Origin of the sequence: Clavibacter zhangzhiyongii (assembly GCF_014775655.1) — a bacterium.
GTDB classification, from domain to species: domain Bacteria; phylum Actinomycetota; class Actinomycetes; order Actinomycetales; family Microbacteriaceae; genus Clavibacter; species Clavibacter zhangzhiyongii.
On sequence record NZ_CP061274.1, the window covers coordinates 2,482,775 to 2,538,054 of the forward strand.

General features: G+C 74.8%; 53 protein-coding genes and 2 pseudogenes (2 of these 55 running past the window's edge). 24 read left to right on the plus strand and 31 right to left on the minus strand.

Going from position 1 to position 55,280, the window contains the following annotated elements; translation table 11 throughout:
* Positions 1 to 690, minus strand: the 5' portion of a protein-coding gene (gene modA, locus H9X71_RS11705) for a molybdate ABC transporter substrate-binding protein (RefSeq protein ID WP_244961920.1). The gene continues 117 nt to the left of window position 1, outside the view; only the first 690 of its 807 coding nucleotides appear in the window; the start codon lies at positions 688 to 690; its stop codon lies off the left edge, out of view.
* Positions 690 to 1,214 carry a TOBE domain-containing protein gene (locus H9X71_RS11710; RefSeq protein WP_191147254.1) on the minus strand — a complete coding sequence of 175 codons (525 nt, stop codon included), beginning with the start codon at positions 1,212 to 1,214 and terminating at the stop codon, positions 690 to 692. Before H9X71_RS11710 ends, modA begins: the two co-directional genes overlap by 1 nt.
* 93 nt (positions 1,215 to 1,307) lie before the next feature.
* Here H9X71_RS11710 and moaA point away from each other — a divergent pair, with 93 nt between their 5' ends.
* The 3 genes from moaA to H9X71_RS11725 are packed head-to-tail and all read left to right on the plus strand — an operon-like array spanning position 1,308 to position 3,032.
* Positions 1,308 to 2,393 carry a GTP 3',8-cyclase MoaA gene (gene moaA, locus H9X71_RS11715; RefSeq protein ID WP_414751302.1) on the plus strand — a complete coding sequence of 362 codons (1,086 nt, stop codon included), beginning with the start codon at positions 1,308 to 1,310 and terminating at the stop codon, positions 2,391 to 2,393.
* A 1-nt stretch (position 2,394) separates the two neighbouring features.
* Positions 2,395 to 2,661, plus strand: coding sequence for a MoaD/ThiS family protein (locus tag H9X71_RS11720; RefSeq protein ID WP_191147255.1), 267 nt, complete (start codon positions 2,395 to 2,397; stop codon positions 2,659 to 2,661).
* A 47-nt stretch (positions 2,662 to 2,708) separates the two neighbouring features.
* On the plus strand, positions 2,709 to 3,032 hold the full coding sequence (locus H9X71_RS11725; protein ID WP_191147256.1) for a hypothetical protein: 324 nt from the start codon (positions 2,709 to 2,711) through the stop codon (positions 3,030 to 3,032).
* Between the two features lie 18 nt (positions 3,033 to 3,050).
* Here the strand turns inward: H9X71_RS11725 and H9X71_RS11730 are convergent, their stop codons facing one another.
* Both H9X71_RS11730 and H9X71_RS11735 read right to left on the minus strand, forming a co-directional pair.
* On the minus strand, positions 3,051 to 4,010 hold the full coding sequence (locus tag H9X71_RS11730; protein WP_244961606.1) for a DUF1648 domain-containing protein: 960 nt from the start codon (positions 4,008 to 4,010) through the stop codon (positions 3,051 to 3,053).
* Positions 4,007 to 4,357 carry a GntR family transcriptional regulator gene (locus tag H9X71_RS11735; RefSeq protein WP_191147257.1) on the minus strand — a complete coding sequence of 117 codons (351 nt, stop codon included), beginning with the start codon at positions 4,355 to 4,357 and terminating at the stop codon, positions 4,007 to 4,009. The genes H9X71_RS11730 and H9X71_RS11735 overlap by 4 nt, the downstream gene beginning before the upstream one ends.
* A 197-nt stretch (positions 4,358 to 4,554) precedes the next feature.
* Between H9X71_RS11735 and H9X71_RS11740 the strand changes: the two genes are divergently transcribed.
* Positions 4,555 to 6,768 carry an ATP-binding protein gene (locus H9X71_RS11740; RefSeq protein WP_191147258.1) on the plus strand — a complete coding sequence of 738 codons (2,214 nt, stop codon included), beginning with the start codon at positions 4,555 to 4,557 and terminating at the stop codon, positions 6,766 to 6,768.
* 52 nt (positions 6,769 to 6,820) lie between these two features.
* Here H9X71_RS11740 and H9X71_RS11745 read toward each other — a convergent pair whose 3' ends face one another.
* From H9X71_RS11745 to H9X71_RS11755, 3 genes are all read right to left on the minus strand, one after another.
* Positions 6,821 to 7,300: a VOC family protein gene (locus H9X71_RS11745; protein WP_191147259.1), complete on the minus strand. Its 480-nt coding sequence runs from the start codon at positions 7,298 to 7,300 to the stop codon at positions 6,821 to 6,823.
* Between the two features lie 85 nt (positions 7,301 to 7,385).
* Complete coding sequence (locus H9X71_RS11750; RefSeq protein ID WP_191147260.1) at positions 7,386 to 8,429, minus strand: LacI family DNA-binding transcriptional regulator; 1,044 nt, start codon at positions 8,427 to 8,429, stop codon at positions 7,386 to 7,388.
* On the minus strand, positions 8,408 to 10,441 hold the full coding sequence (locus H9X71_RS11755) for an aldo/keto reductase (protein ID WP_191149178.1): 2,034 nt from the start codon (positions 10,439 to 10,441) through the stop codon (positions 8,408 to 8,410). Before H9X71_RS11755 ends, H9X71_RS11750 begins: the two co-directional genes overlap by 22 nt.
* Positions 10,442 to 10,931: 490 nt before the next feature.
* Between H9X71_RS11755 and H9X71_RS11760 the strand changes: the two genes are divergently transcribed.
* Positions 10,932 to 11,612, plus strand: coding sequence for a trypsin-like serine protease (locus tag H9X71_RS11760; protein WP_191147261.1), 681 nt, complete (start codon positions 10,932 to 10,934; stop codon positions 11,610 to 11,612).
* 139 nt (positions 11,613 to 11,751) lie between these two features.
* On the opposite strand, the gene H9X71_RS11765 is transcribed toward H9X71_RS11760, so the two are convergent.
* Positions 11,752 to 12,690, minus strand: coding sequence for an SDR family oxidoreductase (locus H9X71_RS11765; RefSeq protein ID WP_191147262.1), 939 nt, complete (start codon positions 12,688 to 12,690; stop codon positions 11,752 to 11,754).
* A gap of 161 nt (positions 12,691 to 12,851) precedes the next feature.
* Between H9X71_RS11765 and H9X71_RS11770 the strand changes: the two genes are divergently transcribed.
* Entirely contained in the window at positions 12,852 to 13,697 is an 846-nt protein-coding gene (locus H9X71_RS11770) for a helix-turn-helix transcriptional regulator (protein ID WP_191147263.1), read from the plus strand.
* Between the two features lie 17 nt (positions 13,698 to 13,714).
* On the opposite strand, the gene H9X71_RS11775 is transcribed toward H9X71_RS11770, so the two are convergent.
* The 4 genes from H9X71_RS11775 to H9X71_RS11790 form a co-directional block, all read right to left on the minus strand.
* Entirely contained in the window at positions 13,715 to 15,175 is a 1,461-nt protein-coding gene (locus H9X71_RS11775; protein ID WP_191147264.1) for a hypothetical protein, read from the minus strand.
* Positions 15,168 to 16,160, minus strand: coding sequence for a hypothetical protein (locus H9X71_RS11780; protein WP_191147265.1), 993 nt, complete (start codon positions 16,158 to 16,160; stop codon positions 15,168 to 15,170). Before H9X71_RS11780 ends, H9X71_RS11775 begins: the two co-directional genes overlap by 8 nt.
* Before the next feature lie 98 nt (positions 16,161 to 16,258).
* Positions 16,259 to 17,071: a nucleotidyltransferase family protein gene (locus H9X71_RS11785; protein ID WP_191147266.1), complete on the minus strand. Its 813-nt coding sequence runs from the start codon at positions 17,069 to 17,071 to the stop codon at positions 16,259 to 16,261.
* Positions 17,068 to 18,255, minus strand: coding sequence for a ThiF family adenylyltransferase (locus H9X71_RS11790; protein WP_191147267.1), 1,188 nt, complete (start codon positions 18,253 to 18,255; stop codon positions 17,068 to 17,070). Before H9X71_RS11790 ends, H9X71_RS11785 begins: the two co-directional genes overlap by 4 nt.
* Here H9X71_RS11790 and H9X71_RS11795 point away from each other — a divergent pair.
* A complete protein-coding gene (locus H9X71_RS11795; RefSeq protein WP_191147268.1) occupies positions 18,254 to 19,960 on the plus strand; it encodes a glycosyltransferase family 39 protein in 1,707 nt (568 codons plus the stop codon). The two genes, H9X71_RS11790 and H9X71_RS11795, sit on opposite strands and share 2 nt — an antisense overlap.
* A gap of 16 nt (positions 19,961 to 19,976) precedes the next feature.
* On the opposite strand, the gene H9X71_RS11800 is transcribed toward H9X71_RS11795, so the two are convergent.
* Positions 19,977 to 20,837: an alpha/beta fold hydrolase gene (locus H9X71_RS11800; RefSeq protein WP_191147269.1), complete on the minus strand. Its 861-nt coding sequence runs from the start codon at positions 20,835 to 20,837 to the stop codon at positions 19,977 to 19,979.
* An 86-nt stretch (positions 20,838 to 20,923) separates the two neighbouring features.
* Here H9X71_RS11800 and H9X71_RS11805 point away from each other — a divergent pair, with 86 nt between their 5' ends.
* Positions 20,924 to 21,424, plus strand: coding sequence for a CGNR zinc finger domain-containing protein (locus H9X71_RS11805; RefSeq protein ID WP_191147270.1), 501 nt, complete (start codon positions 20,924 to 20,926; stop codon positions 21,422 to 21,424).
* A gap of 164 nt (positions 21,425 to 21,588) precedes the next feature.
* On the opposite strand, the gene H9X71_RS11810 is transcribed toward H9X71_RS11805, so the two are convergent.
* The 7 genes from H9X71_RS11810 to H9X71_RS11840 form a co-directional block, all read right to left on the minus strand.
* Positions 21,589 to 22,140 carry a hypothetical protein gene (locus H9X71_RS11810; protein ID WP_191147271.1) on the minus strand — a complete coding sequence of 184 codons (552 nt, stop codon included), beginning with the start codon at positions 22,138 to 22,140 and terminating at the stop codon, positions 21,589 to 21,591.
* 144 nt (positions 22,141 to 22,284) lie between these two features.
* On the minus strand, positions 22,285 to 23,226 hold the full coding sequence (locus tag H9X71_RS11815; protein WP_191147272.1) for a DMT family transporter: 942 nt from the start codon (positions 23,224 to 23,226) through the stop codon (positions 22,285 to 22,287).
* A gap of 17 nt (positions 23,227 to 23,243) precedes the next feature.
* Positions 23,244 to 24,182 carry a 4-(cytidine 5'-diphospho)-2-C-methyl-D-erythritol kinase gene (locus H9X71_RS11820; protein ID WP_191147273.1) on the minus strand — a complete coding sequence of 313 codons (939 nt, stop codon included), beginning with the start codon at positions 24,180 to 24,182 and terminating at the stop codon, positions 23,244 to 23,246.
* Between the two features lie 10 nt (positions 24,183 to 24,192).
* Positions 24,193 to 25,116 carry a 16S rRNA (adenine(1518)-N(6)/adenine(1519)-N(6))-dimethyltransferase RsmA gene (gene rsmA, locus H9X71_RS11825; protein ID WP_191147274.1) on the minus strand — a complete coding sequence of 308 codons (924 nt, stop codon included), beginning with the start codon at positions 25,114 to 25,116 and terminating at the stop codon, positions 24,193 to 24,195.
* The gene (locus H9X71_RS11830; protein WP_191147275.1) at positions 25,113 to 26,063 is read right to left on the minus strand and encodes a TatD family hydrolase; all 951 of its coding nucleotides are present in this window, start codon (positions 26,061 to 26,063) and stop codon (positions 25,113 to 25,115) included. Before H9X71_RS11830 ends, rsmA begins: the two co-directional genes overlap by 4 nt.
* A gap of 58 nt (positions 26,064 to 26,121) precedes the next feature.
* On the minus strand, positions 26,122 to 27,699 hold the full coding sequence (gene metG, locus H9X71_RS11835) for a methionine--tRNA ligase (protein WP_191147276.1): 1,578 nt from the start codon (positions 27,697 to 27,699) through the stop codon (positions 26,122 to 26,124).
* Positions 27,700 to 27,773: 74 nt separating this feature from the next.
* Positions 27,774 to 28,925, minus strand: coding sequence for a bifunctional 2-methylcitrate synthase/citrate synthase (locus tag H9X71_RS11840; RefSeq protein WP_191147277.1), 1,152 nt, complete (start codon positions 28,923 to 28,925; stop codon positions 27,774 to 27,776).
* Between the two features lie 239 nt (positions 28,926 to 29,164).
* Between H9X71_RS11840 and H9X71_RS11845 the strand changes: the two genes are divergently transcribed.
* The gene (locus H9X71_RS11845) at positions 29,165 to 30,628 is read left to right on the plus strand and encodes a dihydrolipoyl dehydrogenase family protein (RefSeq protein ID WP_191147278.1); all 1,464 of its coding nucleotides are present in this window, start codon (positions 29,165 to 29,167) and stop codon (positions 30,626 to 30,628) included.
* 43 nt (positions 30,629 to 30,671) lie between these two features.
* Complete coding sequence (locus tag H9X71_RS11850; protein ID WP_191147279.1) at positions 30,672 to 31,283, plus strand: NAD(P)H-dependent oxidoreductase; 612 nt, start codon at positions 30,672 to 30,674, stop codon at positions 31,281 to 31,283.
* Positions 31,284 to 31,310: 27 nt separating this feature from the next.
* Here H9X71_RS11850 and H9X71_RS11855 read toward each other — a convergent pair whose 3' ends face one another.
* A complete protein-coding gene (locus H9X71_RS11855; RefSeq protein WP_191147280.1) occupies positions 31,311 to 32,354 on the minus strand; it encodes an NAD(P)-dependent alcohol dehydrogenase in 1,044 nt (347 codons plus the stop codon).
* Between the two features lie 44 nt (positions 32,355 to 32,398).
* Between H9X71_RS11855 and H9X71_RS11860 the strand changes: the two genes are divergently transcribed.
* From H9X71_RS11860 to H9X71_RS11880, 5 genes are all read left to right on the plus strand, one after another.
* On the plus strand, positions 32,399 to 32,974 hold the full coding sequence (locus H9X71_RS11860; protein WP_191147281.1) for a TetR/AcrR family transcriptional regulator: 576 nt from the start codon (positions 32,399 to 32,401) through the stop codon (positions 32,972 to 32,974).
* 78 nt (positions 32,975 to 33,052) lie between these two features.
* Positions 33,053 to 33,217, plus strand: coding sequence for a hypothetical protein (locus H9X71_RS11865; RefSeq protein WP_191147282.1), 165 nt, complete (start codon positions 33,053 to 33,055; stop codon positions 33,215 to 33,217).
* Positions 33,218 to 33,372: 155 nt separating this feature from the next.
* Positions 33,373 to 34,788: a 3' terminal RNA ribose 2'-O-methyltransferase Hen1 gene (locus H9X71_RS11870; RefSeq protein WP_191147283.1), complete on the plus strand. Its 1,416-nt coding sequence runs from the start codon at positions 33,373 to 33,375 to the stop codon at positions 34,786 to 34,788.
* A complete protein-coding gene (locus tag H9X71_RS11875) occupies positions 34,785 to 37,391 on the plus strand; it encodes a polynucleotide kinase-phosphatase (RefSeq protein ID WP_191147284.1) in 2,607 nt (868 codons plus the stop codon). Before H9X71_RS11870 ends, H9X71_RS11875 begins: the two co-directional genes overlap by 4 nt.
* Before the next feature lie 192 nt (positions 37,392 to 37,583).
* Positions 37,584 to 38,090 carry a hypothetical protein gene (locus tag H9X71_RS11880; RefSeq protein ID WP_191147285.1) on the plus strand — a complete coding sequence of 169 codons (507 nt, stop codon included), beginning with the start codon at positions 37,584 to 37,586 and terminating at the stop codon, positions 38,088 to 38,090.
* A 36-nt stretch (positions 38,091 to 38,126) separates the two neighbouring features.
* On the opposite strand, the gene prpB is transcribed toward H9X71_RS11880, so the two are convergent.
* Both prpB and H9X71_RS11890 read right to left on the minus strand, forming a co-directional pair.
* Positions 38,127 to 39,041, minus strand: coding sequence for a methylisocitrate lyase (prpB, locus tag H9X71_RS11885; protein ID WP_191147286.1), 915 nt, complete (start codon positions 39,039 to 39,041; stop codon positions 38,127 to 38,129).
* A pseudogene (locus H9X71_RS11890) lies at positions 39,041 to 40,583 on the minus strand (MmgE/PrpD family protein). Before H9X71_RS11890 ends, prpB begins: the two are co-directional and overlap by 1 nt.
* A 330-nt stretch (positions 40,584 to 40,913) precedes the next feature.
* Between H9X71_RS11890 and H9X71_RS15080 the strand changes: the two are divergent.
* Complete coding sequence (locus H9X71_RS15080) at positions 40,914 to 41,636, plus strand: GNAT family N-acetyltransferase (RefSeq protein ID WP_342355641.1); 723 nt, start codon at positions 40,914 to 40,916, stop codon at positions 41,634 to 41,636.
* On the opposite strand, the gene H9X71_RS15110 is transcribed toward H9X71_RS15080, so the two are convergent.
* On the minus strand, positions 41,519 to 42,466 hold the full coding sequence (locus H9X71_RS15110; protein WP_425321415.1) for a GNAT family N-acetyltransferase: 948 nt from the start codon (positions 42,464 to 42,466) through the stop codon (positions 41,519 to 41,521). The genes H9X71_RS15080 and H9X71_RS15110 overlap by 118 nt on opposite strands.
* Positions 42,467 to 42,619: 153 nt before the next feature.
* Positions 42,620 to 43,205 (minus strand): annotated as a pseudogene (locus tag H9X71_RS11910) (DUF1349 domain-containing protein).
* A gap of 24 nt (positions 43,206 to 43,229) precedes the next feature.
* Between H9X71_RS11910 and H9X71_RS11915 the strand changes: the two are divergent.
* On the plus strand, positions 43,230 to 43,823 hold the full coding sequence (locus H9X71_RS11915; RefSeq protein WP_191147288.1) for a sugar O-acetyltransferase: 594 nt from the start codon (positions 43,230 to 43,232) through the stop codon (positions 43,821 to 43,823).
* Entirely contained in the window at positions 43,820 to 44,419 is a 600-nt protein-coding gene (locus H9X71_RS11920; RefSeq protein WP_191147289.1) for a TetR/AcrR family transcriptional regulator, read from the plus strand. Before H9X71_RS11915 ends, H9X71_RS11920 begins: the two co-directional genes overlap by 4 nt.
* A 91-nt stretch (positions 44,420 to 44,510) precedes the next feature.
* Here the strand turns inward: H9X71_RS11920 and H9X71_RS11925 are convergent, their stop codons facing one another.
* Positions 44,511 to 45,161 (minus strand): FMN-dependent NADH-azoreductase, encoded by a 651-nt coding sequence (locus tag H9X71_RS11925; protein WP_191147290.1) that lies wholly within the window; start codon positions 45,159 to 45,161, stop codon positions 44,511 to 44,513.
* A gap of 102 nt (positions 45,162 to 45,263) precedes the next feature.
* Between H9X71_RS11925 and H9X71_RS11930 the strand changes: the two genes are divergently transcribed.
* Positions 45,264 to 45,695, plus strand: a complete 432-nt coding sequence (locus tag H9X71_RS11930) for a winged helix-turn-helix transcriptional regulator (RefSeq protein ID WP_342355628.1) — start codon at positions 45,264 to 45,266, stop codon at positions 45,693 to 45,695.
* A 112-nt stretch (positions 45,696 to 45,807) separates the two neighbouring features.
* Entirely contained in the window at positions 45,808 to 46,911 is a 1,104-nt protein-coding gene (locus tag H9X71_RS11935; protein WP_191147291.1) for an FUSC family protein, read from the plus strand.
* Here H9X71_RS11935 and H9X71_RS11940 read toward each other — a convergent pair.
* Positions 46,897 to 47,901, minus strand: coding sequence for an EamA family transporter (locus tag H9X71_RS11940; protein WP_191147292.1), 1,005 nt, complete (start codon positions 47,899 to 47,901; stop codon positions 46,897 to 46,899). The genes H9X71_RS11935 and H9X71_RS11940 overlap by 15 nt on opposite strands.
* Before the next feature lie 73 nt (positions 47,902 to 47,974).
* On the opposite strand from H9X71_RS11940, the gene H9X71_RS11945 reads away from it, so the two are divergent.
* Positions 47,975 to 48,535: a CGNR zinc finger domain-containing protein gene (locus tag H9X71_RS11945; RefSeq protein WP_191147293.1), complete on the plus strand. Its 561-nt coding sequence runs from the start codon at positions 47,975 to 47,977 to the stop codon at positions 48,533 to 48,535.
* A 10-nt stretch (positions 48,536 to 48,545) separates the two neighbouring features.
* On the opposite strand, the gene rsmI is transcribed toward H9X71_RS11945, so the two are convergent.
* The 4 genes from rsmI to H9X71_RS11965 are packed head-to-tail and all read right to left on the minus strand — an operon-like array spanning position 48,546 to position 50,883.
* The gene (rsmI, locus tag H9X71_RS11950; RefSeq protein ID WP_191147294.1) at positions 48,546 to 49,361 is read right to left on the minus strand and encodes a 16S rRNA (cytidine(1402)-2'-O)-methyltransferase; all 816 of its coding nucleotides are present in this window, start codon (positions 49,359 to 49,361) and stop codon (positions 48,546 to 48,548) included.
* Positions 49,358 to 49,699, minus strand: a complete 342-nt coding sequence (locus tag H9X71_RS11955; RefSeq protein WP_191147295.1) for a hypothetical protein — start codon at positions 49,697 to 49,699, stop codon at positions 49,358 to 49,360. Before H9X71_RS11955 ends, rsmI begins: the two co-directional genes overlap by 4 nt.
* Before the next feature lie 3 nt (positions 49,700 to 49,702).
* The gene (locus tag H9X71_RS11960) at positions 49,703 to 50,206 is read right to left on the minus strand and encodes an SRPBCC family protein (RefSeq protein ID WP_191147296.1); all 504 of its coding nucleotides are present in this window, start codon (positions 50,204 to 50,206) and stop codon (positions 49,703 to 49,705) included.
* 53 nt (positions 50,207 to 50,259) lie between these two features.
* A complete protein-coding gene (locus H9X71_RS11965; protein WP_191147297.1) occupies positions 50,260 to 50,883 on the minus strand; it encodes a DUF6518 family protein in 624 nt (207 codons plus the stop codon).
* A 223-nt stretch (positions 50,884 to 51,106) separates the two neighbouring features.
* Between H9X71_RS11965 and treS the strand changes: the two genes are divergently transcribed.
* The 3 genes from treS to H9X71_RS11980 form a co-directional block, all read left to right on the plus strand.
* The gene (treS, locus tag H9X71_RS11970) at positions 51,107 to 53,386 is read left to right on the plus strand and encodes a maltose alpha-D-glucosyltransferase (RefSeq protein ID WP_191147298.1); all 2,280 of its coding nucleotides are present in this window, start codon (positions 51,107 to 51,109) and stop codon (positions 53,384 to 53,386) included.
* Positions 53,387 to 53,513: 127 nt separating this feature from the next.
* Complete coding sequence (locus tag H9X71_RS11975; RefSeq protein ID WP_244961925.1) at positions 53,514 to 55,199, plus strand: dolichyl-phosphate-mannose--protein mannosyltransferase; 1,686 nt, start codon at positions 53,514 to 53,516, stop codon at positions 55,197 to 55,199.
* On the plus strand, positions 55,199 to 55,280 hold the 5' end (the start) of the coding sequence (locus tag H9X71_RS11980) for a YeiH family protein (protein ID WP_191147300.1). It continues 923 nt past the right edge of the window; only the first 82 of its 1,005 coding nucleotides appear in the window; the start codon lies at positions 55,199 to 55,201; its stop codon lies beyond the right edge, outside the window. Before H9X71_RS11975 ends, H9X71_RS11980 begins: the two co-directional genes overlap by 1 nt.

Consider the following 55,280-nt stretch of genomic DNA (forward strand, 5'->3'; position numbering starts at 1 on the left):
GCAGTCGGTCGTCACCTGCTGGTCGTCCGGCAGCGGCACGGCCTCGACCCGGTCGCCCGCGGCGCGCACGTCCGTCTCGTAGACGACCGCCGCGTCCACCTCGCCGAGCTCGACGCGCGTGAGGGCGGCCCGCACGTCCTGCTCGAGCGAGTCGGGCTGCGGCGTGATCCCCGCCTTCGCGAACGCCTGCGCGGCCGCGGCGCCGCACGGCACATCGGGCGCGCAGAGGGCGAGCGTGCGGCCCGGGTCCGCGAAGTCGGCGAGGCCCGTGACGCGGCCGGGGTCGCCGGGCGGCACCGCGATCGCGAGGGCGTTGCGGGCGAAGACGCGCGGATCCGCGGCCGTCTCCCCGGCGTCGACGACCGTCTGCATCGTCGCGGTGGACGCGGAGGCGAAGACGTCGGCGGGCGCGCCCTGCACGATCTGCTGCGCGAGCGTCGAGCTGCCGCCGTACGTGACGGTGACGTCGACGCCCGGGTGCGCGGCCTCGAAGTCGGCGGCGACCTCGTCCATGCTGCCGGTGAGGGACGCGGCGGCCTGCACCACGAGCGGGCCCGTGAGGCCGTCGGAGGCGGCCGGGGCGGATCCGCCCGCCGAGCAGCCCGCCAGCAGCCCGGCCGCCAGCAGCCCGGCCGCGAGCAGCCCGGCGGCGACGCCCGTGCGCAGCCCGCGCCGACGCCCGCCGCGGATCACGCCCGTCCGCCGGTCAGCGTCTCGGGCGCGAGCAGCTCGACGCCCACGTTCGTGGCCTTCACGGTCGCGACGGCGGGCGCCCCGACCTCGAGCCCGAGCTCGTCGGCGGCCTCGCGGCTGATGAGCGACACCATCCGGAACGGCCCCGCCTGGATCTCGACCTGCGCCATCACCCCGTCGCGCACGACGCGCGTGACGATGCCGGCCATCCGGTTCCGCGCCGACGACCGCGGACGCCGGGCGCCGGATGCGGCGAGCGCGCCGTCGGCGGCGAGCTCGGTCGCGAGGTGCGCGAGCTGCACGCCGTCGACCTGGATCAGCCGCCCCTCGCCGCGCACGAGGTCGAGCCGACCGGCGTCGGCCCAGCGCCTCAGCGTGTCGTCGCTCACGCCGATGAGCGCGGCGGCCTCGCTCACGCGGTAGCGGAACGGCGGCGCGGCGGGCGCGGGCTCGGTCGCGGGCGCGGCCGGATCCGGGGCATCCGCGGCGCGCGACGGCTTTCGGTCCCTGTTCTGCGTCATGCAACGATCCTAGGCACCGCACCCGCGGTACGCGACGTCGCCGCGGATCCGGCCCGCGACGGACCCCCCGCGGCGCCCGCGTAGCCTGGGGGCATGAGCACCTCCCTGGGGATGCCGGCCATGCCGCGTCCCGCCGCCGCGCCGGGACCCGCCCGGCCCGACGACCCGGCGCTCCTCGACCCGTACGGCCGCCGCGCGACCGACCTCCGCATCTCGCTCACCGACCGCTGCAACCTGCGCTGCACCTACTGCATGCCGGCCGAGGGCCTGCCCTTCACGCCCGACCGGCAGGCGCTGCAGCTCGCCGAGATCGAGCGGCTGGTGCGCATCGGCACGCGCGACCTCGGCGTCCGCCAGGTGCGCTTCACGGGCGGCGAGCCGCTGCTGCGCCGCGACCTGCTGGAGATCATCGCGGCCTGCGCCGCGATCCCCGACCGGCCCGAGATCTCGCTCACCACCAACGCCATCGGCCTCTCCTCGCGCGCGCAGGCGCTCAAGGACGCGGGGCTCGACCGGATCAACGTGTCGCTCGACTCGGTGCACGCCGAGACCTTCCGCCTCATCACGCGCCGGCCCTTCCTCGACCGCGTGCTCGAGGGCATCGACGCCGCCGCGGCCGCGGGGCTCGCGCCCATCAAGATCAACGCGGTGCTCGTGCGCGGCGTCAACGACGACCAGGCGGCGGACCTGCTCGAGTGGGCGGTGGCGGGCGGCCACCAGCTGCGCTTCATCGAGCAGATGCCGCTCGACGCGGACCACGCGTGGGACCGGGCCGAGATGATCACGGCGGCCGAGATCCGCGCGCGCCTCTCCGAGCGCTTCACCCTCGTGCCCGACGAGGCGCCGCGCGACGGCGCCCCGGCCGAGCTGTGGCGGGTGCACTCCCGTGAGGGCGGCGCGGGCACGGCGATGCTCGGCCGCGTCGGCGTCATCGCGAGCGTCACGGAGCCGTTCTGCGCCGACTGCCGCCGCACCCGACTCACCGCGACCGGCGGCGTCCGCAGCTGCCTCTTCTCGCACACCGAGACCGACCTGCTCGCCCCCCTCCGCTCCGGCGCGTCGGATGCCGAGATCGCCGACCTCTGGCGCGGCGCCATGTGGGCGAAGCCGAAGGGGCACGGCATGGACCAGGCCGACTTCATCCAGCCCGCCCGCTCGATGAGCGCGATCGGGGGCTGACGTGATCGTGCCCGTGGAGCTCTTCGCCGCCGCCGCCGCCGCGCTCGGCCGCACGACCGACCAGCTCGACCTGCCCGACGGCGCCGTGCTCGGCGACCTCGTGGACGCGCTCGGCGCCCTGGCCGTGACCACCGACGACCCGGCGAACGCCGCCGCCGTGCTGGCCCGCTGCTCCTACCTCGTCGAGGGCGTCGCCACGACCGACCGCGACGCGCCCCTCACCGCGGGCAGCGCGGTCGACGTGCTGCCGCCGTTCTCGGGCGGCTGATCAGCCCACCCCATAGGCGACGGCGCGCGGACGCGGGAGGCTGGGGCATGACCGACGGCACCGATCCCACCCGCGTCCGCGACCAGCCCGCGATCCGCACGGGTCGGCGCCGGGCGTGGCTCGTGCCCGCGGGACTGCTCGCCGGGATCACGATCGCGCTGCTCGTCGCGGCGCGGGGCCTGGAGGCGGGGATCGCCGTGACCGCGATCGTCGCGACCGCCGTGCTCTACGCCGCGATGCTCGTGGTGGCCGTGGCGGTGCGCCCGGTCCGCGCGCGGAACGTCGCCTCCGCCTGGCTGATGATCCTCATCGCCGTCGTCGCGCTGGGCTCGCTCCTCCTGCTGCTCGGCGCCGCCCGCGCGGGCGCCTGAGCGAGGCGCCCGCCTGCGTCACGCCCGGCCGCGCGCCGCGAGGAGCGTCGTGAGCACGGCCGCCCCGCGCTCCGCGTCGGGGGAGGTCACGAGGCGCGCCCGTCCGCCGCGGAGCTGGACGACGAGGCCGGGCCCGGAGCGGGTGACGTAGGCGACGCCGCGCCCCGAGAGCCGCAGGCCCCAGCCGCCCCACTGGCCGGGCGACACGTCCTCCCAGCCGCCCGACTCGATCCGGTCGAGGGGCACGCGCATGACCGGGATCCGGGTCCACGAGGAGGTGATGCGGAGCCCGCGCGCGTCGACCGTGACGTCGACGCGCGCCAGGGCGAGCACCGCCAGCCCGGCCAGCACCAGCGGCAGGGACGAGAGCGCGGCGGTCCCCGCGTCGAGGCCCGCGGTCTGCACGGCCACGACGATCCCGAGCGCGACGACGGCGGCGCCGACGCCGGCGAACCACGCGCTCCCGGCGTGCGTCCGCCAGGCGACGCGCGCGGTGGCGGCCACCCGGAGCGACGGCACGTCGTGCGCGGCCACCGGGGCGGCGCCGCGGACGAGCGCGAGGAAGGGGACGGCCGCCGCGAGGAGGCCGACGCCGATGATCACGACGGCCCACGCGACGGGGAGCGTCCCGTCGCCGGTCGCATGGCGGAGGGCGATGACGATCCACGCGGCGGCGAGGCTGCCCGCGACGACGTGGACGACGCCCGCCCAGGTGGCCGCGGTGCGCCGGTCGGCCGCGCGCAGGCCGACCACGGCGACCACCACGGCTGCGGCGGCGAGGCCCAGGGCGACCGCGAGCATCGTCCACGGCGAGCCCCAGCCGTCGGGGGTCCCGTCGGCGGCGAAGTGCACGGCGATGCGGGCGGGCAGCGACGGCCCGAGCCCGACCGCCGCCGCGACGAGGGCGAGCAGGAGGACGACCCCGGGGGCGACGACCGCGATGCGGGTCCCGGTCGGCATGGATCGCGTGTCGGTCATCGTGCTCCCTTGATCATGGTGAGGAGGTCGTCGAGCGGGACCCCGAGGGTCTCCGCCTGGTCGCGCAGCTCCTCGACGAGCGTGCGCAGGCGGTCGAACGAGGCGTGGCCGGAGCGGATCACCGTCGCGCCACGGCCGCGCCGCAGCTCGATGAGGCCGTCCTCCTGGAGGGCCGCGTACGCGCGGAGGACCGTGTGCATGTTCACGTCGACGGACGCCGCGAGGTCGCGCGCCGACGGCAGGCGCTCCCCGCTCGCGAGGTCGCCGCGGGCGATGGCGTGGCGGATCTGCGTGGCGACCTGCTCCGCCAGCGAGGCCCGGGCGGCCGGGTCGACGGTAATGAGCATGTTTGCATTGTATGCGAACAATGCCCGGCATCACCAGACCCGGTCGTCGTGCGCGCGACGCCCGTGCCCTCGCTTCCGCCCCCGGCGCGGCCTAGCGTGGGGACATGGAGGACCGCGGGGGGCGGCCCTCCGACGCACGGCGTCGGAGGCGTGGGTTCGGTCTGCGCCGCGGCGGGGTCGGCCCCGATGCGGCGCGCATGATCGCCGAGTCCCCCATCCGCGCGGGCGTCGAGCGCGGGATGGTGCGCACGCTCACGGTCATCGGCCCCCTGCTGGCCCTGCTGTCGCTCCCCGCGCTCGTGGTCGAGGACGCGACGGGCGGGGCCGTCCCGCCCGCCCTGGCCGTCGTGCTCTGCCTGGCCGCGCTGATGATCGCGGCGGTGCCGGCCTCGCTCGTGCCGCGCGGGCTGCCCGCGTACGGGTGCCTGCGCCTCTCGGCCCTCCTCTACGTGGCGCTCATCGCGATCGAGCCGCTGCGGCTGGCGGATGCGGCGCTCCCCGACGCGGCCCCCTGGCTCATCGCCCTGTCCTGCGTCGGCTTCAGCTGCCTCGCGATCGGGGTGCGGGATCCGCTGCGCGCCGTCGCCGCCTGCTGGGCGTGCGTCGCCCTCGTCGCGTGGATCTACGCCGACCGCCTGCCCACGGCGGAGCTCGTCGTGCAGGCCGTCGGCCTCGCGGGCATCGCGGTCGCGCTGGTCCTCGGCGTCCGCGCGCTGCGCGTGCGGGCGAGCAGCGCCGACGCGGCCGAGCGCCGGGCCCGGGACCTGTTCGAGAGCTCCCGCCGACGCGCCGCGCTCGCGGCGGAGCGCGTGCGCACGGACGCGCTCCTGCACGACACGGTGCTCGCCGCCCTGCTGTCAGCCGCCGGGAAGGACGCGCCCGACCGGGTCGCGCGGATGGCCCGGTCCGCCCTCGACATCGTCACCGGCACCGCGGGCCGACCCGATGCCCGCTCCCGCCGCGTGCGCTTCGGCGACGCGGTGGCCGCGGCCGACCGCGAGATCGCCGCGCTGGAGGGGCTCGCGCGGCTCGACCTCGCCCGGGCCGCCGCGGTGGAGCTGCCGTCCGCGGCGGCCGACGCCCTCGTCGCCGCGATGCTGCAGGCCCTCAGCAACAGCGTCACGCATGCCCGGGCCGCGACCGTCCGCACCGCGACGGCCGGGCCCACCCACGACGGCGGGGTGCGGATCCGCGTGCGCGACGACGGCGGCGGCTTCGATCCCGCGCACGTCGCGCCGGACCAGCTCGGGGTGCGCGTGTCGATCCTCGAGCGCATGCGGCAGGTGGGCGGCTACGCCGAGGTCCGCCCGGAGCCGGGCCGCGGCACCACGGTCGTGCTCCGCTGGGAGCCGGACCACGAGGCGACCCCGGACGTCCCCGGGAGCGGGAGCCGCGCGGGCCTGGTCCCGCGGCGCGCGCTGTCCGCGACGATGACGGCCCTCATCATGGGCGCGATCGTCGTGGCGACCGTCGAGGCGGCGCTCGTCTTCCAGGCCCTCGGGCCCGTGATCGCCGCCGTGCTCGGCCTGGCCGCGCTGCCGGTCCTCGTCCGCGGGGCGCGCTCCGGGCGGATGCGCACCCGCACCGCCTGGGTCCTCGCGGGCGTGGGCGGGGTGATCTGCGCGACCGCCACGGTCGGCCTCTCGCCCGACGAGGTCGACTCCGTGACGATCTCCTGGCTCACCTGCGGCATCCTCGCCGCCTGCGTCCTGGTGTGGATGGCCGGCCACCGCCTGCCCCCGCTCGTGGCCACGGGCTTCCTCGTGACGGCGATCGCGGTGTGGGGCGGCCCCGCCGACGTGGTGCGCCTGGGCCTCGCCGCGGAGATCGTGCTGGTCGCCGCGGGCCTCCTGCTGCACCGGGCGCTCCGCGACGTCACCGCGGCGACCCGTCGGGCGGGCGCGGCCGCGCGGGAGACCCTGCGGTGGCAGGCCGAGATCGACGCCTACCAGCTCGAGCGGCAGGACCGGCTGCGCACGGCGGCCGGCGAGGTCGCGCCCGTGCTCCGCCGGATCGTCGCGGACGACGGCGCGCTGGACGACGCGTCGCGGGCGGAGTGCGGCGTGCTCGAGCAGACGCTGCGGGACGAGATCCGCGGCCGGCGCCTGCTGAACGACGGCCTGCGGCGGGTGATCCGCGCCCACCGCCGACGGGGCGCGCAGGTGCAGGTGCTCGACGACGGCGGCCTGGACGACCTGGCGCCGGACGCGCTCGACGCGCTCCTCGACGACGTCGCCGAGGTGCTCCGCCCGCTGCGGTCGAGCCGCATCGTGGTCCGCACGAGCGACCCGCAGTCCGGCGCGGCCGTCACGATCGTCGCGTCGTCACCCGACGAGATCGCGGCCGCGCTGGGCCTCGAGAGCGACGAGGAGGTCGAGCTGTGGACGTCGATCCCCCGGCCACCCGCCTAGCGTCGGGCCGCGCCCCGTCGCGCGGCCCGGGGATGCGCGGCCCGGCCGGCGGTCAGCGCCCGTCGTACGCGGCCTGCAGCTCAGCCACGACGAGCCGGCCCATGCCCATCATCGCGGCCATGGCGCGCGCGGCGCCCTCCGGGTCGGGGCCGCCGATCGTGGTCGCCATGGCCTCCGGCACCACCTGCCACCAGAACCCCCAGCGGTCGCGCACCCAGCCGCACCGGCCCTCGGTCCCGCCGTCGGCGAAGGCGTCCCAGTAGCGGTCGACCTCCTCCTGGCCGCCGACCGAGATCGACAGCGACAGCGCCTCCGTCGCCTGCATGCCGCCCCCGCCGTTCAGCAGGCGGTGCGGCTGCCCGTCGAGCTCCACGTCGACCACGAGGGCCGTGCCGCGCAGGGCCGGATCCGGGAAGTCGTCCGGGTAGCGCGAGGTGCCGGTGATCCGGGAGCCGGGGAAGAGGTCGACGTAGAATCGCGCCGCCTCCTCGATCTCCTCGCCGAACCAGAGGGTGGGGGTGATGCGCGGCATGGTGGCTCCTCGTGTCCGACGGCGGCCTCGTCGCGCGCCGTCGGGCCCACGCTAGCCACCGGATGCGCCACGGACCAGGGCCGGCCTACGCCGACTCGCGCACCACCAGCTGGTGCCGCACCGTGCGGACCACCTCGGGGCCGGAGCGCGGGAGCTCGCCGGCGATCATCGCGACCGCGAGGTCGAGGGCGTGGCGGGCGAGCTCGTCGAGGTCGACCGCGAGCGTCGTGAGCGTGGGCGCGAGCAGCCGGCCGATCGAGAGGCCGTCGATGCCGGCCACGCGCACGTCGCCCGGCACGTCCACGCCCGCACGGCGGCAGGCGGAGAGCACCCCGAGCGCGCACACGTCGTTGAACGCGACGATCGCGTCGGCCGTTCGGGGACGGGCCACTATCCGCTCGGTCGCCGCGGCGGCCGCCTCCGCGGTGGGCGCCGCGGCCCGCACGACGGTCGCCGCCATCCCCCGGGCCGCGAAGGCCTCGAGGAGCAGGCCCGCGCGCACGCTCGGTCCCGCGGCGACGGCGGCGTCGAGCACGACCGGGTGCGCGACGCCGGCCGCCTGCAGGTGGTCGGCGAGCGCGTCGATCGCCTCCGAGGGATCGAGGAGGACGGCGGCGCGCTCGGGCTCGCCGTGCGGATCCAGCTCCACGACCGGCACCGAGCCGAGGCGGGCGATCCATTCGCCGGCGCGCGTGCCGAGGGTGCCGATCACCGCGTCGGTCTGCGCGCCGAGCGCCTGGACCATGCGGTCGGAGTCGGCGGCGAGGCCCACGTCGGCGAGCGACACGTTCCAGCCGCGGGCCGCGGCGACCCGCACGACCGCGGACGCGAGCTCGGGCGACCACGGGTTCCGCAGGTCGTCGACCACGAGGCCGAGCTGGTGGTCGCCGCCCGTCACGAGCCCGCGGCCGAAGCGCGACGGGCGGTACGCGAGCTGCTCCGCGGCGTCGAGCACGCGCCGCTTCGTCGCCTCGCTGATGCCCGGCATGCCGTTCATCGCGCGCGTCACCGTCTGCCGGGAGACCCCGGCGGCGGCCGCGACGTCGTGGATCGTGGGCCGGCCGGCCGGGTCCCTCGTGGGCTCCCGGCCGGCCGCGCCCGCGCCGCTCAGCCGCGCAGGTCCAGCCACGCCACCTGCTCCGGGGTGAGCTCGATCGACAGGCCGCGCATGGAGGAGCGGACCTCGGTGATGGTGCGCGGTCCGAACAGCGGGAAGGTCGGGAACGGCTGCGCGAGCACGTAGGCGAGGGCGATCGCCGTGGCCTGCACGCCGTGCTCGGCCGCGAGCTCCTCGGCGCGGCGCAGGCGCTCGAAGTTGTCGTCGCCGTAGTAGCAGCGCACGAGCTCCGGGTCGCTCAGGTCGTCCGGGCGGGCGCGGCCGGTGAAGAAGCCGCGGGCCTGCGACGACCACGGCAGCAGCGGGATCTGCCGCTCCTCGAGCCACGCCTTGGACGCGGGATCCGTGACGTGCACGCATCCGGCCCACGGCACGTCGTACGCCTCGGCCAGGCCGAAGTGGTCGCTCAGCGCCTGGAACCCGGCGCGGCCGTTCGCCTGCGCGTAGGCCTGCGCCTCGTCGAAGCGCTCGGGCGTCCAGTTCGAGACGCCGTAGGAGCGGATCCGGCCGGCGCGCTGGTGCTCGTCCATCACGTCGACGAACTCCCCGACCGGCACCTCGGGGTTGTCGCGGTGCATGAGGTAGATGTCGGCGTAGTCGGTGCCCTGGCGGTCGAGGCTCTCGAGCAGCTGGCTCGTGAGCGACTCGGGGTCGCAGTGCGGGGTGTGCGCGCCCTTGGTGATGACGACGACGTCCTCGCGGATGCCGCGGTTCCGGATCCAGCTGCCGAGGCGCCCCTCGAGCACGCCGCCGCCGTAGATGTAGCCGGTGTCGAATGCGTTGCCGCCCTGCTCGACGAAGTGGTCGAAGATCGCGGACGCGTGCGCCAGGTCGGGCTGGTTGTCGACGCCCATGACGAGCCGCGACATGCGCTTGCCGACGCCCGGGATCTCGCCGTAGAGCATCGTGCTGTCGTCGCGCACCCGCAGCGGCCGGCCGGAGACGGTGGGGATGTCCGCGTCCTCGGCCTCGAACGGGTAGCGGAGCTGGAGCGCGGCGCGCCAGCGGTCGAGCGTGCGGGCGGTCGCGAGGGTCTCGTCGAGCGTCATCTGCGCGGCCTCGCCCAGTCCCGCGGCGAGCGCGTCGGTCGTGGCGTCGGCCTCGATCGCGTACGGCTTCGCGCCCGTGAAGGAGAGCGTGCGCGGCTCCTCGCCGACGACCTGGACCTCGATGGTCGGGGCGTCGCCGAGGGTCCACGGGTCGCTGAGGTGGATGCGGCCCCTCGAGCCCAGGATCGTGAGCCCCTGCGGTTCGTCGAGGGCGACGCCCGCGCGGAGGGTCGCGGTGATGCCGGGCCGCCCCGCGCCGCCGCGGTAGGTCGCCCGCGCGACGGACCACTCGTCGACGCCGGTCGGGCCGACGGTGCCGTCCACCTCGAGCGTCAGCGGCTCGGCGACGGCGATCCCGGTCGCGGCCTGCACGACGGCGGCCACGCCGGTGACGGTGTAGCCGCCCACGTCGAGGATCCCGCCGCCCGCGGTCGCGGTGTCGTAGAGGCGGCCGGTGCGGGATCCGGTGCGGAAGGAGAAGGACGCGTCGACGTGGGCGAGCTCGCCGATGACGCCGTCGCGCACCAGCTCGAGGAGCGCCGCCGTCTGCGGGTGGAAGCGGTACATGTACGCCTCGACGAGCGGCAGGCCCGCCTCGCGGGCCGCGTCGACGAGCGCCATGGCGGTGCCGTGGTTGACCGCGAGCGGCTTCTCGCAGAGGACGGCCTTGCCGGCGTCGAGCGCGCGGATCACGAGGTCGGCGTGGCCGGTGTGCACGGTCGAGATGTAGACGGCATCGACGGCGGGATCCGCGAGGGCGGCCTCGTAGTCGCCGCCCGCGACGTCGGCGAAGCCGTGGTCGGCGGCCTCCGTCGCGAAGGCCCGTGCGCGCTCCGTGCGGGAGCTGCCGGCCGCCACGAGGCGCGCGTCGCGCGTGCTCGCGGGCAGCTGGGAGAGGAAGCGGCGGGCGATGGAGCCCGGGCCGAGGACCGCCCAGCCGGGTGCGGTCGTGGTGGTCGGGGTGGGGTCGGTCATGGTGGAGCCCTTCGCGGCGTCGTCGGCGTGAACGTTCACGACGACGCTACGGGGCTGCGTCCGGCGCGGTCAAGAGGCTAGGCGCGTATGGGTCGTGAACGTTCACGACATAGCAGGAGAACGGACCCCTCCTCCGGGAGGATCCCGAGCCCACGCCGGACGCATGCGGCGTGGGCGCACCGCGCTCCCCGACCGCGATCCCGCCGCTAGCGTCCGCTCGCGGAGGCGGAGGGGGCGGGCGTCGGGGTGTCCCGGCGCGACCGCCGGCGCCTCCGCTCCCGGCCGCGCGACCGCGCGGCCCCCTCACCGAGAAGGAGAACCCCCATGCACCTCGTCCGACACCGCAGCCCCCCGCGATCCGCGCGGCGCCCGCCGCGGGATCCACTCCCGCCTGCTGGCCCTCCTCGCCGCCGTCGCCGCCGTCGCGGCCCTCACCGCCGTCGGCGCCGCCCCGGCGAGCGCCGACCAGAGCTACCGGTCCGGCCTCCCCGTGATCGCGGGATCGCGCATCGACTCGTCGGCGGGGACCTGCACGGTCGGCGCCGTCCTCATCCCCCGCAGCTGGTACCTGTCGCTCACCCCCTACCAGCGGGCCACCCGGTACATCGTCACCGCGGCGCACTGCGGGCCGATGTACTCGACCGTCCACTTCGGCACCGCGGCCATCGGCACGGTCGACTGGATCTCGCCCCACGACTCCGACATCGAGCTCATCCGCGTCTCGCCCCAGCCCGACGAGCGCACGCTGTACTGCCGGTCGCACCACTCCTCGGCGGCGTTCTGCAGCCCCATCCAGACGTACACGGCGCGCGCGAACAGCCAGGTGTTCATGCCGAACCGCGGCCGCATCGGCCGCCAGCCGATCCAGGGCACCGCCAGCGCCGAGGGGCGGTTCTGCACCAGCGGGTTCGCGTCCGGCGTCAAGTGCGTCTTCCAGCCGGTGAGCCTGCCCCGCGGCGTCCAGACGAGGTGGAGCCACATGTCGGCGGGCGAGACGGACGAGCACGACGCGATCACCGGCGGCGACTCCGGCGGCCCCGTGGTCTCGTACGGGAACCAGCTGCTCGGCATCATCTCCGGCAAGACGGCCGACGGCCACTACCTGCTCTACACGTCGAGCGCGCAGATGCTCGCGGAGCTGCCGGCCTACGTGCTGGCGCCCACGCGCTGATCCCGCGCCCGGGGGTCGGCGGGCGTCCGCCGGCCACCGGGCCCGGCCCCTTCCGCGGTCGCGCCGGCCGTGCGCGAGGGGGGCCCGTGCCCGCCCCTGCGGGCCTCGGTGAGCTGAGCCGCGCATCCGCCGCCGGCCGTCACGCGGGGAACCGCACCCCCGTCAGCTCCTCCGAGAGCGTCCAGATCCGGCGGGCGTCCGCCTCGACCGCGACGCGCGGGAACGGCGGCAGGGCGGTCGGGCCGCCGCCGAGGTGCCCGGGGCCGCGCGGGCCGTACATCCGGCCGCCGCCGTCGGGCGCCGTGGCGGCGACGAGCGCGGGCAGGTAGGCGGTCTCGACCGTGCCGACGAGGATCCCCAGCCGCGACAGCAGCCGGATCGTCCGCACGTCGAGCCCGTCGCGCGAGCGGCCCGTCGCCGGGCGCGCCGCGAGCAGGCTGGTCGGCGCGATGCCCGGGTGCGCGAGGGCGCTCGTGATCCCCCAGCCGCCCGCCGCGCTCCGCCGCTGGAGCTCCAGCGCGAAGAGCCCGAACGCGATCTTCGACGAGCTGTACGCGCGCATCGCGTCGTAGCGACGCTCCCACTGGAGGTCGTCCCACGCCACGGCGTTCGCCCCGGCGGCGATGCTCACCTGCGAGACGACGCGCGCGGATCCCGCCCGCAGCAGCGGCAACAGCCGGCCCACGAGCGCGACGTGGCCGAGGTGGTTGGTGCCGATCTGCAGCTCGAAGCCGTCGGCGGTGGTGCGGCGCTCGGGCGGCGTCATGACGCCGGCGTTGGCGACGAGCAGGTGCAGGGGTGCGCCCTCGTCGGCGAGCCGGGCGGCGAGCGCCTCGACGGATCCGAGCGAGGCCAGGTCGAGGTCGTGCAGCGCGACGCGGGCGGCGGGGTGGCGCTCGCGGATCCGCGCCACGGCCGCCTCGCCCTTCCGGCGGTCGCGCACGGGCAGCAGCACCTCGGCGCCGGCGCCCGCGAGCCGGGTGGCGAGCGCGAGGCCGATGCCGTCGCTGCCTCCCGTGACGAGGGCGCGGCGACCGGTGAGGTCGGGGACGGGGATGTCGAGGGGGCGACGGGGCATGGCGGATCCTCCTGGTGGCGGCGATGCGGACGTCCCGCACCGGCTGCCCCGAGCCTGGGCGTAGCGCCGTCCGGCAACCAGGGCGCGACGAGACGTGGATCGGCGGGTCCTGGCTGCGGCGGCGACACCCCGGGAGGATGGACGGGACAGACGGAGGACGCATGCGCCAGATGGATCCCGCGGGGCTCGCCGAGTTCCTCCGCCGACGCCGCGAGGCGCTCCAGCCCGAGGACGTCGGGCTCGCCCGCACCGCGCGCCGCCGCACGAGCGGGCTCCGGCGCGAGGAGGTCGCGGCGCTCTCGAGCATGTCCGCCGACTACTACGCGCGCATCGAGCGCGGCAGCAGCCCGCAGCCGTCGGAGCAGATGCTCGCGGCGATCGCCCACGGCCTCCACCTCACGGTCGACGAGCGCGACCACCTGTTCCTCCTCGCGGGCCACCAGCCGGCGGCGCGCAGCGGATCCGGCGACCACGTGGGGCCGGGCCTCCAGCGGATCCTCGACCGGCTCGTCGACACGCCCGCCGAGGTGGTGACCGAGCTCGGCGAGACGCTGATGCAGACCCCGCTCGGCGTCGCGCTCACGGGCGACACCGCGCACCTCACGGGGCCGGAGCGGAGCATCGGGTACCGGTGGTTCGCGGATCCCGCCAGCCGCCGCCTCTACCCCGAGGAGGACCACGCGGCCCTCGGGCGGCTCTGGGTCTCCGGGCTGCGGGAGGTCGCGACCCGGCGCGGCCCCGGATCCCGCGCAGCCGGCTTCGTGGACCTGCTGCTCCCCCGGAGCGCCGAGTTCCGCGCCCTGTGGGCGGCGCACGAGGTGGGCCTGCGGCCGAGCGCCGTCAAGCGCTTCGAGCACCCGGAGCTCGGCCGGCTCGAGCTCTCCTGCCAGACCCTCACGGACCCGGAGCGGGCGCACCACCTGCTCGTCTACACGGCCGCGCCCGGCTCCGAGAGCCACGAGAAGCTGCGGCTGCTCGGGGTGATCGGGGCGCAGCAGCTGGGGTGAGGGTGCCCCGATCCTGGTCAGTCGAGGAAGTAGCTGCGGACCTTCTCCTCGGAATCCAGGATGAGCTCCGTCTCGACCCCCACCGAGCGGGCAAGTTCCACCGACCCTAGGAGGGCCGCCTCGACGTCGGGCGAGAATGCGCGCTCAAGCACTCTGAGACAGGCGGACATGCTGACGTCGAGCTCGTCGATGAGATCTTGGTGCTCGTCGGCGAGGCGCTCGTCGAGCTGGCGCTGTTCCTGGAGGTAGCCCTCGATCAGCGCAGCCTCTCGTCGGGAGAGCGCGGAGGACACAGCGGAATGCATGACCATTCCGACGCTGTTCCCGATCACAGCCCCCAGCACGGGTACGGGGATGAGCGCTTGCCCGACGAATGACGACAGTGCGCCGACGGCCGCCTCCAGGCAGACGAGCTCGGCGTTCTCCAGGAACTCCGCCTCGACGATCTCGCCCGTCCGTAGCCGATGCGCCTGCTCCGCTACGCCGAACGCGGCGGTCACCGTGGCGCTGGCGACGGCCGCGGATGTCGCGGTGAAGTTGGTGAGCGAATAGATCGTGAGGCCCCGGACACCGCCCTTAACAAATCCACGGCCCGAGTCCCCTGCGATCTCGACCCAATCGTCGCTCGTGAAGTCAGCGAGCCTGGTGCCGGCACGGCGCTTACGCACCACGGCGAGGACGAAGGCGGTACCGCCCTCGATACCGGCGGCCACGATGGTCGCCTTCGCCCCTTCGCGTGCTCCGGGCATGCTCGCGCGATGGGCATCGTCGCGCCGAGTCTGGTCGGTCGCGCGCAACGAGTCCTTCTCCCCCTCCAGCGTCGTGCCGTAGGCGCCGCGCTGCACCTCGTCGTAGCGGAGGTTCGACGGCTCGAGGGAGCCGATGTCGAGGGAGCGGTTCGCGAAGAAGGACTGCACGCGCTCCCAGTCGCGGAAGGAAGGCCCTTCGCCACCACGGCTGAGCAGGCGACCGGCCTCTTCGCGATTCATGCCGTACAGCGTCCGGATCACCTCGAAGTGATCGCTCGGGATCTGGTATCTGCCGCCGCGGCTCACGAAGTCGGGGTACCTCTCGAGGTGCTCGGCGATGGCTCCGAGACCGAAGCGCCCGCCCGCCGCGACGAACTTCTGCTGGATCTCGACACCACCGCGCATCAGGTCCACGGGGCCGTTGTCGTTCACCCACCGGTAGATCCGGCCCTCCCCCAGGATCTGGCTGCGAGCATCACCGATGCCGCTTTCCGCCGCCTCGGCGATGAAACCGTGCATGCCCTTGATCCCGCCGCGGTTCCGTGCCACCACCTCGAGGTCGATGGTCCGCATTGCCGCGTCGACGCGGGATAGCGCATCGCGGAGGTTCATGTCCTGGCGCCGGAGCGCGTCAAGCAGCCCGTCGAGCCGCAGCTGGTTGAGGTGGTTGATCCACGCGGCGACGGCCTGCTCTTGGTTCCGGCGCACCGATTCCGGCTCGTCACTCACGATCGGCGTCGCCCTCGACCCGCTCACCGAGCAGGGCCGCGCACGCCTGCGTGCTGTTCACCAGCGCGCCGAGGCGTGACTGCTCGCTCGCCGGGAGCGCCGAGAAGTCGGCTCCGAACGCCCCCAGCGCCTCGCGATAGCTCGTGGTTAGAAGGGACCGGAGCTGGTCGGTGCGCTGGAGGAGGGCCTCGACCCGAGCGGTCAGCTCGTTCACACGCGCGGTATTGCGCTTGACCGAGGTCAGCGCCTCCTGCTTCTGTTCGCGCGTCTCGCCCTTCTTCCAGGCGAACAGCGCGACGGACGTGAGGATCGCCGCTCCTGCGACGCTCCAGCCGACGGGCCCCGACAGCGCCAGGATCGCCCCTCCAGCGGCCGTTCCGCCGCCGCCGGCTGCCAGCGCTCCACCGCCGAGCCAGGCGAGTGCGGCATTGGTGGCGGCGGCCCCGGAGAGGGCGGAGATCGCCGTGCCGGTCGAGGCGGCGCCGAAGGTGGTCGCGACCCACATGGCCGCGCTCGGGGCCACGCTCGCGACCGCAGCACCGGCGGCGAAGCCGGCACCGCCCCCGGCAGCGGACCGGCGGGCAGCCTCGAGGTCACGACGGGCGAACTCCTCCACGTCCAGGAACTCCGCCCTGTCGACGTCGATCCGACCGATGGCCGCATCGATGGACTTCGGCGTGTTCGCGATGCTGTTGACCAGCGCCTCCACGTGCTCGATGAGGTCCGTCGAACGCTCGCGCTGCCGCAGCAGAGCGAGACCGGCGTCGTTCATGGTCGTGTACGCCCGGTTGTACTCGGCCACGGCCTCCTCGTAGGGATCCGGCTTCCTCGCGGCCAGCTTCTCGACGTTCTCCTTCGTCGCGTCCCTCAGGTCACCCGCCCGCTCACCCAGCTGCGCGGATGCGGCGCGCGCCCTCCGGGCTGCCTCGTCCACCGCCTTCGCGATCCCGTCCCTGGCCTTGCTCAGCCCGCGCTGATCGTCCATCGTTCCTCCGCGATCCCCGTCGATGTCGTTTCCTCACTGGAGGATATAGACGACCGACGACGCCATGAAGGAAGTCGAGGACGAATGGTCACGACGTCTTAGGACGCGACCGCGATCCCCTCCCGACGCACCGCATCCACCAACAGCGCCTGGACCGCATCGGCGCCGCGGAGGAGCTCGGCCGGCTCGACGCCGAGCCCGGCGATGATGGCGTCGATCCCGCGGAGCCCCGCGCGCGTCAGCAACCGCTTCTCGTTGGTGGCCCACTCGCCGCGTTGGGCGAGCATCGCGTGCGCCGTCATGCACGCCGCCTCCGACAGGAGGCCGGCGCACTGTGCGACCCGGCCGCGACGGGCGTGGCCCTCGCGGGCGTAGTGCAGCGTCAACGCTGCGTGCTCCCACCAGATGCCCGGAGCTGACGCTCGGAGCGCCGGCGGGTACTCCCATCGCGGCACCTCCCCACGGAGGGCGCGATTCAGGCCGAGCTCCGCCAGCAGGATCGTGCTCGGCAGCCCCGCCTGATGGAAGAGCAGCCGCTCGATCGTGAACCGGCCGGCGAGCGCCTCCTCGTGCACGACCTCGATGACGTCGAGGTCGCGGTAGTGGATGTCGACCGCGCGGCCGTCCACGTGCAGCGCGCCGCCGCCGTCGAAGATCCGACCCCAGCCGCGGCGGGCGCTGAGCGCGCCCGGCCAGCCGAGGGCGCGCAGGTCGTCGGGGTCGAAGGAACCGCGGTAGTAGACCGCCACGTCCCAGTCGCTGTCGGGCCGGGAGACGCCCTGCGCGCGGGATCCGCCGAGCGCCACGCCCCGCACGCCCGGGACCGCGGCGAGCGCGTCAGCCACGTGCTCGAGGAACGCGTCGTCGTCGAGCCCGAGGACCGGGCCGGCGGCGTCCGCGCCGGAGCTCACGCCCGCCCCGCCACGCTCCGCCATGACGCGATCCCGCCGCGCAGGCTCACCGCATCGCGCCCCGCCTCGCGGAGCGCCGCCGCGGCCGCCCGCGAGCGCACGCCCGACGCGCAGTAGACGACGACCCGGTCGGTGACCTCGCCGGGCACCGCGCCCGGATCCACCGTGACGATGCGCACCGGCACCGCGACGTGGCCCGGGATGGAGTCGACGAGGCGCTCGTCGGGCTCGCGCACGTCGAGGAGGACGACCCGCTCGTCGGAGGCGAGGATCCGCTCCACCTCCTCCGCGTCGAGCTCGGTGCCGTCGGTGGCCGCGCCCACGCCGCAGAACAGGTCGTAGTCGGCGAGCGCCGTGACCCGCTGGCGGCCCTTCGCGCGCTTAACGCCGATGGTGCGGCTGGTGCCGGCGAGCGCGTCGAGCACCACCACCCGGCCGAGGAGCGGCGTGCCCGCGCCCGTGACGAGCTTGATGACCTCGGTCGCCATGAGCGACCCGACCGTGCCGCAGACCGCGCCGAACACGCCCGCCTCCTCGCAGGAGAGCACGGCGCCGTCGGCGGGCGGCTCGGGGAACACGTCGCGGTAGTCGATGCCGCGGCCGTCGGGCGCCGCGTCCCAGAAGACGGTGACCTGCGCGTCGAACCGGTACACGGATCCCCACACGCACGGGACGCCGACGAGGGCCGCCGCGTCGCTGATGAGGTACCGCGTGGCGAAGTTGTCGGTGGCGTCGACGACCACGTCGTATCCGCCGAGGATCCGGAGCGCGTTGTCGTTCGTGAGCCGCTCGGCGTGCTCGACCACCTCTATGCCGGGGTCGGTCCGGTGCACCGAATCCGCCGCTGACGAGGTCTTCGGCCGCCCGATGTCCGGCGTCCCGTGGATGGTCTGGCGCTGGAGGTTGGAGAGGTCCACAGCATCGTCGTCTACGATTCCGAGGGTCCCGATCCCCGCTGCGGCCAAGTACTGCAGCACCGGGGAGCCCAGCCCGCCCGCTCCGATCACGAGCACCCGGGCCTGGTCGATGCGGGACTGACCCCCCATCCCGATGCCGGGAAGGGCGAGGTGACGGGAGTGCCGTTCGCGCCGCTCGTGCGCATCCCGCCCGGAGCCATGACCACCCGGGCCCCGCCCTCCGGGGTCGGTGCCCTCCCGATCGACGAGCGGCAGAGACGACCCCATGACAGACCTCCGTACGGACGGCGGACGCGGACCCGCGTCGACCGGACCCAGCGTACGACGGCCCGCCGACGGGACCCGCGGCGGCCGCCCCTCCGGCCCCCTCGGCCGCTTCCACCACCGCCGCTGGGGCGACGCCTGGCTCATCGGCCTGCTCGGCTTCCTGTTCGCGCTCCCCCTCGCCGGCCAGCCGTCGGTCTGGTACGACGAGGCCGCCACGGTCGTGTCGGCCACCCGCGACTGGGACGGCCTCCTCCGCATGCTCAGCACGGTCGACGCGGTGCACGGCCTCTATTACGCCCTCATGCACGTGTGGTTCGACCTCGTGGGCTACTCGCCCACGTCGCTCCGCTTCCCGAGCGCCGTCTTCGTCGGGCTCGCGGCGGCGGGCGTGGTGCTCCTCACGCGCACCGTCTCCACGCGCGCCACCGGCGTCGTCGCGGGCATCGTGTTCGTCGCCATCCCCCGCGTCGCCTGGATGGGCACGGAGGGCCGCTCCTTCGCGCTCGGCACGCTCATCGCGGTCGCGCTCACCGTGGTGCTGGTGCTGGCGGCCCGGCGCGCGGGCTCGCCGCCCCGGGTGCAGGCCGCGTGGTGGGCGCTGTACGGCCTCATCGCGTGGTTCGGCGCGTCGACGTTCATCTACCTGGCGCTGCTGGTCGGGGCGCACGGCGCCGTGATCATGTGGTCGATCGCCTCCGCCCGCGTCGGCCGCCGCACGCTCCGGCCGATGATGGTGTCCCTGCTCGGCTGGGGCATCGCGTCCATCTCGGCGGGGCTCCTGTCCCTGCCGCTCGTGGACGTGGTCACCGCGCAGTCCGGGCAGGTCGGCTGGATCAAGCCCATCGGCCCGAAGACGCCCGGGCAGGTCGCCTTCACGCAGCTCTTCCCCGAGAACGCCGCGTTCGCCTGGGTCGCCTGGCCGCTGGCGCTCCTCGGCCTCGCGATGCTCGTGCGGCGCGGGATCCGCCTCGTGCGCGCCCGCCGGGCCTCCACCGCCGAGCCCGCGGGCGAGATCGCGGCCTTCGAGTCGGCGTACCTCCACGCCGGCTGGTCGCCGACGCTGCTCCAGCTCGCGGTCGTGTGGCTCGTCGTGCCCACCACGCTGCTCGTCTACGCGTCCACGCTCACGTCGCCGCTGTACTCGCCGCGGTACCTCGCGTACACGGCCCCCGCGTTCGCGATGCTGATGGCCGTGGGGATCCTCGCGCTGCGGTGGAAGCCCGCCGTCGCGGTCGTGACCGCCGGGCTCGTGGCCCTGTCGCTCGTGCAGGTCGCGCACGACCGCGGCACCACGCGCAAGGCGGACGCGGACTGGGCGGGCATCGCCCGCATCGTCACCGGGGAACGCGCCCAGGAGGCGGCCGGCACCCGGGAGGCGGTGATCTTCGGGCCGGTCCGCCGCCACCCGAAGGCCACCTCGCGCGTCGTCGCGTACACCTACCCGGACGCGTTCCGCGGCATGGACGACATCCTGCTGCGCACGCCGCCCGGCGACACCGACGGCCTCTGGGAGGAGGCGTACCCGCTCGCCGACCGGGTCGACGAGGTCGACGACGCGGACGTCGTGTGGCTCGTCACGAGCGACAAGCAGGACATCCGGCCCGAGGTCGCGGAGGCGCTCACCCCGCGCGGCTTCGCCAAGGCCGACGACTGGCACGTGAAGAACGCGAACGTCGAGCGCTACGAGCGGGTGGCCGCGGGCTGACGGGCCCGGGCGCGGCTCAGGTCGCGTCCTGCCACTCGCCGATCGCGCGGACCACGACGTCGAGGTGCGACTCGAGGAGGAAGTGCCCGCCGTCGACCAGCTCGACGCGCGCGTGCGGCGCATCCCGTCGGAACGCCTCCGCTCCCGCCGCGGCGAAGATCTCGTCGTTCCCACCCCAGATCGCGAGCAGCGGCACGCGCGACTCCCGCAGCCACGCGTGCACCGCCGGGTACAGCTCCCGGTTGGTGGCGTAGTCGCGGAAGAGCGCGAGCTGCACGTCGTCCTGGCCGGGGCGGGCGAGGAGCGCGAGGTCGTGCTCCCACGCGTCCGGATCCACGACCGACGGATCCGGCACGCCGTGCGTGTACTGCCACTCGACCGCCGCGCGGCCGAGGGCCGGGCGGAGGGCGTCGCGCGTCGCGTCGGTGCGCTCGGCGGCGTCGGCCCAGATCGGATCCCAGAAGGACGGGACGAAGCCCTCCTCGTAGGCGTTGCCGTTCTGCGTGACGACGCCCGTGACGGCCGCGGGGTCGGCGAGCGCGAGGCGCCAGCCCACCGGGGCGCCGTAGTCCTGCACGTAGATCGCGTAGCGGGACACCCCGATGGCGGCGAGGAAGCGGCCGGCCACGTCGGCGAGCGCGGCGAACGAGTAGTCGAATCCGTCGGCGGACGGCGCGGACGAGCGCCCGAAGCCGATGAGGTCGGGCGCGATGACCCGGAAGCGGCCCGCGAGCGCGGGGATCAGGTGCCGGAACATGTGCGAGCTCGACGGGTAGCCGTGCAGGAGCACGAGCACGGGTGCGTCGGCGGGCCCGGCCTCGCGCCAGAAGACCTCGAGGCCGTCGATCGTGACGGTGCGGTGGTGGACGGTGGTCATGGCTAACCCCTTCGGCTTGTTTTGGTGGTTAGCAGGACGGTAGCATGGATCCATCGCGCCACCCTGGCGCGGAGGATCGAGGAGCGGTGGACCGCGACGAGGAGCTGCTGCTGGCGGTGCTGAACAGCGCGCCGGTGGTCGACGGCCGACGCGAGGACCGGCTCGACGGCGCCTCCGGGCGCCAGCTCGCCCGCACCTGGGGCGGCACCGGCACCGCCGCCGAGCTCGACCGCCTCCGCCGCGCCCGCGACGCGATCCAGGCCGTCGTGCGCGGAGGCGCCGCCGCCCCCGACGCCCTCGCCGTGCTCGCGGACGTCGTCGACGGCGTCGCGCGCACACCCCGCGTGAGCGCCGACGGCGTGGAATGGGAGCTGTCCGCACCCCGCGACGACCGGCTCCCGGTGGAGGCCGTGCTCGCCTGGTCGAGCGTCACTGCCCGGCTGCCCGGCCGCCTCCGCCCGTGCGCGAACGACGAGTGCGAGCTGTTCCTCGTCGACCACAGCCGCCCGGGCACCGCGAAGTGGTGCTCCATGGCGACGTGCGGCAACCGGATGAAGGCCCGCGCGCACGCCCAGCGCACGCGCTGACCCTGGCCCCGGTCCGGCGTCGGCCTCGCCTCGGGCATCGGCCGAGCACGCACGAGGGGCCCGACGCCGTGGCGTCGGGCCCCTCGTGGTGGAGCGGGCGGATCATGTGCGGTGCCCGGTCGGACCGACGGTCACGTCGGCCCGCTCCGGCGCCGGAGGGAGGATCAGCGGAGCGGGATGCTGCCCGCGAACCGCGCCGTGGCCTCCAGGGTGGTGATGTCCTCCGACTGGACCACGTGGTACGCGAGCCCCCGGTGACCCGCGGCGTCCTTCGTGATGACGGGGTTCGGGAACTCGGTGACCATCGACCAGTCGCCCGAGCCGTCCACGTGCGCGCGCTTCGAGACGGTGGCGATGCCCGCGGCCCCGCGGTTCGAGTACAGCGGGTCCTTCGTGACCTGGTACGTGACGACGACGGTCTGGCCGGGGACGCCGGTGCCGCGGAACGCGACGCACTTGCTCGTGCCGACGCAGGTCGCGCGCTGCGACACCTGGACGGTGAGCGGAGCCGAGCCGTCGTCGGGGCCCGTGAGGCGGACCGGGGCCGTCAACGCGACGCGAGCGGTCGGATCCGCCGACGCGGCCGGAGCGCGGTGGACGACGGAGGTCGCCGCGTGCGGAGCGGCGAGGGCGGTGGTGGGCGCGGCGAGCCCGAGGGACAGGCCGCCGGTGAGGGCGACGGCGGCCGCGGCCGCGGTGCGGATGACGATGTGCATGGATCCTCCAGGATGTGCGGACGGGGGGACGAGCAGATGTGCACGCTGAGGCTAGGCGAGCCGCCGCTCCCCGCGTCCGGCGCGCTCACAGGCGGGCCCTCGTCCCGGCGTCCCGATGGCCGCGGGCTGCGGACCGCCCGGCGCTCAGGCCCCGGTGCGGGGCCCCTCGCCCACCGCGGCCCCGCGTCCCTCGTCGCTCGCATCCGCCGCCCGCGCCGCCCGCGGCTTGAGCTCGCTGACGAGCGTCCCCGCGACGATGAGCGCCGCGCCGAGGATCGCCAGCGCGGGCAGCCGCTCACCCGCCACGCGACCGACGACGCCCGCCCAGACCGGCTCGCCCGCGTAGATGATCGTCGCGCGCGTGGGCGAGACGGAGCGCTGCGCCCAGTTCATCGTGACCTGGATGAGGCAGCTGCTCGCCCCGAGCGCGAGCGCCGCCACGAGCCACACCCACGAGAACCCCGGGATCGCCTCGCCCGCCACGGGCATGCACGCGAGCGCGAGCGCGCCCGCCACGAGGAGCTGCACGACGGTCACGCGGCCGACGTCGACGCGTCCCGCGAACAGCCCGATGAGGATGATCTCCGCCGCGATGGGCAGGGTGCTGACGAGCGTCGCCAGCTCCCCCGCGCCCAGCGCGACCCCCTGCTGCGGACCGGCCACGAGCAGCAGCCCCACGAACGCGAGCGCGACGCCGACCAGCGCCAGGGCGCTCGGCCGCTTGCGGAACGCCGCCCACTGCAGGAGCGGCACCAGCGGCACGTACAGCGCGGTGATGAAGGCGGAGGTGCTGCTCGGGATCGACTGCAGGCCGTAGGTCTGGAGCCCGTAGCCGAGGAAGATCATCACGCCGATGGCCGCGCCCGCCCCCACGTCGATCCGCCGCATCCCGCGCAGCGCCCGGCCGAACACGACCGCGCTGATCAGCCCGGCGGCGAGGAACCGGAGCCCCACGAAGAAGAGCGGCCCGCTGTGCTCCATCGCCACGTGCACCGCGAGGAAGGTCCCGCCCCAGATGGCCGTGATGCCGATGAGGGCCCACTCGGGCCGGGACGGCCGGACGGCGCGGGGCAGCATCGTGCGCATGGGTGGAGCGGGCCGGGTCAGCCGGTGATGATGCGGGCGCCGTGCACGGGACCGGTGGCGCGGATGACCGTGAGGCGGGCGGCGCTCAGCGCGATCTGCAGCTCCAGCGCGCTGTCGAGGTCGGCGGCGAGGAAGGCGACGGTGGGGCCGGATCCGGAGACGATGCCGGCGAGTGCGCCGTTCTCCTCGCCGAGCTGCAGCACCTCGCCGAGGCCGGGCGCGAGGTGCAGCGCGGGCGCCTGGAGGTCGTTGTGGAGGACCTCGGCGAGCATGTGCGGATCCCCCGCGCGCAGCGCCTGGAGCACGCCCGAGTCGACCTGCGGCATCTGCCGGGCCGGGAAGATGTCCTGCGCGTGGCGCTCGCGGTGCTTGTCGAGCTCGCCGTAGACGTCGGGCGTGGAGACGCCGAACTCGGCGATGGCGAGCACCCACTGGAAGGTGCCCTTGGCGAGCGCGGGGCTGAGGCGGTCGCCGCGGCCGGTGCCGATGGCGGTGCCGCCGGCCAGCGCGAACGGCACGTCGGCGCCGAGCTCCGCGCCGAGGGCGAGCAGCTGGTCGCGCGTGCGCTCGGTGCCCCAGAGCGCGTCGCAGGCGAGGAGGGTGGCCGCGGCGTCCGCGGATCCGCCGCCCATGCCGCCCGCGATGGGCACGTCCTTCTCGATCCGCAGGTGCACGCCCCCGCGGTAGCCGGTGCTGCGGGCGAGGAGCCGGGCGGCGCGGACGGCGAGGTTGTCGGCGCCGGTGGTGAGGTGCGACGTGTCGATGGATCCGCCGAACTCGACCGAGAACCCGTCGGACTTCGTGGCCCACACGTCCTCGTACAGGCTCACCGCCTGGTACGCCGTGGCGACCTCGTGGTAGCCGTCCTCCTGGAGGGCGCCGACCGTGAGGGAGACGTTGATCTTGCCCGGGGCCCGCGCGTGCACCACGGGGGAGGCGGTGGCCGCGGAGGTCATGTGCTCCAACCTAGCGGAGGCTGGGAGGCACTCCGTCCGCGTCCCGATCGGCCCAGGCATGCGCTACGCGGAGGTAGTCGTCGACGCCCAGCTGCTCGCCCCGCGAAGTGGGGGCGACCCCTCCGGCCTCGAGCAGCGCGGAGGCCGCCTCGCTCCCGCCGAGCAGCTCGGCGAGCGCCTGGCGGAGCATCTTGCGGCGCTGCTGGAAGGCCGCGTCGACGATCTTGAAGGTGCGCTTCCGCAGCGCCTCGGACGCGTACTCCTCCGCGTGCCGCTCGAACGCGACGAGCACGGAGTCGACGTTCGGAACCGGCCAGAACACCTGGCGGCTGACCTGCCCGGCGGTCCGCCACGCGCCGTACCAGGCGGCCTTGACGCTCGGGGATCCGTAGACCTTCGAGCCCGGCGCCGCGGCGATGCGGTGGCCGACCTCGGCCTGCACCATCACCACGCCCGTGCGGATGGATGGGAAGTGCTCGAGCAGGTGCAGCAGCACCGGGACGGAGACGTTGTACGGGAGGTTGGCGACGAGCGCCGTGGGATCGCCGGGCAGCTCGGCGACGCGCAGCGCGTCCTCGTGCACGACCGTGAGCTCGGCGTCCGGCTGGTAGAGGCCCACCGTGATGGGCAGCTGCTCGGCGAGCCGGCCGTCGATCTCCACGGCCACGACGCTCGCGCCGGTCTCGAGGAGGCCGAGGGTGAGGGATCCGAGCCCGGGCCCGACCTCGACCACGCGCGTGCCGGCCTCGACGCCGGCGACCCGGACGATGCGGCGCACGGTGTTCGCGTCGATGACGAAGTTCTGGCCGAGCTTCTTGGTGGGCGCGACGCCGAGCAGCTCGGCGAGGTCGCGGATCTCGGCGGGGCCGAGGAGCGTGGCCGGGGCGGCGGGGCCGGCGGCGAGTGCGGGCGCGGTCGACGCCTCGTCGCTCACGCGCGACCCGCCGGGTCGAGCTCGGCGGGGTCCTTCGACGGCGACGTCACGGGCTCGTCGTCCCAGCGCCCGTAAACCAGCTCGGTGTTGGAGGAGATCTGCGCGGCCAGCATCGACACGTCGGTGCCGAGGTGGGCAGCCATCGCGCGGAGGGTGTGCGGGATGAGGTACGGCGCGTTCGGTCGGCCGCGGAAGGGCACGGGCGTGAGGAACGGCGCGTCCGTCTCGACGAGCAGGAGCGAGCGCGGCGCGAAGGCGAGCGCCTCGCGGAGGTCGTGCGCGTTCTTGAAGGTGACCGTGCCGGAGAACGACATGTACCAGCCGTTCTCGGCGCAGATGCGGGCGAGGTCCTCGTCGCCCGAGAAGCAGTGGAAGACCGTGCGCTCGGGGGCGCCAACGCGCAGCAGGGTCGCGACGACCTCGTCGTGCGCGTCGCGGTCGTGGATCTGCAGGGCGATGCCGCGCTCCTTGGCGATGCGGATGTGCTCCTCGAACGACCGCTGCTGGGCCGCGCGGCCCTCCTCCCCCGTGCGGAAGAAGTCGAGCCCGGTCTCGCCGACGGCGCGCACGCGCGGGCGTCCGGCCAGCTCGTGGATCTCGGCCAGCGCGTCGTCGAGCGTGCCCGCCTCCTCGTACGCCGGGGCCTCGTTCGGGTGGATCGCGACGGCCGCGAGCATGCGCGGCTCGTGCGCGGCGGTCTCGGCCGACCAGCGGGAGGTCTCGAGGTCGCCGCCGACCTGGATCACGCCGCGGACGCCGACCGAGCTCGCCCGGTCGAGGTGCTCGGTGAAGTCGATGGGCGACTCGCCGTCCGCGATCTCGAGGTGCGTGTGGTTGTCGTAGACGGGGACCGTGAGCGCCTCGGGCAGCGGCGGGTACGTGAGGTCGCGCGTCTGGCCGTGGGCCGAGGAGGTGTCGCGCTGGCGCACGTAGTTCGAATCGGACATCGCGCTCACTCTACCGACGGGAGGGTGCCGCGCCCGGCGGGGCGCGGCACCCGGGACGTCACGCGGTGGCGGTGGTCGGCTCCTGCTCGATGCGCGGGAACAGCGGCGCCTCGAGCGGGGTGACGACGCCGGATCCGGTCCACTCGTCGGCGAGGTCGATGCGCTGCTGGCCGACCGTGCCGGTGCCGCCGAGCGCGGTCCAGAGCTTGGCGGTGGCGCCGGGCAGCACGGGCGCCAGCAGCACGGCGAGCGTGCCGAGGCCGCGCACCGCGGTGTGCAGCACGGTCTCGAGGCGCGCGCGGTCCTCGTCCTTCTTGGCGAGGGCCCACGGCTCCTGGCTCGTGATGTAGCCGTTGAGCTCGTCGACCAGGGTCCACACGGCGGCGAGCGCCTCGTGGATCGCGAGCCGCTCGATGGCGTCGTCGGCGGTGGAGGCGGCGGCGCGCGCGACCGAGAGCACGCGCTCGTCGGCCTCGGTGAGCTGGTGCGCCTCCGGGACGCGGCCCTCGAAGTAGCGGCCGACCATGGCGATCACGCGGGAGGAGAGGTTGCCGAAGCCGTTGGCGAGCTCCGCCTGGTAGCGGGCGCTGAGGTCCTCCCAGCTGAACGAGCCGTCCTGGCCGAAGGCGAACGCGCGCATGAAGTAGTAGCGGAACGCGTCGATGCCGAAGGTGTCGGTGATGGTCTGCGGCACGATGCCCGTGAGCTTCGACTTCGACATCTTCTCGCCGCCGACGAGCAGCCAGCCGTGGCCGAAGACGCGGCGGGGCGGCTCCTCGCCGAGCGCCATGAGCATGGCGGGCCAGATGACCGCGTGGAACCGGAGGATGTCCTTGCCGACGAGGTGCGTGGCGGGCCAGCGGCGCCGGAACTGCTCGTCGTCGACCCCGTAGCCGATGGCCGTGACGTAGTTCATGAGCGCCTCGAACCACACGTAGACGACGTGGCTCTCGTCCCACGGGATGGGGATGCCCCAGTCGAAGCTGGAGCGCGAGATGGAGAGGTCCTCGAGGCCCCGGCGCACGAAGGAGAGGATCTCGTTGCGCGCGCTCTCGGGCTGGATGAAGTCGGGGCGCTCCTCGTAGAACGCGAGGAGCCGCTCGCCGAAGTCGCTCATGCGGAAGAAGTAGTTCTTCTCCTCCAGCAGCTCGACGGGCTTGGAGTGGATGGCGCAGACCAGCTGGCCCTCGAACGGACCCGTGCCCTCGAGGAGGTCGGAGGGCTGCTTGTACTCCTCGCAGCCGACGCAGTAGTAGCCCTTGTACTCGCCCGTGTAGATGAAGCCGGCGTCGTGGAGGCGCTGCAGGAAGACCTTGACGGACTCCTCGTGGCGGGCGTCGGTGGTGCGGATGAAGTCGTCGTTGGAGATGTCGACGGCCTTCAGCAGCGGCTGCCAGCTCTCGGTGACGAGGCGGTCGGCCCACGCCTGCGGGGTGGTCTCGTGGGCGGTCGCGGTGCGGAGGATCTTCTGCCCGTGCTCGTCGGTGCCCGTGAGGAACCAGGTGTCGTCGCCGCGCTGGCGGTGCCAGCGGGCGAGGACGTCGGCGGCGACCTCCGTGTACGCGTGCCCGATGTGCGGGACGTCGTTCACGTAGAAGATCGGCGTGGTGATGTAGAAGGGCTCGCCGCGGGACATGGGCTCCATCCTAACGATCGGCGGGAGCGCTCCCGGCCGTGTGACGGGGGCCCGCGCGGGGCCGTGCGCGGCGGTCAGGACAGGTGGCGCTCGGCCGGCCCGTCGTACTCGGAGAGCGGCCGGATGAGCGAGTTCGCGGCCCGCTGCTCCACGATGTGCGCGGTCCAGCCGACCACGCGCGCGGCGACGAACAGCGGCGTGAAGGCGCGCGTCTCGAAGCCGAGGAGCGCGTACGCCGGGCCCGACGGGTAGTCGAGGTTCGGCAGGATCCCCGTGCGCTCGGCCATGCCGCGCTCGAGCGCGTCGTACAGCTCCATGGTGCGGGCGGCGGAGTCGCCCGCCTCGCCGCCCGCCGCGACGCGCACGGCGACGAGGTCGTCGAGCGCGGCCTTCATGGTGGGCACGCGCGAGTCGCCCGCGCGGTAGACGCGGTGGCCGAAGCCCATGACCTTGCGCTTGGCGGCGAGCGCCGCATCGAGCCACGCCTCCACGCGCGACGCGTCGCCGATCTCGTCGAGCGTCTCGAGCACGGCCTCGTTGGCGCCGCCGTGCAGCGGGCCCTTGAGCGCGCCGATGGCGCCCGTGACGGCGGAGTGCAGGTCGGCGAGGGTCGAGGTGATGACCCGGGCCGTGAACGTGGAGGCGTTGAAGGAGTGCTCGGCGTAGAGGATGAGCGACACCTCCATGGCCTTCGCGTCGGCCTCCGTGGGCCGGTCGCCGTGCACCATGAGCAGCAGGTTCTCGGCGAGGCCGAGGTCGTCGCGCGGCTCCACGGGCGCGAGGCCCTGGCGGCGGCGCTGGTCGTACGCGATGAGCACGGGGATCTGCGCGAGCAGGCGCACGGACCGCTCGAGGTCGGCGTCGGCGGAGTGGTCCTCCGGCTCGGGGTCCGCGGCGCCGATCGCGCTGAGCGCGGTGCGCAGCACGTCCATGGGGTGGGCGTCGACGGGCAGGGCGTCGATGATCCGCAGCACGGCCTCGGCGGGCTGCCGCTCGGCGCGCTCCTGGGCCTCGAAGTGCGCGAGCTCCTCGTCGGTGGGCAGCTCGCCGTGCCACAGGAGGTACGCGACCTGCTCGAACGAGCACGCGGCGGCGAGCTCCTGCACGGGGTACCCGCGGTAGAGGAGGGAGTTCGTGGCCGGCTCGACCTTGCTGATGCGGGTCGTGTCGACGACGACCCCGGCGAGGCCCTTGCGGATGTCGGTCATGGTGCTCCTTCGCGTCATGCCGCACCCGCGTGGTCGGCGGATCGGGTGCCTCCGGGTGCGTTCGTCACTGTATCGGGGCGGGTGGAGCGCGGGCGAGGGTCGGCGGCGATCGCGGATCCGGCGCGCGGAGGCGGGCTGGGGAGGGCGGGGATGACGGGCGGCTCCGCACCCGGGCCGCCGCCGGATCCGCTCGGTAGCCTCACGAGCAGGCGCACCCGAGGCGCCGCCCGCGCAGCCGGGCCGACCCGGAGGACGCCATGCCCGAGAGCACCGACCGCACCGATCCCGCCACCGACGCCGAGCCCGGCGCCGCGACCGAGCCCGAGCACTACGACGTCGCCGTCATCGGCGCCGGACCCGCGGGCACCGCCGCCGCCCTCCGCGCCGCCGAGCTGGGCGCGTCCGTCGTGGTGCTGGAGGCCGGCCGCGTCGGCGGCACGTGCGTCAACACCGGATGCGTGCCCACCCGCGTGCTCGCGAAGACCGCGCGGCTCGTGCGCGAGGTGCGCTCCGCGGGCGAGAACGGGATCGGCGTGGGCGAGCCCGCGCCGCACTGGCCGTCGATCGTCGCGCGCGTGCACGAGCAGGTCGACCGCGTGCGCTCCCTCAAGGACGAGGCCGCCCGGTTCGAGGCGGCGGGCGTGACGCTGATCCACGAGGGCCGCGCGCGCTTCGTCGACGACCGGACGCTCCAGCTCGACAGCGGGCGACGGATCACCGCGGGCTCGATCATCGTGTGCGTCGGCGGCCACTCGCGCCGCCTGCCGGTGCCCGGCGCCGACCTCGCGACCGTGCCCGAGGACGTGCTCGCGCTGCCGGAGATCCCCCGCCGCCTCGCCGTGATCGGCGCCGGCAACACGGGCGCGCAGCTCGTCACCGTGTTCCGCTCGTTCGGATCCGAGGTGACGCTGCTCGACGTCGCGCCGCGCGTGCTCACGGCGTCCGACGCGGCGATCTCCGAGGCCGTGTCCGACGCGTTCGTCGCGCAGGGCGTGCGCGTGCACACCGGCATCGACACGGTGACGGGCCTCACGCGGACGGGCGACGGATCCGTCACCCTGCTCTGGCGCGACGGCGACCGGCCGCAGTCCTCCAGCTTCGACGCCGTGATCATGGCCACCGGCTGGCCCGCCGACGTCGAGGACCTGGGGCTCGAGCACGCGGGGGTCGAGGTGACGAGGTCGGCGATCCCGGTCGACCGGTACCTCCGCACGCGCGTGCCGCACATCCTCGCGGTGGGCGACGCCACGGGCAAGGACATGCTCGTGCAGGCGGCCCAGTCCGAGGGCGAGGCCGCCGCGGAGAACGCGGTGCTCGGCGTCAACCGGCGGATCCCGCTGCAGCTGCTCCCCGCGGGCGGCTTCACCGACCCCGACTACGCGGGCGTCGGCCTCACCCAGGCGGAGGCGCGGGAGCGCGACGGCGCGTGCGTGGTCGCGCGGGTGCCGTTCTCCGAGGTGGACCGCGCGGTGATCGACGACCGCGAGGCCGGCTTCCTGCTGCTCATCGCCGACCGCCGCCGCGAGCTGATCCTCGGCGCGCACGCCGTGGGCGAGAACGCGGTCGAGGTGATCCAGTCGGTCACCACCGCGATGGCCGCGGGCGTCGACGTCGCGACCCTCGCGCACGTGCGGTTCGCGTACCCCACCTACAGCGCCATCATCGGGATCGCGGCCCGGCGGCTGCTCCAGGAGGAGGAGCGGGCGGGCGAGCTGGACTGACGCGCGACGGCGACCTCCCTGCGGCCCGTGGTCGGATGGGAGCATGACCGCGCTCATCGTCACGGCCCACCCCGATCCCGACTCCCTCACCCATCACGTCGCCCGCCGGCTCGAGGCGGCGCTCGAGGCCGCGCTCGGCGGATCCGGCGCGACCGGGGTCACGACGGCGCACCTCGCGCAGGAGGGCTTCGACCCGGTGTTCGGCATGGCCGACCGGCGGGCGTACGCCGGCGACTCCCCCGCGCCCGCGGACGTCGCGGCCGAGCAGGCGCGACTCGACGCCGTGGACCACGTCGTGCTCGTCTTCCCCGTGTGGTGGTGGTCGATGCCCGCGCTGCTCAAGGGGTGGATCGACCGCACGTTCATCGCGGGCTGGGCCTTCGGCATCGACGACGACGGGCGCATCGAGAAGCGGCTGCAGCGCCTCGCCGTGCACCTCGTGCCCGTGTCCGGGACGAGCCGGGAGTCGTTCGCCCGGCACGGCTACCTCGCGTCGTTCGAGACGCAGGTCGGCCACGGGATCCTCGACTACTGCGGCGCGCGCCGCGGCGCCACGGCCTTCGTGCACGACTCCGAGTCGGGCGACCGCGAGGCCGTCGCCGCCGAGGTCGAGCGGGCCGTGGCCGAGGTGGTCGCGGCGGTCGACGAAGCCTGATCCCGCTACCCGCGCCCGCGCTCGCGCTCAGACCGCGTCGTCGACCCCCGCCATGTCGAGCACGAAGCGGTAGCGCACGTCGTTGCGGCGGAGCCGGTCGATCGCCGTGGCCACCTCGGCGGCGGGCAGCACCTCGACGTCCGCGGTGATCCCGTGCTCGCCGCAGAAGTCGAGCAGGTCCTGCGTCGCGGGGCGCCCGCCGCTGCCCGTCGAGGCGAGCTCCCGACGCGCGGGGAGGAGGTCCATCGCCTGCACGGTCAGCTCGCCGAGGTGGCCGAGGACGCAGAGCGTGCCGTCGAGGTCGAGCACGCGGAGGTACGGGCCGAGGTCGTGCGCGACGGAGACCGTGTCGATCACGAGGTCGAGGCTCGAGCCGGCCCGGGCCATCGCGTCGGCGTCCGTGGAGACGACGACGCGCGTCGCCCCGAGGCGCTCGGCGTCCGCCGCCTTGGCCGCGCTGGTCGTGAACACGGTGACCTCGGCGCCGAGCGCGCGCCCGAGCCGCACCGCGAGGTGGCCGAGCCCGCCGAGGCCGACGACGCCGAGGCGGGTGCCAGCCCCGACGCCCGCTGCCCGCAGCGGCTCCCAGACCGTCACGCCCGCGCACATGAGCGGCGCGACGGCAGCGGGATCCAGCGACGCCGGGCGACGGTAGACGAAGGACTCGCGGACCACGTACCGGCCGGACCAACCGCCGCGGGTCGTGGATCCGTCGACGCGGTCGCGTCCGCCGTAGGTGAGCGTCGGGAACTCGACGCACATGTTCTCGTGGCCGCCCCGGCACATGGCGCACGCGCCGCACGAGTCGACGATGTTGCCGACCGCGACCGGGTCGCCCGGCGCGAAGGCCGTCACGGCGGATCCCACGGCCACCACCTCCCCCACGAACTCGTGGCCGGGGACGAGCGCATCGACGCGGCCCCGCTGGTCGAGGGCGTGCAGGTCGGAGAAGCAGACGCCGCAGTGGGTGACGCGGACGTCGACGTCGTCGGGGCGGAGGTCGCGGCGGTCGATGGGGGTCGGGCGGACGGGCTGGCCGGAGGACGGCGAGAGCAGGGCTGCGGTGCGCATGCCCTCACCCTACCTACTGGTCGGTAGCTCCGTACAGTGGGGGCATGACGTCCTCGGCCGACCGCACGCGCCAGCGCATCCTCGACGCCGCCACGGAGGAGTTCGCCGCGCGCGGCATCGCCGGCGCCCGGGTCGACCGCATCGCCGAGGCCTCGGGCATGAGCAAGCCCATGCTCTACGCGCACTTCGGCGCCAAGGACAAGCTGTTCGACGCGGTCTTCGCCGAGCACGTGATCGCGAACGGCGACCGCGTGCCCTTCACGGCCGACGACCTGCCGCGCTATGCCGCCGCCCTCTACGACGACTACCTCGCCGACCCCGCGCTCGCCCGCCTGGTGATGTGGAAGCGGCTCGAGCGCGACGCCACCGGGTACCTCTACCCCGGCCTCGAGGAGCACGAGGCCGCGCACCTCCGCGACATCGCGGCCGCGCAGGCGGCCGGCCGGATCCGCGCGGACCTCGACCCCGACGACGTCTGGACCCTCCTGATCGCCACGGCCGCGAGCTGGGCCCAGATCTCGATCACCACGGTCGCGACCGCGGGCGACCCGGCGGCCCTCCACGCCCGGCGGCGCGCGGCGCTCGCGGCGCATGTGCGCGACGGGCTCTGCGCGGGCTGATCCGCGGCCCGCGCGGGCGGGCGCGCGACATGTGCACTTCCGCCCGCGTCGCCCGCGGCTCCCGGCTAGCCTCGCCGGATGCCCACCCCCGCCCCTCGACGGAGCCCCGCGTCGCGCGCGCTCGCCCGGGCCGGCGCCGTCGCTGGCGCGCTGGCGATGGGGATCCTGCTGGCCGCGCTCGCCCTGGGCCTCGCGCTCGACGGGCCGTTCGCGGCGTTCGACGCGCACGACGAGACGCGCTGACCGGGCTCCTCACCCGCACCCGGCCGCGTGCCGCACGCGCCGGCCGACCGCGCCCCGGTCGACCGCGCGTCATGCATCGCCTCCGCAGCCCGCCGCTCGCTACGGTGGGCATCGGCCTCCGCACCGGGTCGCATCCGCCCACCAGGGAGTCCGCCGTGCTCATCACCCTCACCTCCACGGCGCCGTCCGCGTCGGACCTCAGCCACCTGCTCCGCAAGCACCCGGGCAGGGCGCAGTCCTTCGACCTCGCGGTCGGCACCGCGCACGTGCTCTACCCCGAGGCGACCGACGAGCGCTGCACGGTGGCGCTGCTGCTCGAGGTGGATCCGATCGCGCTCGTCCGCGACAAGCGCTTCCGCGGCGCCGGCGCGTCGAGCATCGCCCACCACGTGAACGACCGGCCCTACGCCTCGTCGTCGATGCTCGCCGTCGCGCTCGGGCACGTGTTCCGCACCGCGATGGGCGGCCGGAGCGAGTCGTTCCCCGAGCTCGCGGCCGGCACGCTCCCGCTCCGGATCACGGTCGCGGCCCTGCCCGCGCGCGGCGGCGCCGAGCTGGTCGAGGCGCTGTTCGCCCCGCTGGGCTGGCGCGTCGAGGCGACGCCCGTGCCGCTCGACGCCGAGCACCCGGAGTGGGGGGACTCCCGCTACGTCGACCTCGTGCTCACGGGCGAGGTCCGGCTCGCCGACGCCCTCCGCCACCTCTACGTGCTGCTGCCGGTGCTCGACGACGGCAAGCACTACTGGGTGTCCGACGACGAGGTCGGCAAGCTCCTCCGCGCCGGCGAGGGCTGGCTCGCCGAGCACCCGGCGCGCGACCTCATCACGCGTCGGTACCTGGCGCACCAGCGGGACCTCGTGGGCGAGGCCGGGGAGCGGCTCGACGCCGGAGCCGCGGAGGCCGCCGAGCCGTCCGACGCCCCCGACGCGACGGCCGGCGACGCCGCCGGACCGCGCTCCCCCTCCCTCGCGCTCCTCCGCGCCGAGACCGTGCACGCCGTGCTCACGGAGGTCGGCGCCCGCACGGTCGCGGACGTCGGCTGCGGGTCGGGTGCGCTGCTGCGGCACCTGGTCGCGGATCCGGCGTTCACGACGATCATCGGGACCGACGTCTCGGCGTCCGACCTCGAGGCCGCGGCCCGGCGTCTCGACCTCCGCGACGCGAGCGACCGGGTGCGCGAGCGGATCCGGCTGCTGCAGTCGTCGGCGACCTACGAGGACCCGCGCATCGCCGGTCTCGACGCGATCGTGCTGATGGAGGTGCTCGAGCACGTGGACCCCGACCGGCACGGCGCGCTCGAGGCCTCCGTGCTCGGATCCGCGGCGCCCGGCACCGTGGTCGTCACGACCCCGAACGCCGAGCACAACGCGCTCTACCCGGGCCTCGCCGCGGGCGCGCTCCGCCACCCCGACCACCGCTTCGAGTGGACCCGCGCCGAGTTCGCCGCGTGGGCGGAGCGCGCGGCCGACCGGTACGGCTACCGGGTCGAGGTCCGCCCCGTCGGCGACGTGGATCCCGTCCACGGCTCCCCCACCCAGCTCGCCCTCTTCCGGAAGGCCGTCACCCCATGACCGACGCCCCCGCCGCCGCCGCCACGACGGACGCCCCGGCCGCCCCGCTCCCGCTCCCCCGCATGTCGCTCGTGCTCCTGGTGGGCGCGAGCGGATCCGGCAAGTCGACCTTCGCGCGCACGCACTTCGGCCCGTACGAGGTGCTGTCGAGCGACGCCTTCCGCGGCCTCGTCTCCAACGACGAGAACGACCAGAGCGCCACGTCCGCCGCCTTCGAGGCGCTCCGGCACGTCGCCGCGCACCGCCTGCGCCGCGGCCTGATGACCGTGATCGACGCGACCAACGTGCAGGCCGAGTCGCGCCGGTCCCTCGTGCAGCTCGCCCGCGACCACGACGTGCTGCCGGTCGCGATCGTGCTCGACGTGCCCGTCGGCGTGTGCGTCGAGCGGAACGCGGCGCGCACCGACCGGTCCTTCGGCGCGTCCGTCGTGAAGCGCCAGCACGACCAGCTCCAGCGGTCGCTGAAGGGCCTCCGCCGCGAGGGCTTCCGCACGGTGCACGTGCTCCGCGGCGTGGACGAGATCGCCGCCGCGCGCTTCACCGTGGAGCCGCTCCTCAACGACCTCCGCCACGAGCGCGGCCCGTTCGACGCGATCGGCGACGTGCACGGCTGCCGCGCGGAGCTCGAGGCCCTGCTCGGCGAGCTCGGCTACGCGATCGAGCGGGACGACCGGGGCCGCCCCGTCGACGCCGTGCACCCGGAGGGCCGCCGCGTCGTGTTCCTCGGCGACCTCGTTGACCGCGGACCCGACACCCCCGGCGTCCTCCGCCTCGCCATGGGCATGGTGCGCGCCGGGCACGCGTTCGCGGTGCCCGGCAACCACGAGGACAAGCTCGTGAAGGCGCTGCAGGGCAAGAAGGTGCGGGTCGCGTACGGCCTGGCGGAGTCGCTGGCGCAGCTCGCCGAGGAGGACGAGGAGTTCCGCGTGGACGTCGAGCGGTTCTGCCGCGAGCTCGTCTCGCACCTGGTGCTCGACGGCGGCGACCTCGTGGTCGCGCACGCGGGGCTCATCGAGGCGTACCAGGGGCGCGCATCCGGCCGCGTGCGCGCCTTCGCGCTGTGGGGCGACGCCACCATCGGCGAGACGGACGAGCACGGCCTGCCCGTGCGGCGCGACTGGGCGCTCGACTACCGCGGATCCGCCACGGTCCTCTACGGGCACGTCGCCGGGGTCGGCACCGAGTGGGTCAACCGCACCATGTGCCTCGACACCGGCTGCGTCTTCGGCGGCGAGCTCAGCGCCCTCCGCTGGCCCGAGCGCGAGGTCGTCGCGGTGCCCGCCGAGCGCGTCTGGTCGGAGCCGACCGTGCCGCTCGGGCGCCGGTACGCGTCCGCCGCCGCCGCCGGATCCGCCGTGGACGCGCCGCGCGACGCGGGCCTCCTCCGCATCGACGACGTGCTCGGGAAGCAGGTCGTGGAGACGCGCGCCTTCGGCCGGGTCGGGATCCGCGAGGACGCCGCCGCCGGCGCCCTCGAGACCATGAGCCGCTTCGCCGTCGACCCGCGGCACCTCGCATACCTGCCGCCCACCATGAGCCCGCCCGCGACCTCGTCGCGCGACGACGTGCTCGAGCACCCCGCCGAGGCGTTCGAGGCGTACCGGCGCGACGGCCTGGAGCGGGTGATCTGCGAGGAGAAGCACATGGGATCCCGCGCGGTCGTGCTCCTCACCCGCGACCCCGCGCGCTTCGGCGCGCCCACGGGCTGGCGCGGCGTCGTGCACACGCGCACGGGCCGCCCCTTCTTCGACGCCGCCGACACCGACGCGCTGCTCGCCCGCCTCGACGCCGCGGTCGAGGCCGCCGGCCTCTGGGCGGAGCTCGACACGTCGTGGCTGCTGCTGGACGCCGAGCTGCTGCCGTGGTCCGCGAAGGCCGGGCCGCTGATCCGCGAGCAGTACGCGTCCGTCGGCGCCGCCGCGACCGCCGCGCTGCCCGCCGCCGTCCGCACGCTCGAGCAGGCGGCCGCGTCCGGCATCGACGTGGCCGACCTCCTCGAGCGCACGCGCGCGCGGGCCGCCGACGCGGAGGCGTACGTCGCCGCGTACCGCCGGCACGCGGCGCCGTACGGCGGCCTCGCCGACGTGCGCCTCGCGCCCTTCCAGCTCCTCGCCACCGAGGGCGCGACCCACCTCGCGCGCGAGCACGCCTGGCACCTGGCGCTGGCTCAGCGGCTGGCGGACGCGGATCCGGGCCTCGTCCTCCCCACGCGCTCCCTCGAGGTCGACCTCGCGTCGCCGCGGTCGGAGGAGGCCGCCACGCGCTGGTGGCAGGAGCTCACGGACGCGGGCGGCGAGGGCATGGTCGTGAAGCCCGTCGCGGGTCTCGTCCGCGGGCGGACGACGCTCGCGCAGCCGGGCATCAAGGTGCGCGGCCGCGAGTACCTGCGCATCGTCTACGGCCCCGACTACACGGAGCCCGCGAACCTCCGCCGCCTCCGCGACCGCGACGTCGGCCACAAGCGGTCGATGGCGCTCCGCGAGTACGCGCTCGGCGTGGAGGCGGTCGAGCGCTTCGTCGCGGGCGAGCCGACGTGGCGCGTGCACCAGGCCGTGTTCGGCGTGCTCGCGATGGAGTCCGAGGCGGTGGATCCGCGGCTCTGACGCCGGCCCGTCGGGACGCGCACGGGCCGCGAAGCGCGCACGGCTAGCGTCGCCGGACGCCCGCAGCCCCGCTGCGGGCATCCCACGTCAGGTGAGGGGGCCAGAAGGGCGACGGGGATGTCCCTCCGGCGGATGAGCGGATCCCCCTCTCGGCCGTCGGCTGACGAGCCGGGCCTCCGTAGCGTCGAGGGCATGGACGATCCCCGCCTCCGAGAGGCGAGCACGACGACGGACGAGGACCGGCACGCCGACGACCGGGGGTCGCTGCTCGGCGTCCTCCCGTTCACGACCGCGGTGGGCGGAGCGGTGTCCATGTTCCTGGTCCCCGGCACCCCGGTCGTCGTGGGCAGCCTCCTCGCCCGTGATGCCGGCTCGCTCGCGTTCCTCGTCATGGGATTCCCGCTCATGGCGACGGGTGCGGCGGGCGTCTTCCTCCTCGGACTCGCGGTCGGTGCGCTGGCAGGGCTCCCGGACCACCTCGCCCGAGATCGTCCGGGCTTGCGCCCGCTGACGTCGGCCCTCGCGGTCGTGATCCTCACCGCCCTCATCTGCACGGCGTGGGTGGCCGCGTTATGGGCGTGGTGGCCGCATGCCCGCGACATCATGGGATGGTCCACGGGGGTCGTCGCCGTCGCCGCTGCGGTCGCTACGACGCTGGTCGTCGTGCTCCTTCGACGTGGTCGACGTGGTGCCCGATGAGTCGCGCGCGAGCGGTCGCGAGGACGCGCATGACGATCACGCCCCGCCGCGGTTCCCCTCCAGCGTGAACGTGAACACGTCCTCGTCGAACGCGCTGTACCCGGCGTAGTCGAGCAGCTCGTAGAGCCGGGCTCGGGTCTGCATCTCGGGCACCTTCGAGGCGAGCGTGCCCTCCTCCAGGATCGCGTCGAGGCCGCGCTCGGCGGCGCCCATCGCGAGGCGCAGCAGCGAGACGGGGTAGATGACGATGTTCACGCCCACGTCGCGCAGCTGCGACGTCGTGAACAGCTCGCTCTTCCCGAACTCGGTCATGTTGGCGAGGATCGGCACGTCGACGGCCGCGCGCATCGCCTCGAACTCGGCGAGGTCGGCCATCGCCTCGGGGAAGATCGCGTCGGCACCGGCGTCGACGAGCGCACGCGCCCGGTCGACGGCCGCGGCCATGCCGTCGACGCCGCGCACGTCGGTGCGGGCCATGACGAGCAGGTCGGGGTCGCGGCGGGCGTCGACGGCCGCGCGGATCCGCTTCAGCGCCGTCGACTCGTCCACCACCTGCTTGCCGTCGAGGTGGCCGCAGCGCTTGGGGTTCACCTGGTCCTCGATGTGCAGCCCGGCGACGCCCGCGTCCTCCAGCATCTGCACGGTGCGCGCGACGTTCATCGGCTCGCCGAAGCCCGTGTCGGCGTCCACGAGGCAGGGCAGGTCGGTGACGCGCGCGATCTGCTGCGAGCGCCCGGCCACCTCGGTGAGCGTGGTGAGGCCGATGTCCGGCAGGCCGAGGTCGGCCGAGAGCACGGCGCCGGAGATGTAGACGCCGTCCATGCCCTTGTCCTGGATGAGGCGGGCCGACAGCGGGTTGAACGCGCCGGGCATCCGGAGCAGCTCGCCCGAGTCGAGCCGCTCGCGGAACGCGCGGCGCTTGTCGGCGGAGGTGAGGTTCGAGTGCAGCATCAGAGGAGTCCCTTCGGGGAGCCGGCGCCGTCGAGGAGGCCGGGCCTGGCGGTCACGGTGAGGCCGGCGAGCTCGTCGGCGGTGAGCTCGGGGAGGCGCTCGACGAGCGCGAGGAAGCGGTCGACCTCGGTGTCCTCGAGCACGCCGTCGGCGAGCGTGCGGAGCTTCGCCACGTAGTCGGCGCGCGCGAACGGCCGGGCGCCGAGCGGATGCGCGTCGGCCACGGCGATCTCGTCGACGATGGTCGAGCCGTCGGTCAGGCGGATCTCCACCCGTCCGCCGAACGCCTTCTCGGCCGGGTCCATGGAGTGGTACCTGCGGGTCCACTCCGGGTCCTCGGTCGTGGTGACGCGGCGCCAGAGGTCCACCGTGTCGGGGCGGCCGGCGCGCTCGGGCGCGTACGAGTCGACGTGGTGCCAGGCGCCGTCCTGCAGCGCGACGGTGAAGATGTACGGGATCGAGTGGTCGAGCGTCTCGCGGCTGGCGCGCGGGTCGTACTTCTGCGGGTCGTTCGCGCCGGATCCGATGACCACGTGCGTGTGGTGCGACGAGTGGATGAGCACGCGGTCGATCGCGTCCGCGTCGGCGAGCACGGGGTGCGCGTGGTGCAGGCGGCGGGCGAGGTCGATCCACGCCTGCGCCTGGTACTCGGCCGAGTGCTCCTTCGTGTACGTGTCGAGGATCGCCCGCTTGGCCTCGCCGGGCGCGGGCAGCGGCACGTCGTAGCCGGCGTCGGGCCGTCGAGCAGCCACGCGATGACGCCGTCCTCGCCCGTAGATGGGGGTCGGGCTGGTCTGGCCGCGCATCGCCCGGTCGATCGCCTCGACGGCCATCTTCCGGCGAACGCGGGCGCGTGCGCCTTCCACGTGCTGATCGCGCCCTTGCGGGACTGGCGCGTGGCGGTCGTGGTGTGCAGGGCCTGGCCGATCGCCTGGAAGACCGTGCCCTCGTCGAGGCCGAGGAGCGTGCCGATGCCGGCGGCGGCCGACGGGCGAGGTGCGCGACGTGGTCGATCTTGTGCGCGTGCAGGCTGATGGCCTTCACGAGGTCCACCTGGATCTCGTAGCCGGTCGCGATGCCGCGGATCACGTCGGCGCCCGTGAGCGCGCGGCCGTCGGGGCGCCCGGCTGCGGCGGCGTGCTGCGCGGCGGCGAGGATCGGCGGGATGTTGTCGCCCGGGTGCGAGTACTCCGCGGCCAGGAAGGTGTCGTGGTAGTCGAGCTCGCGCACGGCCACGCCGTTCGCCCAGGCCGCCCACTCGGCGCTGACGCGGGTGGACGGATCCGCCCACGACGGTCGCGCCGGCGCCGCCCGTGGACGGCCCGTGCGCGAGGGCCTGCGCGCGCGCCGCGACGACGGGCGCGCGGGTGAGCGAGGCGGTCGCGACGGCCGCGTTGTCGATGATGCGGTTGACGATCATCCCGGTGACCTCGGCGTCGACCTCGACCGGATCGGCGGCGACGGCGGCGATGCGCCCCGCCAGCTGCTCCCGGGGAGGCAGGGCTCGTCGCTGCGGTGGACGCGGACGCGGTGGATCTGCATGCTCTTCCTCACGGTCGGGCGCCTGTCGCGGAGGGCTCGTGGCCCCGTCCGCGCGGCACCGGTCCAGCGTATCCACCGGCCGGGCCCGTCCTACGCTGGGGCGTGCCCAACGTCACCCCGGAGTCCCCCGCCAGGACGACGTGCTCCCGCTGCTGCGGCAGGCCGACGAGTACGCGCTCGCCCTCTACCCGGCGGAGAGCTACCACGCGCTCGACCTCGCTGCGCTCGAGCGCCCCGGCGTCACGTTCCTCGTGGCGCGCGAGGACGGCCGCGCGCCTCGGCACGGCGGCGGTCGTGGACGGCGGCGACGGATCCGCGGAGCTGAAGCGCGTGTTCGTCACCGACGCGGCGCGCGGGCTCGGCGTCGGACGCGCGCTCCTCGTCGCCGCGGAGGAGCGGGCCCGGGAGCTCGGCGCCACGACGATGCGCTCGAGGACGGGCTGCCGCAGACCGCGGCGATCGCCCTGTACGAGCGCGGCGGCTACCGTCACGTGCCGCGGTTCGGGCCGTACGCGGCGGATCCGACGAGCGTCTGCATGGAGCGCGACCTGCGGGCGGCGCCCGGGCCGCTCCCCCGGTGGATCCTCCGCCCCGCCCTCCCGGACGACGCCACCTGGATGGCCGAGCTGCGCGCCGTCGTCATGCGCCCCGACCTCGAGCGGCTCGGCCGGTGGGACCCGGTGCGGGTCCGCCGCCGCTTCCTCGACGGCTGGGCAGCGGAGCGCACCTCCGTCATCCGCGTCGACGGCCGCGACGCCGGCCTCATCGCCTGCCGCGACGAGCCCGACGCCCGCTGGGATCGAGCACTTCTACCTCGACCCCGCGGCGCAGGGCCGCGGCATCGGCGGCGAGGTGCTCGGCGAGGTCATGGCGCGGCACGACGACGGCCGCCCGTTCCGCCTCGACGTGCTCCAGGGCAGCGCGGCCCGGCGCCTCTACGAGCGCGCGGGCTTCCGCATCGAGCGCGAGGACGCGGTGGACGCGTGGCTCGTGGCCCTGCCGACTCCGCGCGCGGAGGATCCGGTCCGCCGGGCCGTGGGCCGCGAGCACTGACGGTCGACGGGCGACGGCGGACGGCCGCCCGAGGACCCGACCCGATGCGGGAGCGCCCTCCCGCGAGTCATCCCCCGGCGGTCAGAGGAGCCGCGCGTGATGCTCGCGCGCGAGGAGCGCGTACCCGTCGAGCGTGATCCCACTCCGCCCTCGGACCGGTCGGCCTCGACCTGCCTCGACTCCCGCCGGAAGCCGAGCCGCGTCAGCAGCTGCGCCACGGCGTCGTTGCGGGAGTCGCAGGCGGCCACGACCCGGTGGGCGCGCTCCTGGTCGAAGACGAGGTCCAGCACCGCGCGCAGCGCCTCGGAGGCGATGCCCCGACCCTGCGACGAGCGCGCCAGGGTGACGCCGACCTCCGAACGTGTCGGGCTGCGCGTCGAGGAGGTGCAGCGCGACGTCCCCGAGGAGCACGCCCGACCCGGCGTCGCGGACGGCCAGCTGCAGCCAGCCGCCGGGCGACGGGAGGCCGACCTCCCGGCTGGGCCGCGACCAGGCGCTCGGCATCCGCTCGGGAGTAGTCGATCCCCCACGACTGGTACCGGGCGACGTCCGGATCCCGGCGGTACCGGACGAAGTCGTCGACGTCGCGCGGCGCGAGCGGCTCGATCAGCAGGCGGGAGGTCGTGAGGGCGATGCGGTCGTGCGACGAGGGCATGCTCCGAAGCTAGCGGGCGTGCCCGCAGCCGACGCGACGGCTCCTCCGCGTGACCTCCGGACGCCAGCGGGCGGGAGCAGCGTCCCCCACGTGACCGGCCAGGGCGTCCCCGCGGGACCGCTGCGGCCGCTCCGAAGAGCCGGCCCACGGCATCACCGGTCGAGGACTCCCCCACCGTCCAGGGGGTGATCGTGACCCAACGCCCCCATGTCGCGGAGGTACGACCGTCGATGAGGAGTGGTACCGATAGCGGATCCCTCCCCGGCCGCTCGCTCGGCGGCGGCGACGAGCAGCAGCGCGAGCTGCCCCGGTGCCGTCCCCGGGCCCTCTAGTCGTCGGGGTGCAGGCCCGCGTCCGCCGGCCCGGTCCGCCACGCGGTGAAGTGGACGGTGAGGCCCGCGCGCGTCGGCGCGCAGCACATCGGCCCGCGGTCACGGCGGCGTCGGCGTCCAGGGGCGCGACGCGCACCAGCTGCCACGGCTCGTCGTCCACCCGCGCGCGGACGGTCAGCGCGTCGCCGGAGCGGCTGGCGCGGATCGTCACGAGGCGGCCGTGCCAGCCGGGGACGGGGGCGAGCGACCAGTCGGACATGCCGCGGGTGACGACGGCGCCGAGGCCGTCCTCGCCGTCGCTGCGCTCGACGCCGGCCTTGGTCCACGTGCGGTCGTCGACCTTGACGAAGATCCCGGCCTGGTCGAACTGAGCGGAGAGGTCGAGCCGGAACGACACCTCCATCGCTGTCCCTGGTCGAACGGCGCGAGGAGGGCGTGCTCGGTGTCGTGCACGAAGCCGTACGAGGTGGTGCGCCAGGCGTCGCTGCCCTCGACGGCGGTGACGCGCATCCCGTCGTCGGCGAACTCCACGCGGGCGGGCGCGGTGGTCCAGGTGCCGGAGGTCCAGTCGATGTCGGTCATGGGGCCGAGTGTACGCTTGTACACATGACTGTCGACCACTTCGCCGGAGACGACCGCAGCAACCGCGAGCGGATGCTCGCCGGCGACCCGTACATCGCCGACGACCCGAGAGCGCCCCGCATCGCCCAGCGCGCCGTCCGGCTCGCCGACGCCTACCACCGGGCCGCCGTCGAGGACGAGGCCGCGGCCCGCCCCCTGCTCGAGGAGCTGCTCGGGTCGCTCGGCGAGGATGCGTCCGTCAAGCCGCCGCTGTTCGTCGACTACGGGGAGAACATCCGCATCGGCGCCCGGACCTTCGTCAACTGCAACCTGACGGCTCTCGACGTCGCCGTGATCACGATCGGCGAGGACTGCCAGATCGGCCCGAACGTCCAGCTCCTCACGCCCACCCACCCGATCGACCCGGGCCCCCGACGCGACAAGCTCGAAGCGGCCCGCCCGATCACCATCGGCGACAACGTGTGGCTCGGCGGCGGCGTGATCGTCTGCCCCGGCGTGAGCATCGGCGACGACAGCGTCATCGGCGCCGGCTCGGTCGTCACCCGCGACGTCCCCGCCGGGGTGGTGGCCGTCGGGAACCCCGCGCGGGTGATCCGCGAGATCGCGCCCCGGGCATGACGGGACCGGCTCCCGCCCGAGCACCCCGGCGATCGGATCCCGGCCGTCGGGACCGGATCGTCGAGGCCTGCCTCGACGTGATCGCCGACGTCGGGGTCGACGGCACCACGCACCGCCGGGTCGCGGCCGCGGCCGACGTCCCGCTCGGCTCGATGACGTACCACTTCGACGGCATGGACGACCTGCTCCGCGAGGCCTTCGCGCTGTTCGCCGACCGCGCGGCCGACCGGATGCGCCGCCGCCTCGGCGACGCCCGGGGCGACGCGGCGTTCCCGGCGGCGGTGGTCGACGTGATCCTCCACGACGCGCTCGGCACGCCGCGCGACCTCGTCCTCACGCACGAGCTCTACACGCTCGCCGCCCGCCGGCCCGAGTACCGGACCATCACGCAGACGTGGATGGCGCGCAGCCGCGCCGCCCTCGAGGAGCACGTCGACCCGACCACCGCGCGCATGCTCGACGCGCTCGTCGAGGGCCTCAGCATCCACCGCGCCCTCGACCCCGAGCCGACGGATGCGGCCTTCGTGCGCGACGCCGTGGAGCGCGTGCTGCGCTCCCGACCCGCGCCGCCGGCACGCGATCGACCCACCCGCTAGCCGGTCCCCGCGCGGTGCGGCGACCCGCCGCCCGCACCACGTCGCGGGCGACGTGATGCGGCGCCGCGGCGGCCCTCTCGGCGCCTCCGCGTCAGGCGGTCATCCGCGCGGCGAGGCCGCGGCCGTGGTCCGTCGCGCGCGTCTCGGCGAGCGTCCGGAGCTCGGCGGCGATGTCCGTGAACTGGTCCATCGCGGGGTTCACCCCGACGAGCGTGAACTCGCGCGTGACGACCTCCACGTCGAGCTGCCAGACGTCCTCGAGGATGCGGCGCATCCAGGCGGTCGCGTGGTCCCAGCCCTCGCGCGGGGTCCCGGCGGCGTAGTTGCCGCCCTGGACGGTCACGAGGACGGCGGGCTTGCCGGCGATGGCGGAGGGCTGGCCGGGGGCCATGCGCGGGTCGGTGAGCACCAGGTCGACGTACGTCTTGAAGTGCTGGGAGACGCCGAAGTTGTAGAGCGGGACGGCGAAGAGCAGGGCGTCCGCCGCGACGAGCTCGTCGGTCAGCGTCGCCGCCAGGGCCGCGGCGGCCTGCTGGTCCGGGGTGCGCGCGTCGGCGGGCGTCATCGATCCGGCGACCGCGTCCGACCAGGAGGTGGACGAGACGGGGTCGGAGCCGAGGTGGCGACGGGTGACCGCCGCGTCGGGGTGGGCGGCGCGCCACTCGCGCTCGACGATGTCGCCGAGGGCGCGGCTCGTCGAGCCGTCGATGCGGATGCTGGCGTCGAGACGGAACAGGGTCATTCTTCTCCTTCAGGGCTTCGGTTACTGTTCGTAACTCTGTACGCTGAGGGCCCGTTACCTCAAGCGAGCCCCCGTTACCCCGCAGTCACCCGAGGAGCACCCATGTCGATCGATGCGCGCGGCCAGGCCCTCCAGGACCGGCTCGCGGAGTCCATGCCGCAGATGCGCGAGCTCTGCGCGGGAGAGAGCCCGGAGCTCTTCCGGTCGCTCATGTCGCGCATCGGGGACAAGTGGACGATGCTCGTGATCGGCGTCCTCGGGGCCGACCGCCAGCGCTTCACCGAGATCGCCGACATGATCCCGGGCATCTCCCGCCGGATGCTGACCGTCACCCTGCGCGCGCTCGAACGCGACGGGCTCGTGACGCGCACCGTGCACGCCGAGGTCCCGCCGCGGGTCGAGTACCAGGTCACCGAGCTCGGGTACTCCCTGCAGGGCGTCGCCTTCGTCGTCGGCGAGTGGATCGGCGAGCACCAGCACGTGATCGCCGACAACCGGCGCCGCTTCGACGACGCCTCCGCCGGGAGCGCCTGAACCCGGCGACGTCGTCGACGGGGCGGGCGCCGACCGCGCGGTCGGATCCGGCGGCGCGGGGGTGGCGACGCTCGATGCGGTCGCACCCTCCCCGCGTCGCTAGCCTCGGACCATGGTGATGAGCAGGGTGCGCGATGAGATCGTGCGCGCCTGGCGGGCCGCCACCTCGCGCGGCCGCCTCCTCCTCGCCGCCAAGACCGCGCTCGCGGTGGGCATCGCGTGGGCCGTCGCGCCGTTCGTGCCCGGCGTCGCGAACGAGTACCCCTACTACGCGCCGCTCGGCGCGCTCGTCAGCATGTACCCGACGCTCATGGGATCCGCGCGCACCGGCCTGCAGACACTCCTCGGCCTCGCGGCGGGCATCGTCCTCGCGACCGCGGTGATCGCGACCACCGGCCCCTCGTGGTGGTCCATCCCCGTGATCGTCGGCATCGGCGTGATCCTCTCCGGCTCCGGCTGGTTCGGCGCCGGCCGCGAGTACGTGCCGATGGCGGCGCTCTTCGTGCTCATCATCGGCGGGCAGGACGCCGACACGTACTCGCTCGGCTACCTCGTGCAGATGGCGGTCGGCGTGGTGACGGGCCTCCTCATCAACGTGCTCGTCGCCCCGACGCTGTCGAGCGGGCAGGCGGCGGCGCGGATCAGCGCGTTCCAGGTCGAGGTCGCCCAGCGGCTGCGGGAGGTGGGCGACGCGGTCGAGTCCGACACCCCGCCCGCGCACGACGACTGGATCCGCGCGAGCGAGGACCTCGCCGGCACCGCCCGCGCCGTGCGCGCCGACCTCGCCGAGGCCGACGAGAGCCGCAAGGGCAACCCGCGGGCGCTCGTGAACAAGCGCGACGTGCGCATCGACCACGCCCGGCTCGAGGCGATGGACCAGATCGTCTTCCACGTCCGCGACGTCTCGGCCGCGCTCGCCGACACCATCTGGCAGGAGCGGGGCGCCCTCGGCCTCGACCACGAGGTCACCGGCCCCATCCGCGACGCGTGCCACGCCGTCGCGGGCGTGCTCGACCTCGACGACCCCGACTCCCCCGAGCGGCACCGGGCCATGGGCGAGGCCGCGCGGCGGGTGCGCCTGCTCGTCGAGGCCGTCGACCGGCGGTCGCAGGAGCTCGGCCGCGCGATGGGCCCCGGGGTCCTCACGGCGATGCACCTGAAGCGCGTGCTGCATCACCTCGAGCCGGTCGACGCGGCCGAGTCACCGGCCCCGTAGCGCCGGGTCCGGATCCGCCTCGGACGACCGCGACGCCTCCGCGCCCGCCCCGCTCCCGGGCAGGGCGCCGACGGGCGGCGCGTCCGCCCGCGCGTCGAAGCGCACCGCGACGATCCCCGCCACGATCAGCACGCCGCCGACGAGCTGCAGCGCCGTCAGCTCCTCGCCGAGCAGCAGCCAGGCCCAGGCGCCGGCCGCCGCGACCTCGAGGAGGCCCACGAAGGACGCGAGGCGCGACCCGAGCATCGCGCTCCCCGTGATGCCGGCGCCGTACGCGAGCGCCGTCGCGACCACGCCGACCACGAGCATCGGCACCCACCACGGCACGACGTTCCCGAGCACGGTCACGTCGGCGACGGATCCCGTGAACGGCAGGATCCCGGTGAGGCCCACGAGCCCCAGCACCGCCGCCGCGACGAGCAGCCCCGCCGCCGCGAGCGCCACGGGCGGCAGCCCGTCCGCGCCCTGCGCCGCGATCGCGAAGTAGCCCGCGCAGCCCACCATCGCGCCGATCGCGAGCAGCACGCCCACGGGATCCAGCGCCCCGCCGCCCGACGGCGACACCACGAGCGCGAGCCCGCCGGCCGCCGCGACGGACCCGAGGAGCACCGGCACCGCGGGCCGCCTCCGGCTCACGGCCCAGGCCACCGCGACGAGCAGCAGCGGCGCCATGAACTCGATGAGGATGGCCGTGCCCACGGGGATCCGCTCGATGGCCGCGAAGTACATGCCCTGCGCGCCGGCGACGCCGACGAGCGCCATGCCGAGCACGCGCCGCCACGCGCGGAGGACGGGCCGCAGGTCGCCGCGGAGCTGCGCGAGCGCGACCGGCGCCAGCACAGCGCCGCCGATGAGCGCGCGCAGGGTGACCGCCGCCACCGGGCTCCAGCCCGACTCGAGCAGCGGCTTCACGAACGCGCCGGACAACCCGAACGACGCGGCGGCGACGATCGCGAGGACCAGTCCGGTGGTGAGGTGGCGTCGGGTCATGGTGCTCTCGTCTCGTCAGGGGCCAAGCGGCCTACGATCCTGACGCTAGACTGGTCTCGGATAAGGAGTCAACTTGCATTTCACCCCTGACACCGAGGACGTGCTGGTGTTCGACGCCGTCGTCCTCAACACGGCCGCGCGCGCGACCCGCTCCGGGGCCGACCTCCTGGCGACGCCCGAGCAGCTCGCCGACCTCATGACGCGCCACGGCTTCTCCGGCCGCTTCGACCGCGACGACCGCGAGCTGGAGGACGTGCGCCGCGCCCGCACCCGGCTCCGCGCCATCTGGACCCTCGACCGCGACGACATGGTCGACGCCGTCAACGACCTGCTCGCGCGGCATCGCGCGGCCCCGCGCCTCGTGCGCCACGACGCCCTCGACTGGCACCTGCACGCGACGCCCGACGACGCGCCGCTCGCCGACCGGATCCTCGTGGAGGCCGCCATGGCGCTGGTCGACGTCATCCGCTCCGACGCGACCGACCGCCTCCGGGTGTGCGCCGCCGACGACTGCGACGGCGTGCTCGTCGACCTCTCGCGCAACGGCTCGAAGCGCTTCTGCAGCGTGCGCTGCGGCAACCGGATGAACATGGTCGCGTTCCGCGAGAGGCGCGCGCAGGATCCCGTCGGCTAGACGGCCGACCTCACCTCGCCTGCAGCGCCGCCTGGTACAGGTCGCGCTTTCCCAGGCCGGTCGCCTCCGCGATGGTGCCGGCCGCGTCCTTGAGGCGCGCGCCGTCGGCGACCAGCTCGAGCACCTGCGTCACGCCCGTCGCGAGGTCGACCTCGAGCGCCGCGGCGCCCTCCGCGACCACGACGATCTCGCCGCGCACGCCCTCGGCGGCCCAGGCGGCGAGCTCGGCGGCGGATCCCCGGCGCACCTCCTCGTAGAGCTTCGTGAGCTCGCGGCACACGACGAGCCGGCGATCCGGGCCCCACTCGGCGACGACGTCCTCGAGCGACGCCTGCAGCCGGTTCGGCGACTCGAAGAAGACCATGGTGCGGCGCTCGCGCACGAGCTCGCGGAGCACGCGGCGCCGGTCGCCGCCCTTGCGCGGGAGGAAGCCCTCGAACGTGAAGCGGTCGGTGGGGAGGCCGGAGACGGCGAGCGCGCTGAGCACGGCGCTCGGGCCGGGGATCACCGTGACGCGCACGCCCGCGGCGGCCGCCGCCTCCACCAGGTGGAAGCCGGGGTCGGAGATCGCGGGCATGCCGGCGTCGGAGAGCACGAGCACGTCGGTCTCGCGCGCGAGCTCGACGAGGTCGGCGGAGCGCTCCTGCTCGTTGTGGTCGTGCAGCGCGATGAGGCGCGGCCGGTTCTCGACGCCGAGCGCCGTGAGCAGGCGGATGGTGGTGCGCGTGTCCTCGGCGGCCACGACCGTGGCGGACGAGAGCGCCTCCACGAGCCGCCGCGACGCGTCGCCCAGGTTGCCGATGGGGGTCGCGCCGAGGATGATCACCGGTCGATCATCCCATCCGGGCGGGTGGGCGCCGGGTCGGTGCCCTGCCCGAAGGACCCGTCCTCGCGCGGGAGGCCGGATCGGTCACCGGCGTGCGGCAGGTCCTCGACCTCCTCCTCGCCCGGGTCGCTCCAGCCGCGGATCCAGTTCGCCACCCCGGCGCCGATCGCGACGAGCCCCAGGGGCACGCCGAAGAGGATGATGCTGTCGCCTCGACCCGCGCTGCTGATCTCCCCGAACGCGCCCGTCAACCCGAGGACCGACACCACGCAGAGGGCGATGCCGAGGATCACCCACCCCCACGTCTCGCGCCCGCGCGACCGGCTCCGCAGGAACACGGATCAGCCCGCGTCGGGCAGGGTCGCGCCGGCGCCCACCGCCGCGAGGACCACCGGGTCCGCGCAGCCGCGCGCGTAGCCGTCGATGCGCCGGTCCATGTCGCGCTGCAGGATCCACGCCCCGATGCGCTCGGCCACGGGCGCGAGCCAGGCGGGCCGGCACGCGAAGTTGTAGCGCCAGGTCGCGAGCGTCTGCCGCGGCTCGCCCTCGACGGGCGCGAACCGCCAGCCGCCGCCCATCCGCGCGAAGAACCACGACCCCTGCGTCATCCTCATGCCGACGTTCGACGGCGGCTGGTGCGAGACGTACTCGCTCACCATGCTGAGGCCGAGGCGCGAGACCGTGAACGTGCGGACGCCCTTGGCGGGCTCGGTCGCGCCGCCCATGAGGTGCTGGTGCGCGATGAAGGGATCCCACCGCTTCCGGATCGCCCCCTGCGTCTGCGAGATCGCGAACGCCACGGCGGGCTCCACGGGGACGATGCGGCGGGACTCGACGACGGGCACGGACCCATGCTCGCACGGCCGATGCCCGGGACCGCGTCCCGAGCGCGATCGCGTCAGAGGGCCGAGAACGCCAGCGCGTAGGCTGCCGCGCCCGCCGCGGTGAGCCCGACCGCCAGCACCCGGTCGCGCGCCCGGTCGAGGCGGCCGACGACCGCCCACGCGAGGATCGCCATGCCGATCACGATGCTGAGCGCCCAGTAGAGCCAGCCCGTCGTCGCGACGACGCGGAGCAGGCCCCAGAGGCCGTCGCCGACCATGACCGCCGCCACCACCGCGGTCCCGCACGCCCGGAGCGCGCCCGATCCCGCCGCCCACGCGAGCCCCGCGAGCCCGAGCACGGGGCCGGCCAGGGTCGCGATGACGAAGTAGAGGTCGCCGGGTCCGTACCCGTCGGGGAACCCGCGCAGCGTCGAGACGACCGCGTAGCCCTGCAGCAGCGCGTGGAAGACCGCGAAGCCCATGCCCGCCGCGATCCACCAGCGGCGCGCGCTCGGCCACCGCATGCAGACGGCGGTCACGGCGAAGGCCAGCAGCGTCCAGCCGCCGTTCGAGTTGGCGAACGACCGCAGCCCGTCGGGCAGCAGGAGCTGGGCGAACGACGTGGCGCCTCCCAGCAGGAGCCCGAGGGCGGCGGCGAGAAGCCACCACGCGAGCGTGGATCCGAGGGAGCGCATCATGTCCCCAGGATCCCCGCGGCGAGCGCTCCCGCCGTCGGCCGCGAGGAGCATCCCCGGCGGTCCGCGTGCGACCGGAGAGGTACGGCGGCGGCAGGGCGACGACGCGCCGCGGCGGGCCGCCGGCGGACCACGGCGCCCGCCATCCTGCGTACGCTCGTGACAGCGGCCCCGCGGGCCGACGGCGCCCGGACCGGGCGCGCACCACCACCCCCGAGGAGCACCTGTGGACGACGCCATCGAGACGAACGCGATCCCCGAGCCGGAGCCCACGGAGATCACCTACGACGAGGACCGCTTCCCCGCGCGGCCCGCCCGGCTCCGCTCCCGCCCCCAGCTGCGCGCCAGCGGGATCCGCCGCTCGTCGAACGACCCGCGCGCCGCCGACGCGTCGAACCCCTCCTACGTGGAGTGGCTCCGCCGCCAGTCGATGCTCGGCGACGCCGACGTGCTGAGCCGCGGCCTCTCCGGCTCGCCCAGCATGTGGTCGAACCCGTACGCCCGGCCGGACGCCCGCCGCGCCATCGACACCGCGTCGGTCTGGTTCACCGCCTACCCGATCTCGCTCATCACCAAGGACGGCGAGTCGTACCTCGGCGCCCTCGGCGACCCGCAGCTGTGGGAGATCTTCCAGTCGATCGGCATCGAGGCCGTGCACACCGGCCCCGTGAAGCTCGCCGGCGGCATCACCGAGTGGTCGCAGACCGCGAGCGTCGACGGCCACTTCGACCGCATCAGCACCCAGATCGACTCCGCCTTCGGCACGGAGGACGAGTTCCGCCGCCTCACCGAGGTCGCCGACCAGCACGGCGGCAGCGTCATCGACGACATCGTGCCCGGCCACACCGGCAAGGGCGCCGACTTCCGCCTCGCGGAGATGGGCTACAAGGACTTCCCGGGGATCTACCACATGGTCGAGATCCCCGAGGAGGACTGGCACCTGCTGCCCGACGTGCTGCCGGGCCGCGACGCCGTGAACCTCGACGTCGCCGCCGAGCAGGCGCTCGCCGACCAGGGGTACATCATCGGCCGCCTGCAGCGCGTGATCTTCTACGCGCCCGGCGTCAAGGAGACCAACTGGAGCGCCACCGCGCCCGTGCTCGGCGTCGACGGCCGCACGCGCCGCTGGGTCTACCTGCACTACTTCAAGCAGGGCCAGCCCTCCATCAACTGGCTCGACCCCACGTTCGCCGGCATGCGCATGGTCATCGGCGACGCGCTGCACTCGCTCGGCGACCTCGGCGCGAGCGCGCTGCGCCTCGACGCGAACGGCTTCCTCGGAGTGGAGAAGAGCGTCGAGGGCCCGGCGTGGTCCGAGGGCCACCCGCTCTCGGAGGCCGCGAACCACCTCATCGCGAGCATGGTGCGCAAGGTCGGCGGGTTCTCCTTCCAGGAGCTGAACCTCACGATGGAGGACATCCGCGACACCGGCCGCGTCGGCGCCGACCTCTCCTACGACTTCATCAACCGGCCCGCGTACCAGCACGCGCTCGCGACCGGCGACACCGAGTTCCTGCGCCTCACGCTCCGCACCTCGCTCGAGGTCGGCGTGGAGCCCGTGACCCTCGTCCACGCGCTGCAGAACCACGACGAGCTCACCTACGAGCTCGTGCACTGGGCGACCGAGCACTGCGCCGACGTGTTCCCGTTCCGCGGCGAGGAGGTGACCGGCGCCGACCTCGCCGTCACGATCCGCGGCGACCTCCTCGAGGAGCTCACAGGCGAGAGCGCCGACTACAACCACGTGTTCACCACGAACGGCATCGCCTGCACCACGGCGTCCGTCATCGCGGCCGCGCAGGGCTTCACGACCCTCGACGCGATCGGCGAGGAGGACGTCGACGGGATCCGCGCCGCGCACCTCCTGCTCGCCAAGTTCAACGCGTGGCAGCCCGGCGTCTTCGCGCTCTCCGCGTGGGACCTGCTCGGCGTGCTGCCGCTGCAGGCGTCGCAGGTGGCCGACCTCATCGAGGGCGGCGACACGCGCTGGGTGCACCGCGGCGGCCACGACCTGCTCGACGCGGCGCCCGAGGCGACCACCTCCGGGTCCGGGATGCCGCGCGGCCGCTCGCTCTACGGATCGCTGCCGGCGCAGGTGGACGACCCCGCGTCGTTCGTCTCGGGTCTCCGCAGCGTCCTCGAGGTGCGCGAGCGCTTCGACGTGGCGGTCGGCACGCAGGTCGACGTCCCGGACGTCGGCCACCACGGCATGCTCGTGATGGTCCACCGCCTCGACAACGGCGACCCGACGGGCGACGCCCGCCTGCAGCTCACGGTGCTCAACTTCACGGGCGAGTCGATCCTCGCGACGGTGCGCTCCGAGCACCTGCCGAGCCGCCGCGCCGTCCGCGACGCCACCACCGACGAGGTCATCGGCACGGTCGACGACCTGTCCAGCTTCCCCGTGCAGCTCGAGCCCTACGCGGGCCTGTTCCTGCTGCTCGACGAGGAGCCGGAGGTCGAGTCCGACGGCGGCCCCGACGCGGACGAGGACGCCGCGCGCTAGCCGCTGGCCGCTCGCCGGCTGCGACCGGCGGATCCGCAGCGCGCCCCGGGGGCGGCGTCGCGGATCCGCCGGGCGCAGCCGGCCCGGGCGCCGCCGCACCTGCGTGCGATGATGAGCCGTGCCCGACATGCCCCATCGCCCCGCCGAGCACGGCGTCGACGAGGGCCGGCCGGTCCCCGCCCCCGAGGCCGCTCCCACCCGCGCGTCCCACCGCGCGGACGAGCGGGCGCTCACCGCGCGCGGCTCCCGTCAGGACGACCTGTGGGCGCGCCTCGTCTCCACGCCCGCCCGCTGCCGCGCCTGGCACTGGGGCGCGCCGATCCTCATCACGCTGCTCGCCGCGGTCCTCCGCATCCAGAGCCTCGGGCACCCCGCGACCCTGGTCTTCGACGAGACGTTCTACGTCAAGGACGCCTGGACCCTCCTCCACCTCGGATACGAGGGCTCCTGGCCGAACGACCCGAACCCGGACTTCATCGCGGGGCAGACGGACGGCTACCTGCAGGCGCCCGCGTTCGTCGCGCATCCGCCGCTCGGCAAGTGGGTCATCGCGCTGGGTCTCGCGGTGTTCGGCGCGGCCGATCCGGTGGGCTGGCGCATCGCCACGGCCGTCGTCGGCACGCTCGCGGTCGTCCTCCTCATGCTCATCGCCCGCCGCCTCACCGGCTCCGCGGTGGTCGCGACCATCGCCGGGTTCCTGTTCGCGATCGACGGCCACGCCATCGTCATGAGCCGGGTGGCGCTCCTCGACACGCACGTCATGTTCTTCGGCCTCCTCGGCTTCGGCGCGATCCTGCTCGACCGCGCGTGGCACGAGCGCCGGTTCACGGAGCTGCTCGAGCGCCGCCGCGCCGCCCGTCCCGAGGGCGCGCCGCCCATGGAGTTCGGCCCGGTCATCCTCTGGCGCCCCTGGCTCGTCGCCGCCGGCCTCGCGTTCGGCGCGACCTCCTCCGTCAAGTGGTCGGGGATCTTCTTCCTCGCGGGCTTCGGCCTCTACGTCGTGCTCACGGACATGCTGCTGCGCCGCCGCCACGGCCTGGCCGCCTGGTTCACGGCGGGCGCCGTGGTGCAGGGCCCGGTCTCGTTCCTCCTCCTCGTGCCGTCGGCGATCGCCGCGTTCCTCGCCTCCTACGCCGGCTGGTTCGCGACAGCGGACGGCTACTTCCGCGGCTGGGCGGCCGAGGGGTCGAACGCGTGGCAGGGCGGGCTCGCGTGGGTGCCCCTGCCGATCCAGAGCCTCTGGCACTACCTGTCGCAGCAGTACGAGTTCAACGTGGGCCTCGACGTGACGCACCCGTACCGGGCGGATCCGCGCCTGTGGCTCCTCCTCTACCGGCCGACGCAGTTCTACTACGAGGGCTACGGGCCCGGCGAGGCCGGCTGCACGATCGACGCGTGCTCGTCGTCCATCACCTCGATCGCGAACCCGATCATCTGGTGGCTGTCCGTCGCCGCGATGCTCTACCTCGTCTACCGGCTCGCCGCCCGCCGCGAGTGGCGCGTGGGCCTCGTGCTCATGGGGCTCGTCGTCGGCTACCTGCCGTGGCTGCTCTACGTGAACCGCACGGTCTTCCAGTTCTACTCGATCGCCTTCGAGCCGTACCTGCTGCTCAGCCTCGCGATGGTGCTGGGGCTCGTCCTCGGCGACCGCGGGGATCCGCGCCCCCGGCGCACGCGCGGCATCGTCGTCGTGGCGTCCGTGCTCGTGGTCTGCGCGCTCGTCAGCGCCTTCTTCTACCCGCTCTGGACCGGACAGCTCGTGCCGACCTGGTTCTGGCGGCTGCACGCGTGGATCCCCTCGGGCTGGATCTGATGCCCGCCACCGCCTCCCGCCTCCACCCCGCGCTCCCCGGCCTCGCCGCCGCGGCCGCCGCCGCGCTCGTCGCGTGGGTCG

Excerpts from the sequence above, each read along its gene's own strand:
- H9X71_RS11765 (WP_191147262.1), bottom strand. The coding sequence starts at position 12,690 with ATGCCCCGTCGCCCCCTCGACATCCCCGTCCCCGACCTCACCGGTCGC.
- H9X71_RS11965 (WP_191147297.1), bottom strand. The coding sequence starts at position 50,883 with ATGATGCGCTCCCTCGGATCCACGCTCGCGTGGTGGCTTCTCGCCGCC.
- H9X71_RS11710 (WP_191147254.1), bottom strand. The coding sequence starts at position 1,214 with ATGACGCAGAACAGGGACCGAAAGCCGTCGCGCGCCGCGGATGCCCCG.
- H9X71_RS11920 (WP_191147289.1), top strand. The coding sequence starts at position 43,820 with ATGACGGGACCGGCTCCCGCCCGAGCACCCCGGCGATCGGATCCCGGC.
- H9X71_RS11800 (WP_191147269.1), bottom strand. The coding sequence starts at position 20,837 with ATGACCACCGTCCACCACCGCACCGTCACGATCGACGGCCTCGAGGTC.
- H9X71_RS11935 (WP_191147291.1), top strand. The coding sequence starts at position 45,808 with ATGGTGATGAGCAGGGTGCGCGATGAGATCGTGCGCGCCTGGCGGGCC.
- H9X71_RS11820 (WP_191147273.1), bottom strand. The coding sequence starts at position 24,182 with ATGACCTCCGCGGCCACCGCCTCCCCCGTGGTGCACGCGCGGGCCCCG.
- H9X71_RS11860 (WP_191147281.1), top strand. The coding sequence starts at position 32,399 with ATGACGTCCTCGGCCGACCGCACGCGCCAGCGCATCCTCGACGCCGCC.
- H9X71_RS11940 (WP_191147292.1), bottom strand. The coding sequence starts at position 47,901 with ATGACCCGACGCCACCTCACCACCGGACTGGTCCTCGCGATCGTCGCC.
- H9X71_RS11795 (WP_191147268.1), top strand. The coding sequence starts at position 18,254 with ATGACAGACCTCCGTACGGACGGCGGACGCGGACCCGCGTCGACCGGA.
- H9X71_RS11840 (WP_191147277.1), bottom strand. The coding sequence starts at position 28,925 with ATGACGCGAAGGAGCACCATGACCGACATCCGCAAGGGCCTCGCCGGG.
- H9X71_RS11780 (WP_191147265.1), bottom strand. The coding sequence starts at position 16,160 with ATGGACGATCAGCGCGGGCTGAGCAAGGCCAGGGACGGGATCGCGAAG.
- H9X71_RS11735 (WP_191147257.1), bottom strand. The coding sequence starts at position 4,357 with ATGCTCATTACCGTCGACCCGGCCGCCCGGGCCTCGCTGGCGGAGCAG.
- H9X71_RS11880 (WP_191147285.1), top strand. The coding sequence starts at position 37,584 with ATGGACGATCCCCGCCTCCGAGAGGCGAGCACGACGACGGACGAGGAC.
- prpB (WP_191147286.1), bottom strand. The coding sequence starts at position 39,041 with ATGCTGCACTCGAACCTCACCTCCGCCGACAAGCGCCGCGCGTTCCGC.
- H9X71_RS11855 (WP_191147280.1), bottom strand. The coding sequence starts at position 32,354 with ATGCGCACCGCAGCCCTGCTCTCGCCGTCCTCCGGCCAGCCCGTCCGC.
- H9X71_RS11845 (WP_191147278.1), top strand. The coding sequence starts at position 29,165 with ATGCCCGAGAGCACCGACCGCACCGATCCCGCCACCGACGCCGAGCCC.
- H9X71_RS11815 (WP_191147272.1), bottom strand. The coding sequence starts at position 23,226 with ATGCGCACGATGCTGCCCCGCGCCGTCCGGCCGTCCCGGCCCGAGTGG.
- H9X71_RS11865 (WP_191147282.1), top strand. The coding sequence starts at position 33,053 with ATGCCCACCCCCGCCCCTCGACGGAGCCCCGCGTCGCGCGCGCTCGCC.
- H9X71_RS11810 (WP_191147271.1), bottom strand. The coding sequence starts at position 22,140 with ATGCACATCGTCATCCGCACCGCGGCCGCGGCCGCCGTCGCCCTCACC.
- H9X71_RS11830 (WP_191147275.1), bottom strand. The coding sequence starts at position 26,063 with ATGTCCGATTCGAACTACGTGCGCCAGCGCGACACCTCCTCGGCCCAC.
- moaA (WP_414751302.1), top strand. The coding sequence starts at position 1,308 with ATGAGCACCTCCCTGGGGATGCCGGCCATGCCGCGTCCCGCCGCCGCG.
- H9X71_RS11925 (WP_191147290.1), bottom strand. The coding sequence starts at position 45,161 with ATGACCCTGTTCCGTCTCGACGCCAGCATCCGCATCGACGGCTCGACG.
- H9X71_RS11745 (WP_191147259.1), bottom strand. The coding sequence starts at position 7,300 with ATGCCGCGCATCACCCCCACCCTCTGGTTCGGCGAGGAGATCGAGGAG.
- H9X71_RS11740 (WP_191147258.1), top strand. The coding sequence starts at position 4,555 with ATGATCGCCGAGTCCCCCATCCGCGCGGGCGTCGAGCGCGGGATGGTG.
- H9X71_RS11850 (WP_191147279.1), top strand. The coding sequence starts at position 30,672 with ATGACCGCGCTCATCGTCACGGCCCACCCCGATCCCGACTCCCTCACC.
- H9X71_RS11915 (WP_191147288.1), top strand. The coding sequence starts at position 43,230 with ATGACTGTCGACCACTTCGCCGGAGACGACCGCAGCAACCGCGAGCGG.
- H9X71_RS11975 (WP_244961925.1), top strand. The coding sequence starts at position 53,514 with ATGCCCCATCGCCCCGCCGAGCACGGCGTCGACGAGGGCCGGCCGGTC.
- H9X71_RS11730 (WP_244961606.1), bottom strand. The coding sequence starts at position 4,010 with ATGACCGACACGCGATCCATGCCGACCGGGACCCGCATCGCGGTCGTC.
- H9X71_RS11875 (WP_191147284.1), top strand. The coding sequence starts at position 34,785 with ATGACCGACGCCCCCGCCGCCGCCGCCACGACGGACGCCCCGGCCGCC.
- metG (WP_191147276.1), bottom strand. The coding sequence starts at position 27,699 with ATGTCCCGCGGCGAGCCCTTCTACATCACCACGCCGATCTTCTACGTG.
- H9X71_RS11790 (WP_191147267.1), bottom strand. The coding sequence starts at position 18,255 with ATGGGGTCGTCTCTGCCGCTCGTCGATCGGGAGGGCACCGACCCCGGA.
- H9X71_RS11930 (WP_342355628.1), top strand. The coding sequence starts at position 45,264 with ATGTCGATCGATGCGCGCGGCCAGGCCCTCCAGGACCGGCTCGCGGAG.
- H9X71_RS11725 (WP_191147256.1), top strand. The coding sequence starts at position 2,709 with ATGACCGACGGCACCGATCCCACCCGCGTCCGCGACCAGCCCGCGATC.
- H9X71_RS11770 (WP_191147263.1), top strand. The coding sequence starts at position 12,852 with ATGCGCCAGATGGATCCCGCGGGGCTCGCCGAGTTCCTCCGCCGACGC.
- H9X71_RS11755 (WP_191149178.1), bottom strand. The coding sequence starts at position 10,441 with ATGACCGACCCCACCCCGACCACCACGACCGCACCCGGCTGGGCGGTC.